Source organism: Pseudomonas sp. Snoq117.2 (assembly GCF_900110545.1).
Classification (GTDB): Bacteria; Pseudomonadota; Gammaproteobacteria; order Pseudomonadales; family Pseudomonadaceae; genus Chryseomonas; species Chryseomonas benzopyrenica.
In genome coordinates this window covers 1-56,621 of record NZ_FOED01000018.1, presented here as the reverse complement: position 1 = coordinate 56,621, position 56,621 = coordinate 1, and the positions used below count along the sequence as shown (strand labels likewise).

Annotated in this window: 46 protein-coding genes, 1 other RNA gene and 1 pseudogene (1 of these 48 running past the window's edge); 25 read left to right on the top strand and 23 right to left on the bottom strand. The window is 67.2% G+C overall.

All coding sequences use genetic code 11. From position 1 onward, the window contains the following. Positions 1-579 carry the 3' portion of an ABC transporter ATP-binding protein gene (locus BMZ43_RS23795; protein WP_093257280.1) on the top strand. It extends 186 nt beyond the left edge of the window, so the window shows 579 of its 765 coding nt (coding positions 187-765); its start codon lies beyond the left edge, outside the window; the stop codon is at positions 577-579. Here BMZ43_RS23795 and BMZ43_RS23790 read toward each other — a convergent pair. Continuing rightward, positions 564-1,082, bottom strand: a complete 519-nt coding sequence (locus BMZ43_RS23790) for an Mpo1 family 2-hydroxy fatty acid dioxygenase (RefSeq protein WP_093257278.1) — start codon at positions 1,080-1,082, stop codon at positions 564-566. The two genes, BMZ43_RS23795 and BMZ43_RS23790, sit on opposite strands and share 16 nt — an antisense overlap. Positions 1,083-1,225: 143 nt before the next feature. Here BMZ43_RS23790 and BMZ43_RS23785 point away from each other — a divergent pair, with 143 nt between their 5' ends. The 5 genes from BMZ43_RS23785 (at position 1,226) to BMZ43_RS23765 (ending at position 6,667) form a co-directional block, all read left to right on the top strand. Beyond that, positions 1,226-2,080 carry an IclR family transcriptional regulator domain-containing protein gene (locus BMZ43_RS23785; RefSeq protein ID WP_068383265.1) on the top strand — a complete coding sequence of 285 codons (855 nt, stop codon included), beginning with the start codon at positions 1,226-1,228 and terminating at the stop codon, positions 2,078-2,080. A gap of 118 nt (positions 2,081-2,198) precedes the next feature. Next, positions 2,199-3,575 (top strand): 4-hydroxybenzoate transporter PcaK, encoded by a 1,377-nt coding sequence (locus BMZ43_RS23780; RefSeq protein ID WP_093257276.1) that lies wholly within the window; start codon positions 2,199-2,201, stop codon positions 3,573-3,575. A gap of 124 nt (positions 3,576-3,699) precedes the next feature. Then, entirely contained in the window at positions 3,700-4,818 is a 1,119-nt protein-coding gene (locus BMZ43_RS23775) for an ABC transporter substrate-binding protein (protein WP_177344856.1), read from the top strand. Next, complete coding sequence (locus BMZ43_RS23770; RefSeq protein WP_017642955.1) at positions 4,815-5,873, top strand: FecCD family ABC transporter permease; 1,059 nt, start codon at positions 4,815-4,817, stop codon at positions 5,871-5,873. The genes BMZ43_RS23775 and BMZ43_RS23770 overlap by 4 nt, the downstream gene beginning before the upstream one ends. Beyond that, the gene (locus BMZ43_RS23765) at positions 5,870-6,667 is read left to right on the top strand and encodes an ABC transporter ATP-binding protein (protein WP_093257274.1); all 798 of its coding nucleotides are present in this window, start codon (positions 5,870-5,872) and stop codon (positions 6,665-6,667) included. The genes BMZ43_RS23770 and BMZ43_RS23765 overlap by 4 nt, the downstream gene beginning before the upstream one ends. A gap of 25 nt (positions 6,668-6,692) precedes the next feature. Here BMZ43_RS23765 and BMZ43_RS23760 read toward each other — a convergent pair whose 3' ends face one another. Then, the gene (locus BMZ43_RS23760) at positions 6,693-8,819 is read right to left on the bottom strand and encodes a TonB-dependent siderophore receptor (protein WP_093257271.1); all 2,127 of its coding nucleotides are present in this window, start codon (positions 8,817-8,819) and stop codon (positions 6,693-6,695) included. Between the two features lie 244 nt (positions 8,820-9,063). Here BMZ43_RS23760 and BMZ43_RS23755 point away from each other — a divergent pair, with 244 nt between their 5' ends. After that, positions 9,064-10,002 carry a class I SAM-dependent methyltransferase gene (locus BMZ43_RS23755; RefSeq protein ID WP_093257267.1) on the top strand — a complete coding sequence of 313 codons (939 nt, stop codon included), beginning with the start codon at positions 9,064-9,066 and terminating at the stop codon, positions 10,000-10,002. 145 nt (positions 10,003-10,147) lie between these two features. Here the strand turns inward: BMZ43_RS23755 and BMZ43_RS23750 are convergent, their stop codons facing one another. The 3 genes from BMZ43_RS23750 to BMZ43_RS23740 all read right to left on the bottom strand — a co-directional run bounded on the left by BMZ43_RS23750 (position 10,148) and on the right by BMZ43_RS23740 (position 12,811). Then, positions 10,148-11,344, bottom strand: coding sequence for a methyl acetate hydrolase AcmB (locus BMZ43_RS23750; protein ID WP_093257264.1), 1,197 nt, complete (start codon positions 11,342-11,344; stop codon positions 10,148-10,150). A gap of 132 nt (positions 11,345-11,476) precedes the next feature. After that, positions 11,477-12,487: an AraC family transcriptional regulator gene (locus tag BMZ43_RS23745; RefSeq protein WP_093257262.1), complete on the bottom strand. Its 1,011-nt coding sequence runs from the start codon at positions 12,485-12,487 to the stop codon at positions 11,477-11,479. A 105-nt stretch (positions 12,488-12,592) separates the two neighbouring features. Beyond that, entirely contained in the window at positions 12,593-12,811 is a 219-nt protein-coding gene (locus BMZ43_RS23740; protein WP_017642961.1) for a VF530 family protein, read from the bottom strand. A gap of 207 nt (positions 12,812-13,018) precedes the next feature. Between BMZ43_RS23740 and BMZ43_RS23735 the strand changes: the two genes are divergently transcribed. The 8 genes from BMZ43_RS23735 (at position 13,019) to pcaC (ending at position 20,136) form a co-directional block, all read left to right on the top strand. Next, on the top strand, positions 13,019-13,867 hold the full coding sequence (locus BMZ43_RS23735) for a CoA transferase subunit A (RefSeq protein ID WP_093257258.1): 849 nt from the start codon (positions 13,019-13,021) through the stop codon (positions 13,865-13,867). A 3-nt stretch (positions 13,868-13,870) separates the two neighbouring features. Then, on the top strand, positions 13,871-14,656 hold the full coding sequence (locus tag BMZ43_RS23730; RefSeq protein ID WP_093257255.1) for a CoA-transferase subunit beta: 786 nt from the start codon (positions 13,871-13,873) through the stop codon (positions 14,654-14,656). Next, on the top strand, positions 14,653-15,867 hold the full coding sequence (gene pcaF, locus BMZ43_RS23725; RefSeq protein ID WP_093257252.1) for a 3-oxoadipyl-CoA thiolase: 1,215 nt from the start codon (positions 14,653-14,655) through the stop codon (positions 15,865-15,867). Before BMZ43_RS23730 ends, pcaF begins: the two co-directional genes overlap by 4 nt. A gap of 245 nt (positions 15,868-16,112) precedes the next feature. Further along, entirely contained in the window at positions 16,113-17,405 is a 1,293-nt protein-coding gene (locus tag BMZ43_RS23720) for an MFS family transporter (protein WP_017642965.1), read from the top strand. 61 nt (positions 17,406-17,466) lie between these two features. Beyond that, positions 17,467-17,542: non-coding RNA, sX9 sRNA (locus BMZ43_RS23715), on the top strand. A 23-nt stretch (positions 17,543-17,565) separates the two neighbouring features. Further along, positions 17,566-18,924: a 3-carboxy-cis,cis-muconate cycloisomerase gene (locus BMZ43_RS23710; protein WP_093257250.1), complete on the top strand. Its 1,359-nt coding sequence runs from the start codon at positions 17,566-17,568 to the stop codon at positions 18,922-18,924. A 16-nt stretch (positions 18,925-18,940) separates the two neighbouring features. Further along, entirely contained in the window at positions 18,941-19,729 is a 789-nt protein-coding gene (gene pcaD / locus BMZ43_RS23705; RefSeq protein WP_093257248.1) for a 3-oxoadipate enol-lactonase, read from the top strand. Between the two features lie 11 nt (positions 19,730-19,740). Further along, a complete protein-coding gene (pcaC, locus tag BMZ43_RS23700; RefSeq protein ID WP_093257243.1) occupies positions 19,741-20,136 on the top strand; it encodes a 4-carboxymuconolactone decarboxylase in 396 nt (131 codons plus the stop codon). A 952-nt stretch (positions 20,137-21,088) separates the two neighbouring features. Here pcaC and BMZ43_RS23695 read toward each other — a convergent pair. From BMZ43_RS23695 to BMZ43_RS23655, 9 genes are all read right to left on the bottom strand, one after another. Then, positions 21,089-22,495 carry a YncE family protein gene (locus tag BMZ43_RS23695; protein ID WP_093257238.1) on the bottom strand — a complete coding sequence of 469 codons (1,407 nt, stop codon included), beginning with the start codon at positions 22,493-22,495 and terminating at the stop codon, positions 21,089-21,091. Positions 22,496-22,614: 119 nt separating this feature from the next. Further along, positions 22,615-23,139, bottom strand: coding sequence for a GNAT family N-acetyltransferase (locus tag BMZ43_RS23690; RefSeq protein WP_093257234.1), 525 nt, complete (start codon positions 23,137-23,139; stop codon positions 22,615-22,617). A 163-nt stretch (positions 23,140-23,302) separates the two neighbouring features. Next, entirely contained in the window at positions 23,303-24,454 is a 1,152-nt protein-coding gene (gene pqqE, locus BMZ43_RS23685) for a pyrroloquinoline quinone biosynthesis protein PqqE (protein ID WP_093257229.1), read from the bottom strand. Between the two features lie 22 nt (positions 24,455-24,476). Beyond that, the gene (gene pqqD / locus BMZ43_RS23680) at positions 24,477-24,752 is read right to left on the bottom strand and encodes a pyrroloquinoline quinone biosynthesis peptide chaperone PqqD (protein WP_093257225.1); all 276 of its coding nucleotides are present in this window, start codon (positions 24,750-24,752) and stop codon (positions 24,477-24,479) included. After that, positions 24,749-25,498: a pyrroloquinoline-quinone synthase PqqC gene (pqqC, locus tag BMZ43_RS23675; protein WP_059316953.1), complete on the bottom strand. Its 750-nt coding sequence runs from the start codon at positions 25,496-25,498 to the stop codon at positions 24,749-24,751. The genes pqqD and pqqC overlap by 4 nt, the downstream gene beginning before the upstream one ends. A gap of 5 nt (positions 25,499-25,503) precedes the next feature. After that, the gene (gene pqqB, locus BMZ43_RS23670; RefSeq protein ID WP_093257221.1) at positions 25,504-26,415 is read right to left on the bottom strand and encodes a pyrroloquinoline quinone biosynthesis protein PqqB; all 912 of its coding nucleotides are present in this window, start codon (positions 26,413-26,415) and stop codon (positions 25,504-25,506) included. Positions 26,416-26,470: 55 nt separating this feature from the next. After that, positions 26,471-26,542, bottom strand: coding sequence for a pyrroloquinoline quinone precursor peptide PqqA (pqqA, locus tag BMZ43_RS23665; RefSeq protein ID WP_003243383.1), 72 nt, complete (start codon positions 26,540-26,542; stop codon positions 26,471-26,473). Between the two features lie 183 nt (positions 26,543-26,725). Then, complete coding sequence (gene pqqF, locus BMZ43_RS23660; protein WP_093257217.1) at positions 26,726-29,116, bottom strand: pyrroloquinoline quinone biosynthesis protein PqqF; 2,391 nt, start codon at positions 29,114-29,116, stop codon at positions 26,726-26,728. 315 nt (positions 29,117-29,431) lie between these two features. After that, the gene (locus tag BMZ43_RS23655) at positions 29,432-31,864 is read right to left on the bottom strand and encodes a glucose/quinate/shikimate family membrane-bound PQQ-dependent dehydrogenase (RefSeq protein WP_093257213.1); all 2,433 of its coding nucleotides are present in this window, start codon (positions 31,862-31,864) and stop codon (positions 29,432-29,434) included. Between the two features lie 333 nt (positions 31,865-32,197). Here BMZ43_RS23655 and BMZ43_RS23650 point away from each other — a divergent pair, with 333 nt between their 5' ends. From BMZ43_RS23650 to BMZ43_RS23625, 7 genes and pseudogenes are all read left to right on the top strand, one after another. Beyond that, positions 32,198-33,139 carry an AEC family transporter gene (locus BMZ43_RS23650; protein WP_064308433.1) on the top strand — a complete coding sequence of 314 codons (942 nt, stop codon included), beginning with the start codon at positions 32,198-32,200 and terminating at the stop codon, positions 33,137-33,139. Between the two features lie 182 nt (positions 33,140-33,321). After that, positions 33,322-34,356: pseudogene (locus BMZ43_RS27540) on the top strand (cache domain-containing protein); the annotation flags it as partial. Positions 34,357-34,449: 93 nt separating this feature from the next. After that, positions 34,450-35,214 (top strand): methyl-accepting chemotaxis protein, encoded by a 765-nt coding sequence (locus BMZ43_RS27535; protein WP_371100587.1) that lies wholly within the window; start codon positions 34,450-34,452, stop codon positions 35,212-35,214. 343 nt (positions 35,215-35,557) lie between these two features. After that, positions 35,558-40,414, top strand: coding sequence for a PAS domain S-box protein (locus tag BMZ43_RS23640; RefSeq protein ID WP_093257205.1), 4,857 nt, complete (start codon positions 35,558-35,560; stop codon positions 40,412-40,414). After that, the gene (locus tag BMZ43_RS23635; RefSeq protein ID WP_017639997.1) at positions 40,411-41,352 is read left to right on the top strand and encodes a diguanylate cyclase domain-containing protein; all 942 of its coding nucleotides are present in this window, start codon (positions 40,411-40,413) and stop codon (positions 41,350-41,352) included. Before BMZ43_RS23640 ends, BMZ43_RS23635 begins: the two co-directional genes overlap by 4 nt. A 131-nt stretch (positions 41,353-41,483) precedes the next feature. After that, the gene (locus BMZ43_RS23630) at positions 41,484-42,494 is read left to right on the top strand and encodes an AI-2E family transporter (RefSeq protein ID WP_064308407.1); all 1,011 of its coding nucleotides are present in this window, start codon (positions 41,484-41,486) and stop codon (positions 42,492-42,494) included. After that, positions 42,494-42,928, top strand: coding sequence for an NUDIX hydrolase (locus BMZ43_RS23625; protein WP_093257201.1), 435 nt, complete (start codon positions 42,494-42,496; stop codon positions 42,926-42,928). The genes BMZ43_RS23630 and BMZ43_RS23625 overlap by 1 nt, the downstream gene beginning before the upstream one ends. A gap of 15 nt (positions 42,929-42,943) precedes the next feature. On the opposite strand, the gene BMZ43_RS23620 is transcribed toward BMZ43_RS23625, so the two are convergent. The 5 genes from BMZ43_RS23620 to BMZ43_RS23600 form a co-directional block, all read right to left on the bottom strand. Beyond that, entirely contained in the window at positions 42,944-43,183 is a 240-nt protein-coding gene (locus tag BMZ43_RS23620; protein WP_017639995.1) for a hypothetical protein, read from the bottom strand. A gap of 59 nt (positions 43,184-43,242) precedes the next feature. Further along, positions 43,243-43,959, bottom strand: a complete 717-nt coding sequence (locus tag BMZ43_RS23615; protein ID WP_017639994.1) for a carbonic anhydrase — start codon at positions 43,957-43,959, stop codon at positions 43,243-43,245. 176 nt (positions 43,960-44,135) lie between these two features. Further along, positions 44,136-45,047, bottom strand: a complete 912-nt coding sequence (gene pbpG / locus BMZ43_RS23610) for a D-alanyl-D-alanine endopeptidase (RefSeq protein WP_017639993.1) — start codon at positions 45,045-45,047, stop codon at positions 44,136-44,138. A 240-nt stretch (positions 45,048-45,287) separates the two neighbouring features. Beyond that, positions 45,288-46,823: an acetyl-CoA hydrolase/transferase family protein gene (locus BMZ43_RS23605; protein WP_064308403.1), complete on the bottom strand. Its 1,536-nt coding sequence runs from the start codon at positions 46,821-46,823 to the stop codon at positions 45,288-45,290. 983 nt (positions 46,824-47,806) lie between these two features. Beyond that, positions 47,807-49,258 (bottom strand): anion permease, encoded by a 1,452-nt coding sequence (locus BMZ43_RS23600; RefSeq protein WP_093257197.1) that lies wholly within the window; start codon positions 49,256-49,258, stop codon positions 47,807-47,809. Between the two features lie 329 nt (positions 49,259-49,587). Here BMZ43_RS23600 and BMZ43_RS23595 point away from each other — a divergent pair, with 329 nt between their 5' ends. After that, positions 49,588-50,112 carry a gamma carbonic anhydrase family protein gene (locus tag BMZ43_RS23595; protein WP_017639990.1) on the top strand — a complete coding sequence of 175 codons (525 nt, stop codon included), beginning with the start codon at positions 49,588-49,590 and terminating at the stop codon, positions 50,110-50,112. Positions 50,113-50,739: 627 nt separating this feature from the next. Here BMZ43_RS23595 and BMZ43_RS23590 read toward each other — a convergent pair. From BMZ43_RS23590 to BMZ43_RS23580, 3 genes are all read right to left on the bottom strand, one after another. Continuing rightward, positions 50,740-51,663 (bottom strand): SdiA-regulated domain-containing protein, encoded by a 924-nt coding sequence (locus BMZ43_RS23590; protein ID WP_093257193.1) that lies wholly within the window; start codon positions 51,661-51,663, stop codon positions 50,740-50,742. A gap of 70 nt (positions 51,664-51,733) precedes the next feature. Next, on the bottom strand, positions 51,734-52,639 hold the full coding sequence (locus BMZ43_RS23585; protein ID WP_064307601.1) for an SdiA-regulated domain-containing protein: 906 nt from the start codon (positions 52,637-52,639) through the stop codon (positions 51,734-51,736). Positions 52,640-52,779: 140 nt separating this feature from the next. Then, on the bottom strand, positions 52,780-53,445 hold the full coding sequence (locus tag BMZ43_RS23580) for a fumarylacetoacetate hydrolase family protein (RefSeq protein WP_017639987.1): 666 nt from the start codon (positions 53,443-53,445) through the stop codon (positions 52,780-52,782). Between the two features lie 238 nt (positions 53,446-53,683). Here BMZ43_RS23580 and serA point away from each other — a divergent pair, with 238 nt between their 5' ends. Then, a complete protein-coding gene (serA, locus tag BMZ43_RS23575) occupies positions 53,684-54,913 on the top strand; it encodes a phosphoglycerate dehydrogenase (protein ID WP_017639986.1) in 1,230 nt (409 codons plus the stop codon). A 196-nt stretch (positions 54,914-55,109) separates the two neighbouring features. On the opposite strand, the gene rpiA is transcribed toward serA, so the two are convergent. Then, positions 55,110-55,784, bottom strand: a complete 675-nt coding sequence (gene rpiA, locus BMZ43_RS23570; RefSeq protein WP_064307602.1) for a ribose-5-phosphate isomerase RpiA — start codon at positions 55,782-55,784, stop codon at positions 55,110-55,112. Between the two features lie 127 nt (positions 55,785-55,911). On the opposite strand from rpiA, the gene BMZ43_RS23565 reads away from it, so the two are divergent. After that, the coding region (locus BMZ43_RS23565) for a pyridoxal-phosphate dependent enzyme (RefSeq protein WP_143075325.1) at positions 55,912-56,621 on the top strand (710 nt) is incomplete at its 3' end.

Sequence of the window (56,621 nt, the reverse complement as noted above, 5' to 3'; positions counted from 1 at the left end):
GAGACGCCCCTGCAGGACCTGCGTCGTCGCGACCTGGCGCGCCGGGTGGCCCTGGTGGAGCAGCAGGCCGGTACCGAGGCCGATCTATCGGTGGCCGAGGTGGTGCGCCTGGGCCGCACACCCCATCGGGGCCTGCTCGACGCCTGGAGCGCGCGCGATGCCGAAGTCTGCCAGCGCGCCCTGGCTCAGGTGGGACTGGTCGACAAGGCCGCCCGCCGTTGGCACAGCCTCTCGGGTGGCGAACGCCAGCGCGCCCAGATCGCCCGCGCCCTGGCCCAGGAGCCCAGCGAACTCCTGCTGGACGAACCCACCAATCACCTGGATATCCAGCACCAGCTGGAAATCCTCGACCTGGTCCGCCGCCTGCCGGCCACCTGCGTGCTGGCCATCCACGATCTCAACCTCGCCGCGCTGTTCTGCGATCGCCTGGCGGTGCTGCGCGACGGTCGCCTGGTCGCCGAAGGCGCCCCGGCCGCGGTGCTGACGGCCGAGCTGATCCAGCAGGTCTGGGGCGTGAAGGCGCAGGTGACGCTGGACAGCCCCGACGATCGGCCGACGATCCGCTATCGGCTGGGCTGACGACGCCGCACCGGGCCGGCCCGTTCTTCGATCGCCTGCCTGAGCTGCGGGCGACCACCCAGCCAGAAGACCGCTTCGGTGGCGATGAACAGCGGACCGATGGCCAGACCGGCCAGGTCGTCGAAAAAGGCCGGCTTGCGTCCTTCATAGTGATGGCCCACGAACTGGATGGCCCAGCCGACCAGGAACAGGCCCAGCCCCCAGCCCAGCCAGATGCCCGTGGTCCGGGCTGCCAGCGTGGCACCCAGCCAGAGGGCAAGACCAAGCAGCACGCTCATCAGCAGTCCCAGCGGCCGATCCAGGCGCAGGTAGAAGACCGCCACCGCCCCGGCCACCGGTACCGCGGGCGACAGCGGCCAGCCGGCCAGGCTGAAAACCGGTCGCGACAGCAGGATGGCCACCGCCAGCACGATCAGCAGGATGCCGGGAAAGTGGCTGGCGATGTTGCGCGGATCGCGGTGGTAGCTCGCGTAATGGCTGAGATGATCTTCCAGGGTCTTCATCGGCAGGCATCCAGGCGGCTGGGCGGGAAGCCTCAGCATGCACCGGGAAGACCCTGCGCGTCAGCGGGCACCAGGAGAAATGCGATTGCGATAATCGCCCCCTCGCTCGATAATCGATCAAAAGCCTGCCGAGGACCGGTCCGATGGACGATAACCGCACCGCTCACGCCACGGGCCTGCCGCCACTGGCCGCGCCGCCCATCATCGCCTCGCCAGCCAAGCGCATCGAAGCCTTCACCGGCGACCCCAACTTCATGACCTCCCTGGCCCGCGGCCTGGCGGTCATCCATGCCTTCCAGGAGCGCAAGCGCCAGCTGACCATCGCCCAGATCAGCCATCGCACCGAGATCCCGCGCGCCGCGGTGCGCCGCTGCCTGCATACCCTGATGAAGCTGGGCTACGTCACCACCGACGGCCGCACCTACTCGCTGCTGCCCAAGGTGCTGACCCTGGGGCACGCCTATCTGTCGTCGACGCCGCTGGCGGTCACCGCCCAGCCGGTGCTCGATCGCTTGAGCGAGCAACTGCACGAAGCCTGCTCCATGGCCACCCTGGAAGGCGACGAGATCCTCTACATCGCCCGCTCGGCGACGCCGCAGCGGCTGATCTCTGTGGACCTCAGCGTCGGCAGCCGGCTGCCGGCCTATTGCACCTCCATGGGCCGCATCCTGCTCGCCGCCCTGGACGATGCCGCCCTGCACGACTACCTGGAACACGCCGATCTGCAGGCCAAGACCAGCCGCACCCTCTATCAGCCGCCAGCGCTCATCGAGTGCCTGGGCCAGGTGCGCCAGCAGGGCTACGTCATCGTCGACCAGGAGCTGGAGGTGGGGCTGAGATCCCTGGCGGTGCCCCTGAGAGACGCCGCCGGCCAGGTGCTGGCGGCACTCAACGTCGGCACCCACGCCAGTCGGGTCAGTCGCCAGGAGCTGGAGACGCGCTTCCTGCCGGTGCTGCTGGCGGCCAGCCAGGAATTGAGCACCCGGCTGTTCCACTAGCGAATCCGGTCGATTATCGGCCATATCGCCGATAATCGAATTGTCAGCTGTTCGGGGTTGGGCTTAACGTCGGCGCAGTGGCGCACTACGTCGATAACAACAACACGAGCAGACCACCATGACACAAACCCTCGCGGGCGCCGTGCCCCTGGCCGATTCTTCGGCCACGGCGACAGCCGGCACCCTGGACGTCCAGCATTTCATCAATCGCCAGGCGCTGTCCGCCTACCAGTGGCGCATCGTCGCCCTGTGCTTTCTCATCGTCTTTCTCGACGGCCTCGACACCGCGGCCATGGGCTTCATCGCCCCGGCGCTGTCGGTGGAGTGGGGCATCCCGCGGGCCAGCCTGGGGCCGGTGATGAGCGCCGCCCTGGGCGGCATGGTCTTCGGCGCCCTGGGCTCCGGGCCCCTGGCCGATCGCTTCGGCCGCAAGGGCGTGCTGGTGGTCGCCACCTTCATCTTTGGCGGCTTCAGCCTGCTGTCGGCCTTCAGCGCCAACCTCGAACAGCTGGTGATCCTGAGATTCCTCACCGGGCTGGGCCTGGGCGCCGCCATGCCCAACGCCACCACGCTGCTCTCGGAATACACCCCCGAGCGCCTCAAGTCGCTACTGGTGACCAGCATGTTCTGCGGCTTCAACCTGGGCATGGCCGGCGGTGGCTTCGTCTCGGCCTGGATGATCCCGGCCTATGGCTGGCACAGCCTGCTGGTGCTGGGCGGGGTACTGCCGCTGGCACTGGCCGTGGTGCTGCTGCTCTGGCTGCCGGAATCGGCGCGCTATCTGGTGGTGCACGGCAAGAGCGCCGAGCGCATCCGCCGGGTATTGGCGCCCATCGGTCGCGAGGCCGCCGAGGCCCGGCACTTCGTGGTGCCCGAGCAGAAGTCGGTCAAGACCGGCAACGTCTTCGCGGTGATCTTCAACCGCAACTACAGCGCCGGCACCCTGTTGCTGTGGCTGACCTATTTCATGGGCCTGGTGATCGTCTACCTGCTCACCAGCTGGCTGCCGACGCTGATGCGCGACGCCGGCGCCAGCCTGGAGCAGGCCGCCCTGATCGGCGCGCTGTTCCAGTTCGGCGGGGTGCTCAGCGCGGTCTTCGTCGGCTGGGCCATGGACAGATTCAATCCGCACAAGGTGATCGGCCTGTTCTATGCCCTGGCCGGGATCTTCGCCTACTGCGTCGGCCAGAGCCTGGGCCAGGTCGCCCTGGTGGCCACCCTGGTGCTGGTGGCCGGCATGTGCATCAACGGCGCCCAGTCGGCCATGCCCTCGCTGGCGGCGCGCTACTACCCGACCCATGGCCGCGCCACCGGGGTGTCCTGGATGCTCGGCATCGGCCGCTTCGGCGCCATCACTGGCGCCTGGATGGGCGCGACCCTGCTGGGCCTGGGCTGGACCTTCACCCAGGTGCTCACCGCGCTGCTCCTGCCCGCCGGTCTCGCGGCCCTGGCCGTGCTGATCAAGGGCGTGGTCAGCCACGCCGACGCGACCTAGCGTCGACGGCTTCCCCTTTGCCGGTGGCGGGCGCTAGGCGCAGGCGCTGCCACCGCGTAAAGTTGCACCCTTTGCACGCTCCGCAGTCACCCGGCTAGAGCGGTGCAGACGTCCAAGGGGTTCCATGAAAGGTTTCGCTCGCCGCGGGCAGTGGGCTGTCCGGCTGGTAACGCTTATCGCTTGCTTTCTGATTGCTCCGGCCTTCGCCGAGACGCGGCAGGTCACCGATGTCCTCGGGCGCACGGTGACCATCGACGCGCCGGCCAAGCGCGTGGTGCTGGGCTTCCACTATGGCGACTACCTGGCGGTTGGTGGCGAGCACGCCTTCGACGCCGTGGTCGGTGTCTCCCGCGGTGCCTGGGAGCGCAAGGTGCCGGCCAACTGGGCGCTCAACGTCGCCCACCGACCCTCCCTGGCCACCCTTCCCGATGTGGGGGAGACGGAAAACAATAGTTTTTCCGTCGAGAAGGTCCTCGCTCTAAAGCCGGACCTGGTGGTGCTGGCCGCCTGGCAATTCCAGGCGCTGGACAGCGAGGTCAAGCGCCTCGAACAGCTCGGCATCCCGGTGGTGGCGATCGACTACAACGCCCAGACCCTGGAACGCCACCTGGCCTCCACCCGCTTGCTCGGCATCATCACCGGCCAGGAGGCACGGGCCAACGAGCTGGCCGACTTCTATGCCAAGGTGGTGCAGGACATCCAGACCCGCATCGCCGCGGCCCATCGGCCGAAACCGCGGGTCTACGCCGAATTCGGCAACAAGGGCCCGGCCGAGTACTCCTTCACCTATGGCCGCAACATGTGGGGCGCCATGGTCACCCTGGCCGGCGGCGACAACATCGCCGCGCCCTTCATCCAGTGGTGGGGGGTGATGAATCCGGAGCAGGTGCTCATGGCCCAGCCAGAGGTCATCTTCATCTCCGGGCGCGAGGACAACAGCAATCCCACCGCCTTGCCCATGGGCCCCGGCGTGACCGCCAATGACGCCCGCAGCCACCTGCGCGCCTTCATGCAGCGACCGGGCTGGAGCAATCTGCCGGCGATCCGCGACGGGCGTCTCTATGGCGTCTACCAGGGTGCCTCGCGCAGCCTGGAAGACTTCGCCATGCTGCAGTTCATTGCCAAGCAGCTCTATCCGGATCTGTTCCAGGACGTGGATCCCATGGCCAACTACCGTGAGTTCTACCGCCGCTACATGCCGATCCAGCCCCAGGGCACCTTCGCCATAGGCCTGAATCCATGAGCGCTTCCTCACCCTCCAGCCACGCGGACGCCATCGCCGACCAGCGCGCCCGCGAGCGGCGGCGCTGGCGGGCCTGCGGGGTGTTTCTGCTGCTGACCCTGGCGGGTCTGGTGCTGGACATCGCCACCGGGCCTTCGCTGCTTTCACCGCTGGAGGTGCTCAAGTCCCTGACCGGCCTCGGCGAGCGGCAGCCGATGACCGACGCCATCGTCCGCGACCTGCGCCTGCCGGTGGCGCTGATGGCCCTGGCGGTAGGCGCCGCCCTCGGCGCGGGCGGAGCGCAGATGCAGACGCTGCTCAACAATCCCATGGCCAGTCCCTACACCCTGGGCATGGCGGCTGCCGCCGGCTGTGGCGCGGCCCTCAGCCTGGCACTGGGCAGCTTCGGCCTGGGCGCGCTGATCGGGGTGCCGCTGGGCGCCTTCGTCTTCGCCATGCTGGCGGCACTGTTCCTTTTCGCCCTGGCTTCGCTCAAGCGCACCGGCAGCGACACCATCATCCTCGGTGGCATCGCCCTGCTGTTCCTCTTCCAGTCATTGCTGTCGCTGGTGCAGTTCCTGTCCTCGCCGGAGCTTTCCCAGCAGATCCTCTTCTGGCTGTTCGGCAGCCTCGGTCGCGCCACCTGGACCACCCTGGCCATCGTTGCCGGGGTGACCCTGCTGTGCTGCATTCTGCTCTTGCGCGATGCCTGGAAACTGGCCGCGCTGCGCCTGGGCGAGGCGCGTGCCGAGAGCCTGGGCGTGGACATCCGCCGCCTGCGCCTCAAGGTACTGATCCTGGTGGCGGTGATGACCGCCACGGCCACCAGCTTCGTCGGGGTGATCGGCTTCGTCGGCCTGGTCGCGCCCCATATCGCCCGCTGGCAGGTGGGGGAGGATCAGCGCTTCCTGCTGCCACTGTCCGCCATCTGCGGCGCCCTTATGCTGTCCTTCGCCTCGGTGCTGTCCAAGTCCATCCTGCCCGGGGCGCTGTTTCCGGTGGGCATCGTCACCGCCATCGTCGGGGTGCCCTTCCTGCTCTGGCTCATCTTCGCCCCGCGCAGGTCCAGCCTATGATCCGCCTCCATGACCTCGCGCTGAAGCGCGGCGACCGCACCGTGATTTCCGGTTTGAGCACCGAACTGCATCCCGGCCAGGTCCATGTGATCCTTGGCCCCAACGGCACCGGCAAGACCACCCTGCTGCGCGCCCTGGCCGGGGACCTGCCGCTGGCGGCCGGCCATATCGAACGCGGCGAGCGGCGGCTGGTGGCGGGTGCTTCGCTCCGCGCTCAGCGCGAGGGCTGGCGCCAGGGCGTGGCCTATATGCCCCAGGATTCCCATGCCGAGGCGGCGCTGTCGGTGCTGGAGACGGTGGCCATGGGCAGCCTGGAACGGCTGACCCTGCATCTGGACGATGAGCTGTTGGAACGGGCGCTGGGCAAGCTCGACGAGGTGGGGATCGGCCATCTGGCGTCGCGCCAGCTGGGCGCCCTGAGTGGCGGTCAGCGGCAGCTGGTGTTCTTCGCCCAGGTGCTGATGCGCGAACCCGAGGTGATGCTGCTGGACGAACCGGTCAGCGCGCTGGATCTGCGGCACCAGATCAACCTGCTCGATCGGGTACGCCACGAGACCCGGCTGCACCAGCAGGTGACCGTGGTGGTGCTGCACGATCTCAATCTGGCCTGCCAGTACGCCGATTCGCTGCTGGTGCTGGTGAACGGTGGCCTGCTGGCCGCCGGGCGACCCGCGGCCATCGTCACCGCCGACCTGCTGGAGGCCACCTACGGCGTGGCGGTGGACATCCTGCAGGACCGCCAGGGCCGTCCGGTGGTCCAGCCGCTGACCGGCCAGGCCTTCAGCGAGGCCTGACCGCAGGGTTGCAGAGGGTGGGGCGTCAGAAGGTGTAGGTGAAACCGGCCTGCACCGTACGCGGCTCGCCCGGATAGCTGTAGGCGTTCCAGGAACTCTCGTCGTAGCCCTTGTTGAAGACGTTGCGCACGTCCAGGTTCAGTCGCAGGTGCTCGTCGACCTTGTAGAAGCTCAACAGGTCGGTGACCGTGTAGCTGTCCATGGTGTAGTCGCTGGCAATTGTTTTCTGGCCTTCGCGTTCGCCCACATACTTGACATTGGCGCCCAGTCCCAGGCCGCGCAGCACGCCGTCATGGAATTCGTAGACGTTGAGCAGGTTGACGGCATTGCGCGGGATATTGGTCAGGCGCGTACCGCGGGCCAGGGTGTTGTCCTTGGTGACCTCGGCATCGGTGAAGGCGTAGCCGCCGAGGATGCGCCAGTTGGGCGTCAGGTCGCCGGTCACGTTGACCTCGAAGCCACGGCTGCGTACCTCGCCGGCGGCGACGTTGAAATTCGGATCGACCGGGTCCAGGGTCAGGACGTTTTCCTTGACCGTATGGAAAATCGCCGTGTCGACGCTGAGGCGGCCGTCCAGCGCCGCCCACTTCATGCCCACTTCGTAGGCCTTGCCTTCCTCGGGGTCGAAACCGCCGCCCAGGCGCGCCGCGCCGGTGTTGGGTTTGAACGACTTGGAGGCGCTGGCATAGAGCGCCAGTTCCGGGGTGAGGTCGTAGCTGACGCCCAGGCGCGGGGTGACGGCGTTGTCGGCGTTGGACCAGCTCTGACCACCGGCGACGAAGTTGTCGTAATCGTGCTCGAAGCGCTCCAGGCGCACGCCACCCAGCACCTTGAAACGCTCGGTGAGGGCGATCTGGTCCTGCACGAAGGCGGCCCAGGTCTTGAGGGTCTCGTGGTCATGGGTCGGCGTACGGGTCAGGGCCGGACGCGGCTGACCAAGGACCGGATTGACCAGGTTGACCGCATAGACACCGGTGCCGCCGGGGGAGCGCTGGATGATCGACTGATAGTCATAGTCTTCCACCTCGATCCCGGTGATCAGGGTGTGACCCAGGCCAAAGGTGTCGAAGCGACCGGTCAGGTTCAGCTGCAGGTCGCGATCAGTCCACTCCAGCTTGCGGTAGTTGAAGTTGCGGCCCAGGGTCACGCCGTCGGCTTGCACGCCGTTGGCTTCCACGGCATTGCCCTTGAGGCTGCCGTCCAGGTACTGGAAACCACCCGCCAGGGTCCAGGCGTCGCTCAACTGGTGCTCGAAGCGCAGCTGATAGGTCTCGCTGTCGCTGTGCAGCAGGTTGGTGGTGCCCTTTTCCCAGGCATTGGTGGAACGACTGGCCTCGGCGCGCTGAGTCAGGTAGTTGGTGCGGCCGCGATCCAGCGGGGCGTTGCTGCGGATGATGTCCGCCTCGAAGGTGATGAGGGTGGCGTCGGTGGCCTGCCAGCTCAGCACCGGGGCGACTTCGTAGCGCTCGGTGTGCACGTCGTCGCGGAAGGTGTCGCCGCCCTCGGCGATCAGGTTGAGGCGATAGGCCAGGCGGCCGTCCTCGTCCACCGGGCCGGTGGTGTCCAGGGTGCCGCGTTTCTGGCCCTGGTCGGTGAACTGGCTGCCAAGGGTGGTCTTGCGCTCGCCCAGCGGCTGCTTGGTGACCACGTTGAAGGTGCCGCCCGGATCGCTGCGGCCATAGAGGGTCGCGGCCGGGCCGCGCAGGACCTCGACCCGTTCCAGGGTGGCGGCATCCGGCGCGCTGGGATAGCCACGATTCATGGGGAAGCCGTTGCGGAAATACTCGGAGCTGGTGAAGCCGCGCACCGTGTAGCTGGTCAGGCCCTGGCCGCCGAAGTTGTTGCCGCGGCCGACGCCACCGGCCTGGTCCAGCGCCTGCTGCAGGCGGGTGGCGGAGAGGTCGTCGAGGGCTTCGCGGGAGACCACGCTCACCGACTGGGGCGTCTCGTGCAGCGGGGTGTCGGTACGGGTGGCACTGCTGGAACGCTCTGCCTTGTAGCCCTGCACCGGCCCGGTGGGCGATTCGGCCGCGCCGACGATGGTGAGCTCGGACAGGGCTTGGGGCGAATCTTCCGTCTGCTCCTGGGCATGACCAGTGAGGGGGAGGGCACAGAGGGGCAGCAGATAGAAGGCAGGAACCAGCCGGCGCATTGTTGTTGTCCTGGGATTCGGGGAGGCGGATTCTAGAGCGCCTGACAAAGTGGATACAACTGCGAGTCGTTACCGCCTGAGACATATTTTCATCGGACTGGTCGGTTCGTGGGGGAACTTGTCTGCCGAAGGGCACGAAGGATGAGTCGCAGAGGACGGTTGCCGGGCTTGCCGCAGCGGGCCTCGGGAGGCGACGCCGGCGCTTTTGCCGTAGCATGCCGCTCCTTTGCCGTCGTGATCGCCCATGAATACCGCCACCCTTGCCCGCCTTACCGACCTGCTCCTGGTCGCCCTCGATCCGCCCCCTGCCGAGGCGCGCCGACTGGTGCACGGCCGTGGCCGGTTGCTGCCGGGGTTGGAACAACTGACCGTCGACTGGCTGGAAGGCGTGGTGCGGGTAGGGCTGTTCCGCGAAGTGCCCGCGGTCGAGCTGGAGGCCCTGCGCACGACCCTCACGGCTCTGGGCGAGACCCCGGCGTGGCGCGCCAGTGGTGCCCAGAGCCTGCTGCTGCAGCATCGTTACCGCCTGGATGCCGCCAGCGAGGCGCTGATCGGCGCGCCGGTGGGCGAGCACGTCATCCATGAGGACGGCCTGACATTCGGCCTGGACCTCTCCCGTCACCAGAACATGGGGCTGTTCCTCGACATGCGCCTGGGCCGCCGCTGGGTGCGCGAGCAGGCCACCGGCCTGCGCATCCTCAACCTGTTCGCCTACACCTGTGGTTTCTCCGTAGCGGCCTTGGCCGGCGGCGCGGCCCAGGTGGTCAATCTGGACATGGCTCGCGGGCCCCTGACCCGCGGCCGCGAAAATCATCGGCTCAATGGCCACGACCTGGGCAAGGTCAGCTTTCTCGGCCACGAACTGTTCAAGTCCTGGGGCAAGGTGCGCAAGCTGGGGCCCTATGATCTGGTGATCGTCGATCCGCCCAGCTTCCAGCAGGGCAGCTTCGCCCTGACCAAGGACTATGCGCGCATCCTGCGCCGGTTGCCGGAGCTGCTCACCCCTGGCGGGCGAGTGCTGGCCTGCGTAAACGATCCCGGTGTGGGGGCGGACTTCCTCATCGCCGGCATGGCCCAGGAAGCACCGGGACTGGCCTTCGTCGAGCGCCTGGCCAATCCACCGGAATTCGCCGACGAGGACCCCGAGGGCGGCCTCAAGGTACTGGTCTTCGGAGAGTCCTGAGCCTGGCGTTGCCGTGATACCCGGCGCCGATGAGGCAGGCACTGGCACAGGTACCGCAGGCACACATCGTTACGGCAATCCCTCCGCAGACCGCTCTCCACTGCCAGAGCCCCATCGCGCCGAGGAGCCGTCCAGGGCGCGCTTCTCAGGCTCTGCGGTGAGCCGCGAGCGCCTCATAAACGGCCGTTTCGAAGTCCAGGTAACCCTTGACCGAAGGCGGATCGACGAAGGGCAGGATCTGCGTGGCCCAGAAGCCACCGATGCCGTTCTGCCGGTCGATCCAGTAGTAGAGGTTGGCCAGCCCGGCCCAGGCCAGGGAGCCGGCTGGGCGACCGGTCGGGGCATCGGTGTCGTTGATCATGAAGGTCAGTCCCCAGGACTTCGCCATGCCGGGAAAGAATTCGGCCGGGTTGGACAGGTGGGGAATGACACCGGGCAGGCCCTTGATCTTCAGCGCGCCGAGTCCGTTCGTCGCGGCCATCCGCACGGTCTCCGGCCTGAGCACCCGCCCGTCGGGGCCGTCGCCGTCGTTGAGCCACAGGCGGATGAACTTGGCGTAGTCCAGTGCCGTCGAGTAGAGGCCGTGCCCGCCCATGAAGACCTCCGGCTCCTGCGGTAGCACGAAGTCGTCGAGGGGAGCGAGTTGGCCGGTGGCGTCGCGCTGGTGCAGGGTGGCGAGCCTGTCGCGCATGTCGGCGGTAAGCACGAAGGCGGAATCATGCATCCTCAGGGGAGCGAAGATCCGCTCCGCGAAAACTTCGTCCAGGCGTCGGCCAGTGATGCTTTCCACGACCAGACCGGCCCAGTCGATGTTCGAGCCGTATTCCCATCGTTCGCCCGGATCGAAGAGCAGCGGCGTTTCCAGGGCGGCGCGGGTAGCGGTGATGACGCTGGGTTGGCCGTGCTCGATGGCGAGGCGCTGGTAGTGCGCATTGAAGAAGTCGTAGCCAAAGCCTGCCGTGTGCAGCAACAGCATGCGGGTGGTGATGGCTCGCCGCGGCGCACGCAGGCGCGGTTGGCCATCGTCGGCAAAGCCTTCGAGCACCTGCAGCTTGCCGATGGCGGGCACATAGGTGCTGGCGGGCGCGTCCAGGTCGAGCAGGCCCTGCTCCACCAGTTGCAGTACCGCGGTCCCGGTAATCGCCTTGGTAGTGGAGAAAATCGCGCACAGGCTGTCGGGCGCCATGAGGTCGGCACTGCCTAGGGTGCGCCTGCCGGCGGCGCCCACATAGAGATTGCCGTGCCGGTTGGTTACCACGGCGGCAACGCCGGGAACGCCTGGGGTGCTCTCGACTGCCCTGGCCAGGATCGCGTCCGCGGCCGTTTTGAGAGTGTCTGCCATCGTCTGCTCTCGCTCTGGCGCTGGTTTACGCGCCCGGTCGGGCGCGCGTGGCGAGATCTTGCGATGACCAGGGGCCGGGGTGATATCCGGCCTCGGCAGGCGCTGTCTGCCATCGGCAGATAGCCGAGACGATCAGGCGGTGCCGCGGCGCAGGGTGTCTGAAGGTCGCTCGCCGAAACGCAGGCGATAGCTGCGGGCGAACTCGCCCATGTTGATATAGCCCCAGGCCGCGGCGATGGCGGACACGCTGGCACCGGGTGGTGCGGCGCTCAAGACTCGGCGCGCCCCTTGTAGGCGTTGCTCGCGCAGGAAGGCGCTGGGTGGATAACCGCGAAAGCTCTTGAAGGCGGCACTCAGGGTGCGGACGCTGGTGCCCACGGCGCGGGCGACATCGGCCATGGTGGGCAACTCGGCAGCATGCTCGATCATGAATTGCTCGGCGGCGCGGACCGTGCGCGGGGCCAGACGGTGGCAGGGATCGTTCAGGTCCAAGCCGGCGCGCAAGGCCCACTCGTTGAGCAGGCGGACGCAGATGGTCTGCTCCAGGTGTCGAGCGAGTGGCCCCTGGGTGAGCCGTTCCGGCGCTTCGGCGATGGAGCGGGCGACGTAATCCATCAGCCCCAGCCAGCTGGATTCCGCGCCGCCCAGACCCACCTTGGCCTGCCAGAGCGCATCGCCGGGATTGAAGCCGAACCAGTCGAGGGCGGTCCGCTCCAGTAATTCGTGGGGAATGGTCAGGTTGAATTGCAGATGGTCGGGATCGAAGTCGACCCAGTAATCGGTCCGACTGCAGTCGACGACGAAGGAGCTGCCCACCGGGGTTTCGACCGCCTGTTCGCGATCCACCCAGTGCCGCGCGGTCCCGCCGATGGTAGTGGCGACGAAGGCGTTGCCGGCGTCCTGGTCCCAATCCTTGATGTGTACCGGGATGCCATAGGCGAAGCGGGTGGCGGTGATGGCGCCGATTTTCGCCGAGTGCATCGTCGAAGCCGGGGCGATGTGGCGACCGATGGGCGCCACGTCGTAGGGCATGTACACCTCGCTCGACCAGGCCTTGATCTCGTCCCAGGCGTTGGAGAAGACCTTGTGGTGCTGGGCGATCGGCCGCCCTTGAGCATCGACGAGCAGTGCTTTCTCGAGCATGTCCTGTCTCCCTGCCGGCGTATTCGCCTACGGCGCAGTGGTTCGTTCGACTATAGGGCAGGGTTGCTGCGGTGTCGACAGGGGCGAAAGGCTCTAGTCAGGCTATTAGCGCCGGGGCAGGCGCCGGTAAAGCTGCTCGACCTTTTCCCGCGCCCAGGGCGTGCGGCGCAGGAAGGTCAGGCTGGATTTGATACTGGGCTCATGGGTGAAGCAGCGCAGCGGGATGCGCCGACCGAGTTCTTCCCAGCCGTGATGCTCCACCAGGCGGGTGAGCAGGGCTTCGAGGGTGATGCCTTCGAGGGAGGCGCGGGGCTTGTCGGACATCGGCTGGGCTCTGGATGAGGGGAGGGCAGTGTAGCCGCTGCAACGGCTCACTGCGCGTCGAAGGGGTCGACAGCCAATAAAGCGATGCTGTTCGATAATCGAACTCTTAGTCGATTATCGGATTGTTTGCGCGGGTGGGGCTTTGTAGTCTGACTCCAGACCGCCGCACCGGGCGGCGCCGACAACAAAGACGCGAGTCGACAATCCATGGCCCAGATCCTGTCCCTGAGCGAAGCCATCCAGCGCTTCGTCCACGATGGCGAGACCGTCGCCCTCGAAGGCTTCACCCATCTCATTCCGACCGCCGCCGCCCACGAGCTGATCCGCCAGAACCGGCGCGACCTGACCCTGGTGCGCATGACCCCCGACCTGGTCTATGACCTGCTGATCGGTGCCGGTTGTGCCAGGCGGCTGATCTTCTCCTGGGGCGGCAATCCCGGGGTCGGCTCCCTGCACCGGCTGCGTGATGCGGTGGAAAAAGGCTGGCCGCACAAGCTGGAGATTTCCGAGCACAGCCACGCGGCCCTGGCCAACGCCTATGTCGCCGGCGCCTCCAACCTGCCCTTCGCCGTCCTGCGCGGCTATCAGGGCTCGGACCTGGCCAAGGTCAATCCGGACATCAAGTTCATCGCCTGCCCCTTCACCGGCGAGCAGCTCGCCGCGGTACCCAGCGTGCGCCCCGACGTCACCGTCATCCATGCGCAGAAGGCCGACCGCCAGGGCAACGTGCTGATCCAGGGCATCCTCGGCGTGCAGAAGGAAGCGGCCCTGGCCGCCCAGCGCTGCATCGTCACCGTGGAGGAGATCGTCGACGACCTGCAGGCGCCGATGAACGCCTGCGTGCTGCCGACCTGGGCGCTCAGCGCCGTCTGTGTGGTCCCGGGCGGGGCGCATCCGTCCTATGCCCACGGCTACTACGAGCGGGACAACCGTTTCTACCAGGCCTGGGACCCGATCGCTCGCGACCGCGACACCTTTACCCAGTGGATCGACACCTACATCCGCGGTACCGCGGACTTCGCCGCCTTCCAGGCGAAGCTGGCTGCGGAGGCCTGAATCATGAGCGACTTCACCACCAATGAAATGATGACCGTGGCTGCGGCACGTCGCCTTGGCAATGGCAGCGTCTGCTTCGTCGGCATCGGCCTGCCATCCACCGCGGCGAATCTGGCACGCCTGACCCATGCGCCGGACGTGGTGCTGATCTACGAATCCGGCCCCATCGGTGCCAAGCCCTCGGTGCTGCCGCTGTCCATCGGCGACGGCGAGCTGGCCGAGACCGCCGACACCGTGGTGCCCACCGGCGAGATCTTCCGCTACTGGCTGCAGGGCGGACGCATCGACGTGGGCTTCCTCGGTGCGGCCCAGGTCGACCGCTTCGGCAACATCAATACCACGGTGATCGGCGACTACCACCAGCCCAAGGTGCGTCTGCCCGGCGCCGGCGGGGCCCCGGAAATCGCCGGCTCGGCCAAGGAGGTGCTGATCATCCTCAAGCAGTCGCACCGCAGCTTCGTCGACAAGCTGGCCTTCATCACCTCGGTGGGCTTCGGCGAGGGGGGCGATCACCGCCAGCAGCTGGGCCTGCCGGGCAAGGGTCCGACCGCCATCATCACCGACCTCTGCATCATGGAGCCGGAAGCCGGCACCCACGAATTCGTGGTGACCGCCCTGCATCCCGGAGTGACCCGCGAACAGGTGGTGGCCGCCACCGGCTGGGCCATCCGCTTCGCCGACCAGGTCGCCACCAGCGCGGCGCCGACGGCGACCGAACTCGCGGCCCTGCGTGATCTGCAGGCCCGGACCAATGCCGCCCACGGCGGCCAGAAAGGAGCTGAGGAATGAGTCGCCCCGTCTATATCTGCGACGCCATTCGGACCCCCATCGGCCGGCTCAACGGCGGTCTCTCGGCGGTACGTGCCGACGACCTGGCGGCCATTCCGCTCAAGGCGCTGCAGGAGCGCAATCCCCAGGTGGACTGGACGGCGGTGGACGAGGTGTTCATGGGCTGCGCCAACCAGGCCGGGGAAGACAACCGCAACGTGGCGCGCATGGCGGTCTTGCTGTCGGGACTACCGGAAACGGTGCCGGGCGTGACCCTCAATCGCCTCTGCGCCTCGGGCATGGAAGCGGTGGGCCAGGCCTATCGCGCCATCGCTCTGGGCGAGATGGAGCTGGTGATCGCCGCCGGGGTGGAATCCATGACCCGCGCGCCCTATGTCATGGGCAAGGCCGACAGCGCCTTCGGTCGTGGCCAGAAGCTGGAAGACACCACCCTGGGCTGGCGCTTCGTCAATCCGGCGATGAAAGAGGCCTATGGCGTCGACAGCATGCCGGTTACCGGTGACAACGTCGCCGCCGACTATGGCGTCAGCCGCGCCGACCAGGACGCCTTCGGCCTGCGCAGCCAGCAACGTGCCGCGGCGGCCCAGGAATCCGGCTACTACGCCGAGGAAATCGTCCCGGTGACCCTCAAGGGCAAGAAGGGCGACGTGGTGGTGGCGCAGGACGAGCATCCGCGTCCGGACACCACCGCAGAAGGCCTGGCCAAGCTCAAGCCGGTCAACGGTCCGGACCGGACCGTGACCGCGGGCAACGCTTCCGGGCTCAACGACGGCGCCTCGGCCATCATCCTGGCCTCGGCGGACGCGGTGAAGAAGCACGGCCTCACGCCCCGCGCCCGGGTGCTGGGCATGGCCAGTGGTGGGGTGGCGCCGCGCATCATGGGCGTCGGTCCGACCCCGGCGGTGCGCAAGCTGCTGCAGCAATTAAACCTGCCCATCGAGGCCTTCGACGTCATCGAACTCAACGAAGCCTTCGCCGCCCAGGGCCTGGCCGTCCTGCGCGAGCTGGGCGTGGCCGACGACAGCCCCAAGGTCAATCCCAATGGCGGCGCCATCGCCCTGGGTCATCCCCTGGGCATGAGCGGCAACCGCCTGGTGCTCACCGCGGTGCACCACCTGGAAAAGACCGGCGGCCGCCTGGGGCTCGCCACCATGTGCGTGGGCGTCGGCCAGGGGCTGGCGCTGGCGGTGGAGCGGGTGGACGGGATCTGAGGCTTTGTCGCAGCGACAAATCGCGGCCATGGCGGTCCGCCGATGCGGTCGCTCCTACACGTGCCGCGCCTGTAGGAGCGGCCCATGGCCGCGATTCTCGGGACCGATCGTAGAGCCTTTGCTTGAGCAAACAACCAAATCTCATTCACCCCATGCCCACCCCTACCTGTAACCGCGTGTGTCTCTCTTGGTCCGATGGCGGTAGGCTGTCCCCCGTCCGTCCATACCTATAATTAAGGATCTCCATGAGCACTCACCCGCATTACAGCTTCGAGGAGCGCAAGAAGCGCATCTTCGCCATCGTCGGCGCCTCGTCCGGCAACCTGGTGGAATGGTTCGACTTCTACGTCTACGCCTTCTGCTCCATCTATTTCGCCGCCGCCTTCTTCCCCAAGAGCGATCCCACCGTGCAGCTGCTCAGCACCGCCGGCGTCTTCGCCGCGGGCTTCCTCATGCGGCCCCTGGGCGGCTGGATCTTCGGGCGCGTCGCCGACAAGTACGGTCGGCGCACCTCCATGGTCATTTCCATCCTGATGATGGGCGCCGGCTCCCTGGCCATCGCCTGCCTGCCCACCTATGCCAGCATCGGCGTCGCGGCGCCGGCCCTGTTGCTGCTCGCGCGCCTGCTGCAAGGCATCTCGGTGGGGGGTGAGTACGGCACCACCGCCACCTACATGAGCGAGGTGGCGCTGCGTGGCCAGCGCGGCTTCTTCGCCTCCTTCCAGTACGTCACCCTGATCGGCGGCCAACTGCTGGCGGTGCTGGTGGTGGTGATCCTGCAGCAGGTCCTGAGCGACGCCGATCTGCGCGCCTGGGGCTGGCGGATTCCCTTCCTGGTCGGCGCCGCCGCGGCGGTGATCTCGCTGTTCCTGCGTCGTTCGCTGGAAGAGACCACCACCGCCGAGACCCGCGCCAACAAAGAGGCCGGCACCCTGAGCGGCCTGTTCAAGCATCACAAGGCGGCCTTCTTCACCGTGCTCGGCTACACCGCCGGCGGCTCGCTGATCTTCTATACCTTCACCACCTACATGCAGAAGTACCTGGTCAACACCAGCGGCATGGACGCCAAGACCGCCAGCGCCGTGATGACCTGCGCCCTGCTGGTGTTCATGCTGATGCAACCGCTGTTCGGCATGCTCTCCGACCGCATCGGCCGGCGCGCCTCCATGCTGCTGTTCGGTGGCCTGGGCACGGTCTGCACCTGGCCGATCCTCACCGCGCTGGCCAGCGTCCAGAGTCCCTTCGTGGCCTTCCTGCTGATCTGCCTGGCCATGGCCATCATCAGCCTCTACACCTCCATCAGCGGGCTGGTGAAGGCCGAGATGTTCCCACCAGAGGTGCGCGCCCTGGGTGTGGGCCTGTCCTATGCGGTGGCCAATGCGATCTTTGGCGGCTCGGCGGAATTCGTCGCCCTGAGCTTCAAGACCCAGGGGCACGAAGAGGTGTTCTACATCTATGTCTCGGTGATGCTGGCGGTGGCCTTCCTGGTCAGCCTGCGGCTGCCGCGGCAAGCTACCTACCTGCATCACGACCACTAGGAGCAACCAACAAAACTACTGCGCGTCCGCCATGCGGGCGCGTGCAGTGCTCGGAATCCTCATGTACCAGTCGTACATTCCGGTTCCTGCGCGCCGCTCGCACCCGCCTGACAACCGCTCGCTACGCTTTGTTGGCTGCTCCGCCACTTGAGGAATCCCCATGTCCAACCTGCTGTTCGACGCCTACTTCACCAGCGCCACCATGCGCGCGGTGTTCTGTGACCACGGCCGACTGCAGGGCATGCTGGACTTCGAGGCGGCCCTGGCGCGCGCCGAGGCGGCGGTGGGGGTGATCCCCCAGACGGCGGTGGCACCCATCGCCGCCGCCTGCCGCGCCGAACTATACGATGCCGCCGAGCTGGCCAGCGCTGTGGTCAGCGCCGGCAATTCCGCCATTCCTCTGGTCAAGGCCCTGGGCCGGCAGATCGCCGCCCAGGATCCCGAGGCCGAGCGCCATGTGCATCGCGGCGCCACCAGCCAGGACGCCATGGACAGCGGCCTGGTGCTGCAGATCCGCCAGGCGCTGGATCTGCTGGACGCCGATCTGGCGCACCTGGCCGAGGCCCTGGCCATCCAGGCCGAGCGCCATGCCGGCACCGTGCTGGCCGGGCGCACCTGGCTGCAACATGCGACGCCCGTGACCCTGGGCATGAAGCTGGCTGGGGTGCTGGGCGCCATCACCCGTCACCGCCAGCGCCTGGCTGAACTGCGGCCACGGGTGCTGGTGCTGCAATTCGGCGGCGCCTCGGGCAGCCTGGCCGCCCTGGGCGCTGATGCCCTGCCGGTGGCCGAGGCCCTGGCCCGGGAGCTGGCGCTGAGCCTGCCGGAGCAACCCTGGCATACCCAGCGTGATCGCCTCGTGGAGGTCGGCACCTGGCTCGGCCTTGTAGCCGGCAGCCTGGGCAAGTTGGGGCGCGATCTGTCGCTGCTGATGCAGACCGAAGCCGCCGAGGTCTTCGAACCCTCGGCGCCGGGCAAGGGTGGTTCCTCCACCATGCCGCACAAACGTAATCCGGTGGGCGCAGCCGTGCTGATCGCCGCCGCCACCCGCGCGCCGGGTCTGGTCAGCACCCTGTTTTCCGCCATGCCCCAGGAGCACGAGCGCAGCCTGGGGCTTTGGCACGCCGAGTGGGAAACCCTGCCGGAGCTGTTCTGCCTGGTCTCTGGCGCCCTGCAGCAGGCTCAGGCCATCGTTGCCGGCCTGGAAGTGGACGCCGCGCGGATGCAGGCCAATCTGGAGCTGACCCACGGCCTGGTGCTGGCCGAGGCGGTCAGCATCGCCCTAGCCGGACGGCTGGGGCGCGAGGCCGCCCATCACCTGGTGGAGCAGAGCTGCAAGCGCGCTGTCCAGGAGGGTCGCCACCTGCGCCAGGTACTGGGCGATACGCCGGAAGTGACCGCCGAACTCTCCAGCGTCGAGCTGGATCGCCTGCTGGACCCCGCCCATTATCAGGGCCAGGCCCGCGCCTGGGTAACCCGCGCCCTGGCCGAACACTGCACTCTGCTTGCCCATCCCTAGACCAGAGGACTGCCTGATGCCCAGCGTACGTCTCGCCGATGGCGACCTGAACTACCAACTGGAGGGCCCCGCGGGCGCCCCCGTGCTGATCCTGTCCAACTCCCTGGGCACCAACCTGGCCATGTGGGACGACCAGGCCGCCGCCTTCAGCGAGCGCTTTCGCCTGCTGCGCTACGACACCCGCGGCCATGGCGCCTCCCTGGTGACGCCCGGCCCCTATCGCATGGACGAGAATGGTCGTGACGTCCTGGCTCTGGCCGATGCCCTGGGCATCGAGCGATTCGCCTTCTGCGGCCTGTCCATGGGCGGCTCCATCGGCCAGTGGCTGGGCATCAACGCGCCGGAGCGGATCACCCGCCTGGTGCTGTGCAACACCGCCGCCAAGATCGGCACCCCCGAGGTGTGGAACACCCGCATCCAGACCGTGGAAGCCGGCGGCGAGCAGGCCATGCGCGACCTGCGCGACGCCTCCATCGGTCGCTGGTTCACCCCGGATTTCGCCAGCGCCGAGCCGGCGAAGGTCGACCGCATCGTCGCCATGCTCGCCAGCACCTCGCCCCAGGGTTACGCCGCCAACTGCGCCGCGGTGCGCGATGCCGACTTCCGCGAGGTGCTGGATGCCATCCGTGCGCCGACGCTGATCGTCGCCGGCAGCCACGACGCCGTGACCACCCCGGCCGACGGGCGCTTCCTGCAGGAGCGTATTCCCGGCGCCGAGTACGTCGAGTTTCCCGCCGCCCACCTGTCCAACGTGCAGATGGGCGCTGCCTTTACCCAGCGCGTGCTGGCCTTCCTCAGCGCCTAAAGGAGTCGATCTTGGACGAAAGAGAACGTTATGAAGCCGGCATGCAGGTCCGCCGCGCCGTGCTGGGCGACGCCCATGTCGATCGCAGCCTGGAAAAGTTGACCCCCTTCAACGAAGAATTCCAGGAGATGATCACCCGCCACGCCTGGGGCGACATCTGGACCCGCCCGGGCCTGCCGCGGCACACCCGCAGCCTGATCACCATCGCCATGCTGATCGGCATGAACCGCGAAGGCGAACTGCGCCTGCACCTGCGTGCCGCCCGTAGCAACGGGGTGACGCGGGAGGAGCTCAAGGAGCTGATCATGCAGAGCGCCATCTACTGCGGCATCCCGGCGGCCAATGCCACCTTCCACCTGGCGGAGGCGGTGTGGGATGAGTTGGGGGTGGAGTCGTTGGAGGGGTGAGTTTCCCCTCAGTCGCCCCCTTGAATGGCGCCCGCCGGGTTGGATTGGTGGGCGTTTTTTTGTGGGAGGGGAGGAGGTTGGATTTTGTTGCCTAAGCTGATCATCGCGATTTGTTGAAGATCCTTGTTTCGCCTGGCCGGCGACTCACTTTTCTTTGCTTGCGGATCGCCGCCCGGTGCAAAGAAAAGTGAGCAAAAGAAAGCACACCCCGACAGTTCGGCCCTCCGCTTCGCTCCGGGTGCCCTCGCTCCGGCGCCGCTCCGGGGGCACGGCACGAAGGGGCCTCCTGCCCCTCGCGCCTTGCTCGGCGTCCTGCCTCGCATCCCCCTCCGCAACACCTGCACTCGGCCTCACTGACGGGGACGGGGCGCCAGCCTGAGACTGCGGTGCTTACAGGCAGAGCCAGAGTCAGTCGTAGCGTGGAAAACCGCGCAGCGTTTTCCACTGGCGCGTAACGTCGATCCCTGTGGACAAGGTTTCGCCGTTGTCCACGCTACAAACGGTTATGGCTTTTCAACCAACACTTTCAGGCTAGCGAATCGCCCCGTTCAGGAGGGCGAACGCCAGCGTCGTGGAGGGGTCGAGCCGCATGGATGCGGCGAGAGGCCTAACGGGCCATGGACGGCCCGTGTAGGCCGACCCCGGAACGGCGCTGGCGTGAGCGGACCCGCAGCGAAGCGACGGGCCGGATGGTCGGGGCAAGCGGTTTTGGTTACTTTTGTCGCGACTGACAAAAGTGACTCGCCCGGGTGGGCGAAACAAAAAACATCAGCAAAATGCGATAAACAGCTAGCCACCGATAGCCCAAAGGCATTGGGCTTCGCTGGCGCTCAACTCAAGCTTGGAATCACGCCTTTATCTCGGTCATGGACTGCTCCTACAGCAGGGGGCTCACCTGTAGGAGCGGCCCATGGCCGCGATAAGAAGGTTGTCCAGGCCAGGGGCAAGCCTCTTACTTGGCCATCACCCGCGTGATCCGATCCCCCTCGGCATCATCCTGGCCCTTGGCCTTGTTCACCGCGTAGACCACGCCCTTGCTGTCCACCACCGCATGGTTGGGGTAGGTGCCCAACTCCAGGTTGGCCTTGATGGTGCCGTCCGGGTCGACCACGGTCAGGGTGCCGGCGCCGCGGTTGGTCACGTAGGCCAGGCGCTTGACCGGGTCGAAGGCCACGTTCAGCGCCCCGGCGCCGGTGGTGACGTTGTGCAGGGTCTTGCCGGTCTTGGCGTCGACGATCAGCAGGTTGTCGCTGCCCTGAGCGGTGATGAACAGGCGATCGGTCTGGGGATCGTGGGCCACGCCCATGGGGGTCTTGGCGCCCTGGATCGGGAAGACCTTCTCGACCTGCTCGGTCTTGGCGTCGATCACCGCGGCCTCGTTGGTCTTGAGGCTGACGGCGTAGAGCTTGTGCACCGCCGGGTCCAGGTGCATGCCGACCACGGCGAACTGCTCGCCGCGCACGCCCGACTCGATGGCGATGTGCTTGCGCACGGCCGGGGTCCTGGCGTCGAAGCTGACGATGTCCGGGGTCATGGCCGCCGAGGCGAAGGCGCGGTCGAGTTTCTCGTCGACCACCACGGTGTGGGCATGGGGCACGAGGCCGGGTTCGAATTGCTTGACCAGGCCCAGGTCGCTCTGGCGATAGACCGCCACGGTGTTCTGCCGGGTATTGGTGGTCCAGACGGTGCCGTTGCGATCGTCCACGCCCACGCCGTAGACGGCGTAGACACCGGCGTCCTGGCCCGGGGCGGCGGCCGGGGTGATCTGGCGCTGGATGGACAGGTCCTTGGGATCGAGCTTGAGCAGCTGCGAGACCTTGACCGGCGGGCGGCCCACGGCCGAGGTGACGAAGAGGGCGCCGGTCTTGGCGCTGCTGTCCACCTGGTAGAGGCCGGGGACCAGTTTGACCGCGGTGAGGCTATAGGCCTCGGCACCGGACAGCGGGACCACCGGCGAGACCTTGAGCGGGAAGACCGCGGCGCCCGAGGGCTGGGCGGTGCTGATGACGATGGGATGCTGGCCGGGGGCGGCGTCTTCCGGAATGCGCAGGGTCGCCTTGAAGGTGCCCTGGGCGTCGGCCACGTAGGCGGCGTCGGGATTGAGCGCCACGCCACCGCGCGACAGGGTGATCTGCTGACCGGGGGTGAAGCCGCGGCCGTCCAGCGCGACCTCGCTGCCGGCCAGGATGGCGGTGCCGCTGACGGGACTGGCCTTGATCTCGCCGTGGTAGTCCGGATCGGGGGCTTCGAAGCTGGAGCGCGCCTGGGCGGCCTGCCCGCCCAGCGCCAGCAGGGCGGCCAGCAGGGTGACGGAAAAGACGCGCCGGCCCTTGGCCGAAGACGCTGGAGCGATGTTCATCAGGGATTCCTTGTAGCGGCGATCAAGATACCCGCGCCAGAGCGCCGGGCAGCGGAGGCCCTCCTGGGCTAGGCCATGTTAAGGCGAAAGCGAAATACTTGCATTTAGATTTGCAGGTTTTACGAGTGGTCGCTGTCCGGGGTATCGAGGGTGCGCTGCATCAGGCAGGCGCCGGCGCCATAGCCGGCCAGTTTGGCCTCGAGTGCGGCGTCGGCCGGGACCGGATGATAGTGATGGCGCTGCCAGTAGCCGATGGCGTTGGACAGCGATACCAGCCGCCCCTGGCGCAAGCGGGCGCGCCGGGCCTGGCCCTTGGCGTGGCGATAGAGCCGCCCGGCCACACCTTGGCCCTGGGCGGCGGGATGTACGGCGCAGTCGTGCAGGAACCAGGTCGAGGCCGCGCCCGGCAGCTGCTCCAGGCGGGTGCCCAGCACCGGTGGCAGGCCGTCGTCCCAGGGATAGGCGATCAGATAGCCCTGCAGCCGCGCCTCGGCGTCCAGGGCCGCCCAGCAGTGTTCCGGGGCGAGTTCCAGGCGATTGGCGTAGAAGGCGTGGTCTTCGAGCAGGTCGGCGGGATAGTTGGCCGCCTGGATGGCGAGGACGGCCGGGATGTCGGCAGGGCGCAGCGGGCGTATCGAAGGCATGACGAGGCGGGGGAAAAGGTCCGGCCGGGCAGTATGGTCACTGCCCGGCCGGGAGGCAAACGCCTCGGAGCCGTGGGTGGTGAGTCCCGTCGCTAGCCTGCGCCTTGGCGCGGGGGCCTGGATTCCAGCGGCGACCTTGGCGTGCCTGGCGCCGCCGCCGTCCCTAGGCCTTGGCGATCAGCCGCGAATTGCGCTCGTTCCTGAAGTGCAGGTCTTCGATCCGCTGGGTCGCGGTCTCGGCTTCCTGGCGGGCGGCGAGGATGAGGTCGTGGTGCGGGGACTTGGCGCAGACCGGATCGGCGTTGCGCGCATCGCCGGTGAGCATGAAGGCCTGGCAGCGGCAGCCGCCATAGTCCTTTTCCTTCTCGTCGCAGGAGCGGCAGGGCTCGGGCATCCAGTCGTAGCCGCGGTAGACGTTGAAGCCGAAGGAGTCGTACCAGATGTGTCTGAGGTCCTGCTCCTTCACGTTGGGGAAGGCGATGGGCATCTGCCGGGCGCCGTGGCAGGGCAGGGCGGTGCCGTCCGGCGTGATGGTGAGAAACAGCTTGCCCCAGCCGTCCATGCAGGCCTTGGGGCGCTCTTCGTAGTAGTCCGGGGTAACGAAGATCAGCTTGCAGGGATGGTTCTCGGCCTTGAGGCGCGCGCGGTATTCATTGGTGATGCCTTCGGCGCGCTCCAGTTGGGCCTTGGTCGGCAACAGACCGGCGCGATTGCGCTCGGCCCAGCCATAGAACTGGCAGGTGGCGAGTTCGACGAAGTCGGCTTCCAGCGCCAGGCAGAGGTCGATGATCTGGTCGATGCGATCGATGTTGTGCCTGTGGGTGACGAAGTTGAGCACCATCGGGTAGCCATGGGCCTTGACCGCCTTGGCCATGGCCAGCTTCTGGGCGAAGGCCTTCTTCGAGCCGGCCAGCAGGTTGTTCACCTGTTCGTCGCTGGCCTGGAAGCTGATCTGGATATGGTCCAGGCCGGCCTCCTTGAATTCAGCGATGCGCGCCTCGGTGAGGCCGATGCCGGAGGTGATGAGGTTGGTGTAGTAGCCCAGCCGGCGCGCCTCGCGGATCAGCTCGGCGAGGTCCTGGCGCACCAGGGGTTCGCCCCCGGAGAAGCCGATCTGGGCGGCGCCCATCTCCCGTGCCTCGGCCATCACCTTGAACCACTGTTCGGTGGTCAGCTCGCGGCCCTGGGTGGCAAAGTCCAGAGGGTTGGAGCAATAGGGGCACTGCAGTGGGCAGCGATAGGTGACCTCGGCCAGCAGCCACAACGGCAGGCCGACATTCGGCTTGGTTATGACCGGCGGCTGCGGGAGTTGCATGGGCACTCCAGGCAGCGACGTATCAGCCGAGCAGGAGCCAGTGCTCTGCACGGGCGACCTCCATGAATTGCTCGACGTCCGCACCCAGTTCAGGCACGCCGGGGAAGCGTTCGTCGAGGGCTTCGATGATGGCCGTCACGTCACGCTGGCCGTCGATCAGCCCGCCGATGGCGGCGGCGCTGTCGTTTAGCTTGATCATGCCCTCGGGATAGAGCAGCACATGGGCGTCCTGCGCCGGCTCGAACTGGAAGCGGTAGCCGGGACGCCAGCGCGGCACCTGGGTGCGGTCGAAGCTCATAGGTCGATTCCTCGGTGCCAGCGGCGCTCGCTGGTGACGCTGTGATAGGGCGGGCGGTGCAGTTCGTAGGCCATGCTCATGGCGTCGAGCATGCTCCAGAGGATGTCCAGCTTGAACTGCAGGATCTCCAGCATGCGCTGCTGGGATTCCCAGGTGGTGTAGTGCTGCAGAGTGATCTGCAGGCCGTGTTCGACGTCGCGGCGGGCCTGACCCAGGCGGGTACGGAAGTACTCGTAGCCGGCCGGATCGATCCAGGGGTAGTGGGTCGGCCAGGCGTCCAGCCGCGACTGGTGGATCTGCGGCGCGAACAGCTCGGTCAGGGAGCTGCTGGCGGCTTCCTGCCAGGAGGCGCGACGGGCGAAGTTGACGTAGGCATCCACCGCGAAGCGTACCCCGGGCAGCACCAGTTCCTGGGAGAGCACCTGCTCGCGATCCAGGCCGGTGGCCTCGGCCAGGCGCAGCCAGGCCTCGATGCCGCCTTCGCTGCCGGGCTCGCCGTCGTGGTCGAGGATGCGCTGCACCCACTCCCGGCGGATCTCGCGGTCCGGGCAGTTGGCCAGGATGGCGGCGTCCTTGAGCGGTATGTTGACCTGGTAGTAGAAGCGATTGGCTACCCAGCCCTGGATCTGCTCGCGACTGGCGCGACCCTGGTACATGGCCACGTGATAGGGGTGGTGGATATGGTAGAGGTCGCCCTTGGCGCGCAGGGCGGCTTCGAATTCGGCGGGCGTGAGGGCGTTGGGCATGGCGTTCACAACTCGATGGACATCCCGTCCCAGGCGACTTCCACGCCCTGGCGCGCGACGATGGCGCGCTCGGGGGAGTCTTCGTCCAGGATCGGATTGGTGTTGTTGATGTGGATCAGCACCTTGCGCTGGCGCTCGAAGCCGGCCAGCACCTCCAGCATGCCGCCGGGACCGCTCTGCGGCAGGTGGCCCATCTCGGTGCCGGTACGGGTGCCCACGCCGCGACGCTGCATCTCGTCGTCGGTCCAGAGGGTGCCGTCCACCAGCAGGCAATCGGCCTGGCCCATCAGCTCCAGCAGGGCCGCGTCCGGCTGACCGAGGCCCGGGGCATAGAACAGTTTGCCGCCGGTGTGTCTGTCATGGACCAGCAGCCCCAGGTTGTCGCCCGGGTGCGGATCGTGGCGATGGGGCGAATACGGCGGCGCGGCGCTGCGCAGCGGGAAGGGCGTGAATTCCAGGTTCGGGCAGGCCGGGATGGTGAAGCTGCCGCTCAGGGCGATGGGCTGCCAGCTGAGCCCGCCGTTCCAGTGCTGGAGCATGTTGAACAGCGGAAAGCCGGTGGTGAGGTCCTGGTGGACCATGTCGGTGCACCACACCTCATGGGGGCAGCCCTCGCGCAGGCTGAGCAGCCCGGTGGTATGGTCGATCTGGCTGTCCAGCAGGACGATGGCGCGGATACCGGTGTCGCGCAGCGCCCGCGCCGGCTGCAACGGGGCGAAGCTGGCGAGCTGGGCGCGGATGTCGGGCGAGGCGTTGCACAGGATCCAGTTCACCCCGTCGTCGGACAGGGCGATGGAAGACTGGGTGCGGGCCTGGGCCCTGAGGGTGCCCTTGCGGAAGCCGTCGCAATTGGGGCAATTGCAGTTCCACTGGGGAAAGCCGCCGCCGGCGGCGGAGCCGAGAATCTGGATATGCATGGGAAAGGTCGAACCTGAAAAAAGTACGCCCCGGCGGACCGGGGCGTGGGGCGCATCAACGGTTGGCGAAGTACATGGTGACTTCGAAGCCGATGCGCAGGTCAGTGTAGGCAGGCTTGGTCCACATGGGAGGTCTCCTCTTTGACTGCGAAAGCCGGATGGATCCGGTCGCTGAGTTTAACAAATGTTACCTAGCTAAGGGTTTTTGCCGCGACGAATCGCCGGCGGTCCGGCGGACATAACTGTCTTACCGATCCTGCAACAGATTGACCGCCAGCAGCGGCCCACGCTCCCGGGAAAGTGTTGAAAGCTATGACATCCAGCCAGATGGCGTGGCGGCATTGGCCAGGACGAAGCGCGGCGCCTCGGCGGCGGTGAGCTGCTGCCAGGCCTGCTGCAGGGCCTTGTCGTCCAGGGCGGCCAGGGCTGCTTGCAAGGGCGCGAGATCCAGCGCACCGCTGCGCTGGAAGCCCCACCAGAGGCGCTCGGCCAGAGCGGCGCGTTGAGTGGTGGCGGGGCTGAAGTCGCGTACCAGCTGGCGGATGTTCTGCGCCAGCGTCGCGGACTCGGCCTGTATGGCGGCCAGGCTGTCAGCCAAACCGCTCTCGATTTCCGCCAGGATCTCCGCCGCCCGAGCATGGGGCGACTGGACACCGATCAAGAGGCCGCTCTGATCGCCCAGCTGGCGATAGGCGGAAAACACCGCATAGCCCAGTTGCCGCTCGCTACGCAGGCGCTGGAACAGCGGTCCCTGCAGGCGCGCCGCCAGCAGCCGCCAGGCGGCTTCGGTGGTGGGGCGCGCATCGGGTTGCGGACAGAACAGCAGCAACGCTTGCTGGGCGTCGGCGCTGGGTTCGGGGTGCCAGTGGCGACCGGTGAAGCTGTGCGACTCGCCCAGCGGCCCTGCCTGGGGCCGAGGCGGCGGGGTGACGGCGGCCAGGGATGCCTGCGTCGCCTTGGGCAGGCCGCAGGCCAGGGCTTGCCAGCGCGGTCCGCCTTCACTGACGGTTAAAGCCATGCCGTTCGGCAGTCGCTCGGGCAGGACCTTGAGCAACTGGCGGATCAGCATGGGTTCGGGTGGTACCACCGATGCCGGTCCGATGTTATCCAGCTCTGCCACCAGCCTGTCGAGCACCTGCTCCAGCACCGCCGGCAGCGCCGCGGCCCAGCCCTGCAGCCGCAATTCCCAGGGTGCCCCAGGTGGACTCCAACGTAGGCTCACGCCCGCCTCGGCGGCCAGCCGCGGTAACGCGCCCAGCACCTGGGCGTCAGGCGCGACCGGTACCGGCCCCGGCCACCGCCAGCCCAGGAACAGCAGGCCTTCGCGCTGCTGGGGCGCGAGGGCGGGGCTGATTGGCCAGGGTTGCGTAGCCAGAGTACCTGGAGTGCCTGGGTCAGCGAGCAGCGGATTGGGCGGGGGCAGGGCAAAGGTGGTGGCCACGGGGGCCGGCACGCTCGGTGGATTGGCCAAGCCAGCGGCGAAGCCAGTGAGCCGTTCCGGCAGCAGCTGGGCGAGTAGCCGTGGCCAGGCCGCCTGGGCGGCAGCCGAGAGGACCGGTTGTGGCCAGGTGTTTCCCTGCCGATCCAGCCAGAGGCGTTCGCCCAGGCGCCGCACCCGCGCCAGGGCGGGCAGGGTGGCCCATTGGCGTTGGACGCGTTCGGCATGGCCCTGCTGCAAGGCAGCCAGGGGCGTCTGGCGCAGGGCAGCCAGCCAGGTGAACAGGGCGCCGGTCAGATCGTTGGGGCTGGCCTGGGCCCCGGGCGAGAGATCCAGCCGGAACAGGCCCTGGCGTGCCTGGCGATAGGGCCAGGCGAGGCTCAGGCGTTCGGCCAAGCCCGCCTGGCGCAGGGTCACGGGCAGACCGCCGGGATGGTCGCCCAGCAGCAGGGCTTCCAGCAGCTCCACCGCTTCCCAGCTGCCAGGCGGCAGGTCGTCGAGGGCGAATTGCAGGGCCAGCATTGGCGGCGAGGCGCTGCTGGTCTGCCAGTGTTCGCCTGTGGCCGGGAGTGATCGAGGCATTGCGTTGCTGGGTGCAGGACCGGAGGGCAGCAGGGCACCGTGCTCGCGGGCAAGCTCTGCCAGTTCGGCCAGCGATTGCGGCCCGGCCAGCACCAGCAGGGCGTTCTCCGCGCAGTACTGCTGGCGCTGGAAGTCGCGCAGCGCCCTCTGGAAGGCAGGGCTTTGCAGCGGCAGGCTGTATCGGTTGCCGGCATGGAAGCCGGCGGCTGGATGGTCCGTGGGCAATCCGGCTGCCAGGGCCAGGTCGCGGCGGGTATCGGCGCTGCGCGACCAGGCGATGAATTCGGCGTGCAACACCTCGCGCTCGCGGCGCTGGGCGTCCGCTGCCAGCAGCGGTGCGGCGAGCATGTCCAGCAGGCGAGCGAGGCCGGCGGCCAGGTGTTCGGGCGCCAGGGCGAAGAAGAAGTCGGTGGTGGTCTCGCGGGTGCTGGCGTTGAGTTCGCCGCCTAGACGCTGCACCAGCGGCATCAGGCCGTCCGCCGCCGGATAGCGGCGGCTGCCGAGAAAGAACAGGTGTTCGAGAAAGTGCGCCAGCCCCGGATAGGCCCGCGGCGCCTGGTGACTGCCGGCGCCGATGCGCACCAGGGCAGCGGCCTGGGGCAGCTCGGGATCGTGCAGCAGGGCGACGGCCAGGCCGTTGGCCAGGCGCAGGCGGCGGTGGTGGGGCGGGGAGCTGGGCATGGGGGTAGCTTAACCGAGTCGGGTGGACGGGATGGAGCGGGGTTTGCCCTCACCCCAGCCCTCTCCCAGGGGGAGAGGGAGCGTTCGAGGCACGGTCTTGACCCGGTAGCGTGGAGAACAGCGCAGCCTTTTCCGCCGAGCCTTAGGTGCCAGGGGGCTCTTTTCATAGAAAGAAAAACCCAGGCGAAAAAAATCCCGGCCAGGCCGGGATTTCGGGGTGGGGCGAGGGGGGTTCCAACAGGATGTCAAAGTGCTCGAAGCATCCTCGCCCCGGACCCTCTCCCGGAAGAGAGGGGAGTTCGGGCGCGGGCGCCCTTACTTCTTCTCGGGCAGGGCGAAGGCCATCACGTAGTCACCCTGCTTGGTGCCCAGCGAGCCATGGCCGCCGGCGTAGACCAGCACGTACTGGCGACCGTCCTTGCCGGTGTAGGTCATGGGGGTGGTCTGGCCACCGGCCGGCAGGCGGCCTTTCCACAGTTCCTTACCGTTCTTCACGTCATAGGCGCGCAGGTACTGGTCCAGGGTGCCGCTCAGGAAGGCCACGCCACCGGCGGTGGTGACGGTGCCGCCCAGGCTGGGCACGCCCATGGGCAGGGGCAGCGGAACCGGCGAGTTGTCGCGCACGGTGCCGTTCTTGTGCTTGTAGACCAGCTTGCCGGTGGTCAGGTCGAGACCCGCCACGTAGCCCCAGGCAGGTGCCTGGCAGGGCAGGCCCAGGGGCGACAGGAAGGCCGACAGGATCACGCCATAGGGCGCGCCCTTGTTGGGCTGGATGCCCTCGGTCTCGCTCTTGCGCGCCGGCTGATTGGCGATCTCTTCACGGGGGACCAGCTTGGAGGTGAAGGCCATGTAGCTGGGGTTGAGGAAGGCGATCTGGCGCACCGGATCGACCGAGATACCACCCCAGTCGAACACGCCGAAGTTACCCGGATAGACGATCGAACCTTGGGTGGACGGCGGGGTGTAGATGCCCTCGTAGCGGTGCTCGCGGAAGGCGATGCGGCACAGCGCCTGGTCGAAGGGCGTACCGCCCCACATGTCGCTTTCCTTGAGGGTCGGCGCCGCCAGGTTGATCGAGGAGACCGGCTGGGTCGGCGAGGTGCGATCACCTTCCACCGCGCCCTGGGGCACCGGGGTTTCGGTGATCGGGTAGATGGGCTGACCATTGGTGCGGTCCAGCACATAGATGCTGCCCTGCTTAGTCGAGGCCATCAGTGCGGGTTTCACGCCGCCTGCGGTCTTGATGTCCACCAGGGTCGGCTGACCGCCGACGTCCATGTCCCAGAGGTCATGGTGGGTGAACTGATAGTTCCAGCGCACCTTGCCGGTGGCGATGTCGAGGGCGACCACGCCGGCGCTGTACTTCTCGGACGCCGGGGTACGGTTGCCGCCCCACTGGTCGGGCATCTGGTTGCCCATGGGCAGATAGACCATGCCGACCTTCTCGTCGACCGCCATCATCGACCACATGTTGGGCGAGTTGCGGGTATAGATGCCGTCAGCGGCGATGGGCGCGGTGGCGTCCGGATTGCCGCTGTCCCAGTTCCACACCAGCTTGCCAGTGTGCACGTCGTAGGCGCGGATCACACCGGACGGCTCATCGGTGGAGACGTTGTCGGTGACGTGGCCACCGATGATCACCAGGTTGCGGGTCACCGCCGGCGGCGAGGTGGAGTAGTAGCCGCCGGGCGTGAAGCTGCCCATGTTGGCGGTCAGATCGACCTGGCCGTTATCGCCGAAGTCGCTGCACACCTTGCCGGTGTCGGCGTTGATGGCGATCAGGCGGGTGTCGGCGGTGGGCAGGAACAGGCGCCGCGGGCAACTGCTGGCGGCCGGGGTGCTCTGCTCATCGACCGGGATGGCACTACCGGTGGCCGGGCTCTGGCCCGCGGTGGTGGTGCCAGCGTAGGTGGCGTCGTCGTGATAGGCCACGCCGCGGCAGGTCATGTGCGCCCAGCCCTTGAAGCTGTCGGCGTGCTGGGTGCTCAGCTTGGGATCGAAGCGCCAGATTTCCTTGCCGCTGTCGGGGTCCACGGCGATCACCTGGCTGTGCGGCGTGCAGACATAGAGCATGCCGTTGACCTTGAGCGGGGTGTTTTCCGCGGTGGTCTCCTGGGGATCGTTCGGGCCGGGGATGTCGCCGGTACGGAAGGTCCAGACGGGCTCCAGATTCTTCACGTTGTTGACGTCGATCTGCTTGAGCGGCGAGTAGCGATCACCGAAGGCGGTGCGGCCATAGGACGGCCAGTCGCCATCGGCGGCGGTCGGGGCGGCGCTTTCGGTGCCGGCGGTGTCGCGGCCCAGGTCACCGTCCAGACGGTTGTAGTTGACGAACTGGGCGACCAGGGCGACGACCGCCGCGATCACCAGCGAACCGACCAGTGGCAGGCCGCCGCTACGGCTGTCCAGCGGACGGCGGAACACCGGGATCAGCAGGACCAGGCCAAGGACGAACCAGAGCGCCAGGCGCGGCACCAGTTGCCACCAGTCGAACTGGACTTCCAATACAGCCCAGGCGGTGGAGACCACCAGGAAGAAGGCATAGACCCAGACCCCGCTGGCCCGCCGGATGCACAGCAGGTAACCGCTCAGGGCGAGCAGCACGCCGCCGCCGAGGTAGTACAGGGAGCCCCCGAGGGTGGCCAGTTTGATGCCCAGCCCCAAGAGGCCCAGGCCCAGGAGCATGAACAGGATGCCGAGTAACCTGGCAGGCAGGCCTCCCGGTCTCGCGTTGGAAGTGACAGTCATGGCAGCGCTCGCAATGCAATCGTGAAAAGAGACTTCGACTCGATCGACGACATCGCAAATCGGAACCGCATGCGGATCTGTCGTCTGCTACGTCTGAACCTGTTGTCTGTCTTATTGTTCCACCCCTTCGCCGGCTTCCTTGGCAGGAGGCTAGAGCGGTCGCGCTGAGGCGAAGCGAGGGATGGATCGGGGGCGTCGTCTGAATCGGGCGGGTAGATAGTAAGCTAAGCATTGATTGATGTCACTTCGCGATGACGGAAGGAAGGGACCCGTGGCGCGCCGTGCCTGCTACCATCGCGAGCCGTTTCCGCGATGCCTTCTGCCATGTCCGACGTGCTTGCCCTGGTCCAGGCGACCTTCGACGTCACCGCCCCGGTCTTCGCCCTGGTGCTGCTCGGCTGTGTGCTCAAGCGGCTGAACTGGATCGATACCGCCTTCATCAATACCTCGTCCGCCCTGGTGTTTCGCGCCACCATGCCGACCCTGCTGTTTCTCGGCATCCTCAAGGCCGACCTCGGCGAAGCCCTGCAACCGCTGCTGCTGGGCTACTTCGCCCTGGCCACGGTGGTGAGCTTTCTCGCTGCCTGGGGCTGGGCGATCTGGCGCTGCCCTCATGCCGATCGCGGGGTCTACGTGCAAGGCGCCTTCCGCGGCAACTGCGGCATCGTCGGCCTGGCCCTCGCGGCCACCCAGTACGGCGACTACGGTCTGTCGGTGGGCGGGATCATGGCCGGCATGGTCATCCTCTTCTACAACGTGCTCTCGACCATCGTGCTGGCGCTCTACAGTCCGCAGCTGGAGGCCAACTGGCGCACCCTGCTGCGCAGCATCCTCGGCAACCCGCTGATCATCGGCATCCTGGTGGCGATTCCCTTCGCCTATTTCCAGTGGCAGCTGCCACGCTGGCTGGACACCTCGGCGCGCTATTTCGCCGGGCTCACCCTGCCGCTGGCGCTGATGTGCATCGGCGCCACCCTGTCGCTGGCCTCGCTGCGCGAAAGCAGTGGCTTGGCGGTGGGTGCCAGCTTGTGGAAGATCGTCTGGATTCCGCTGCTGGGCGTGCTGGGCGCCCTGGCGCTGGGCATCCAGGGGCCGGCGCTGGGCATTCTCTTCCTCTACCTGGGCTGCCCGACGGCCGCCTCGAGTTTCGTCATGGCCCGCGCCGCCGGCAGCAATGCCCAGCTGGCGGCCACCATCGTGGTGCTCAGTACCCTGGGCGGGATGCTGACCACCAATCTGGGCCTGCTGCTACTGAAAGGATTCAGCCTGCTGTAGGGCGCGCTGGCCGGGCATCGGCGTTGTGAGAGCGTTTATCGGCTGGTGCCAGCTAAAAGTCAGATTTTACCGTAATAGTGCGCTCTCGACCGTCCCAGGTCGGTTTGCCCTCCAGATAATTATCGCAATCAGCATGTGCGAGGAGCGCGGCTGGCCTTTCCTAAGCCTTTCGCGTGGTATCCATGAAACGCTCGCTCCAATTCAGCCACAAGATCCTGCTGGCGGCCGCCCTGGTGGTGACCATCGCCCTGGCCGGTTTCGCCAGTTTCAACGCCTATCTGCAGCGCCAGGCCATCACCCAGAGCCTAGAAGCCTCCCTGGGCGAGATCGGCCGCATCACCGCCGGCAACATCGCCTACTGGCTGGATGCGCGGGTCAAGCTGATCGACAGCCAGGCCCAGGCGCTCAGCCGTGACAGCAGCCCGGCCAATGTCGCAGGCCTGCTCGAACAGAAGCTCTACACGAGCAACTTCGATTCCACCTACCTGGGTGAGGTCGACGGCACCTTTACCGACCGCCCCCATACCCCCATGGAGGCCGGCTACGACGCTCGCCAGCGCGACTGGTACAAGGCCGCGGTCAGCGCCGGTGGCCCCATCCTCACCGAGCCCTATCTCACCGCACCGCCGCAGAGCTTCCTGTGCATCACCATTGCCGCGCCGGTCCTGCAGAACGGCAAGCTGATCGGCGTGGTGGCCGGTGACCTGGTGATGGACAGCCTGATGAAGATGATCACCTCGCTGGACGCCGGTGGCCTGGGCGAGGCCTTCCTAGTGGACGGCGACGGCAAGATCCTGGTCAGCAGCCACGCTGACCAGGTGCTGAAATCCCTCAAGGACGTCTTCCCCGAGCAGACCCCGAGCCTGGCCCCGGGCTTCCACCACGTCCTGCAGGGCGGCAGCGAGCGGCTGGTGAGCTTTACCCCGGTCGCGGGCCTGCCCTCGGTCAAGTGGTACCTGGCGCTGTCCATCGACCAGGCCAAGGCCTATGCCCCGGTGACCCAGGCGCGTAACCTGGCCATCGTCGCCACCTTGGTGGCGGTGATCGCCATCATCCTACTGCTAGGTCTGCTGATTCGCGTGCTGCTGCGCCCGTTGCACGACCTGACCCGCGCCATGGACGACATCGCCGAAGGCGAGGGCGATCTGACCCTCCGGTTGCCGGTGCAGTCCCGCGACGAATTCGGCGCCCTGGCCGAGGCCTTCAACAAGTTCGTGGCGCGGATCCATACCTCGATCCGCGATGTGGCCCAGACCACTGGCGAGCTGAATCAGAGTACCCGCCGGGTGCTGGAGGCCTCGCAGTCGTCCATGCAACAGTCCGATATCCAGGCCCAGCGCACCACCAGCGTGGCCGCGGCGATCAACGAGTTGGGCGCCGCCGCCCAGGAGATCGCCCGCAACGCCGCCCACGCCTCGGGCGAGGCCAGCACGGCCCGCGCCCAGGGCGAGGAGGGGCGCGAGGTGCTCGACGAAGCCCTGCACGCCATGCAGGCGCTGTCGAGCAAAATCGGCACCAGTTGCGAACACATCGAAGCCCTCAACGGCAAGACCGCCAACATCGGCCAGATCCTCGAAGTCATCCGCGGCATCTCCGAGCAGACCAACCTGCTGGCGCTCAACGCCGCCATCGAGGCGGCGCGGGCTGGTGAAGCCGGACGTGGCTTCGCCGTGGTGGCCGACGAGGTGCGCTCCCTGGCCAGCCGCACCCAGAGTTCGGCGCAGCAGATCCAGCAGATGATCGAAGAGCTGCAGACCGGCTCGCGCGACGCCGTGGCCCTGATGCAGGAAAGCCAGCGGCAGAGCGCCCACAGCATGCAGGTGGCCAAGAGCGCCGGTGAACGCCTGGGCAGCGTGACCGAGCGCATCGGCGAGATCGACGGCCAGAATCAGTCCGTCGCAACGGCGACCGAGGAACAGACCTCGGTGGTGGAGACCTTGAACATGGACATCAGCGAGATCAACCTGCTGAACCAGCAGGGCGTCGACAACCTTCAGGCCACTCTGGCGGCCTGCACCGCCCTGGAAGCCGAGGCCGGTCGCCTGCAGCGACTGGTGGGCGGCTTCCGCATCTAGCCCTCGCGGCAACCCTCGAAAGGGAGAGCTGACCTCAGGTTGGCTCTCCCTTTTTGTTGTCCAGCAGGTCAGCAACGCGCGCGTGAACGCCGTGGTCCGCCTGCCATTCGTCAGAAAAAGTAAAACTAATTAGCGCGCGAACTCGCTCTGGTCTGCTGTTTTTAGCGCCTTCGCCGCTGGGGTCCAGCCAGGCCGGCGATCTATGGCATCAAGAAAGTCTTTTTTCCCGCCGATGGGCTAAGCGTTACCGCCAGGTCTGCTAGCGGCCCGCGTCCAGCACGGCGCCGGCCCGGCCTGGCACCGCCTAACCTACGGCGTGGCACCCTTTGCCACCAGGGGCTTCATGTTCAGCAGGCTGTGCAAATCCTCTCGCGTACGCTGGAGTCTCGGCGTCTTTCTGTTCGGCGTCCTGCTGACCAGCCTGACCATGCGCCATCTGACCGAGCGTAACGAGCGACAGGTACAGACGGCCCTCAACGCGGCGGCGACCGACGTGCGCGAGCAGATCGCCGAGCGGCTGCGGGTTTATGAGTACAGCCTGAGCGGCATGCGTGACGTCATCGTGGTGGCCGGCGCGGGGCTGTCGCGGGAACTGCTGGAGCACTACGGTCGTACCCACGACCTGAACCAGGAGTTTCGCGGGGCCCGTGGCATAGGCTTCATCCGCCGGGTTCCCGTCGGCGAGGAAGAGCGCTTCGTCCACGAAGCGCGCGCCGATGGCTGGCCGGACTTCGCCATTCGCAGTTTCGCGCCCCATGGCGGCGACAGGTTCGTCGTCCAGTACGTCGAGCCGGTGGCGCTCAACCAGCGTGCCGTCGGCATGGATGCGGCGTCTGAGCCGGTACGCCGCGAGACGGCGGTGCTGGCCATGCAGCGGGGTAGCATGCACCTGTCGGGGCCTGTGGAGTTGCAGGCCTATCAACCGCCCGAGCGCGGCTTGCTGCTGATGCTGCCCATCTACCGTGACGGCCTGCTGCCCAAGGACCTGGCACGCCGCGAGGCCGCTACCCTTGGCTGGTCCTATGTGCCCCTGAGCATCGAGGAACTGTTCGGCAGCCTGCGCCTGGATATCCCGGGTCTGCTGATCCGCTTGACCGACGTGACCGAGCCGGCGCGGCCCACGCTGTTCTATACCCGCGGCGATACCCGGGAGCCGGTCGCCGAGGGACTCTCGGAAGTGAGCGCCACCCGTGATGTCTATGGGCGGCGCTGGCAGATGGCGTTTACCGCCACCCCGGCCTTCATCGCCGGCCTCAACCTGGTCTCGATACCCCTGGTGCATCTGGTCGGCAAGCTGGTCAGCCTGCTGGCCGCCGGCCTGACCTTCGCGCTGTTCACCACCCGCCAGCGGCGCCGCCAGTACCAGCAGGATCAGGCCAACCTCACCGCGGTGGTGGAAAGCTCCTCCGACGGCATCATCAGCAAGGACCTCCAGGGCGTGGTGCTGAGCTGGAACCACGCCGCGGAAGAGCTGTTCGGCTACCGTGCCAGCGAAGCCGTGGGCCAGCGCCTGCTCGATCTGGTGGTGCCCACGGAGCTTGAGCACGAGGAGTGGTCGGTGCTCGCGCGCATCGGCCGCGGCGAGCCGGTGCCGCACTTCGAGACCCGTCGTCAGCACCGCGACGGTCACCTGATCGACGTCCTCGTCAGCGTCTCGCCCATGCGCGGTCGTGACGGCCGGGTGGTCGGCGCTTCCAAGACGGTGCGCGACATCTCGCTGCAAAAGGCCGCCCAGGCTGAGATCCTGGCCCTCAATGCCCGACTGGAAGAGCAAGTGGCCCAGCGCACCGCCGAACTCAGCCAGACCAACCGCCTGCTCGGCGACGTGCTGCGCGCGGCCTCCGAGGTGGGCATCATCGCCACCGACCGCGCCGGTCGCATCACCCTGTTCAACGAAGGCGCCGAGCGGCTGCTCGGCTATCGCGCCGCCGAGGTGGTGGGACTCTGGCAGGCCAGCGACTTCCATCTGCCGGACGAGCTGGCGACCCGGGGTGCGGCCCTGGAAGCCGAGTACGGCCTGCCGGTCGCCGGTTTCCGGGTGCTGGTGGAGCGCTCCGAGCGCGCCGGTGCCGACGCCCGGGAGTGGACCTTTGTCCGCCGCGACGGCGAACACCGCGACGTCAGCCTGGTGGTGACCACCATGCGCGATGCCGCCGGCCAGATCAGCGGCTACCTGGGCATCGCCTCGGACGTCACCGAACGCAAGGCCGCCGAACAGGAGCTGGCCGCCAGCCTGGCCCTGACCCGGGCGATCCTGGATACCGCGGTCAGTCCCATCGTTACCGTGGACAGCCATGGCCTGGTGCGCTCCTTCAACCCGGCCGGCGAACGCATCTTCGGCTATCGCGCCGACGAGGTGGTCGGCCAACCCATCCGCCGCCTGATCCCCGGCTATCTGGCCGGCTACGAGGCGCTGTTCAGCTGTCCGCAGGAAATCCCCGACGACCAGGCCGGTCCGCAGGGGCAGGAGATGGAAGGCCGTCGCGCGGACGGCAGCGTCTTCCCCATGACCCTGAGCCTGGGGGTGATGTGGACCGACGGCGAGCGCCTGGCGGTGGCCATCATCGCCGACATCACCGAGCAGAGCCGCCAGCGCCAGGCGCTGCTGCAGGCCCGCGACCAGTTGACCATGGCCGCCGACGTCGCCCAGCTGGGCATCTGGTGCTGGCAGCCCGATACCGGCCAGGTGCAGTGTAACGAGCGGATGTTCGAGCTCTACGAATGGACCGAGGCCCAGCGCGCCAACGGTATCACTTACAACGACTGGCGCGACCGCGTGCACGCCGACGACCTGGTCAGCGCCGAAGAGCGCCTGGGCGTCGCCATGGCTGGCCGCGCGGTGTTCGATCCGGTGTTCCGGGTGCGTCGTCAGGACGGCTCGCTGCGGCACATCATCGCCGGTGCCCGCACCGAGCGCGATCCGCGCGGGCGCGTGCTGCGGGTGGTGGGCATCAACCGCGACATCACCGAACAGCTGGAACTGGAGAACCGGTTGCGCGAGGAACGCACCCGCGCCGACCTGGCCAGCCAGGCCAAATCGTCCTTCCTGGCCAACATGAGCCACGAGATCCGCACGCCGATGAATGCCGTGCTGGGCATGCTGCAGTTGCTGCAGCGCACCACGCTGAACGCTCGTCAGGACGACTACCTGACCAAGGCCCAGCAGGCGGCACGCTCGCTGCTGGGGCTGCTCAACGACGTGCTGGACTATTCCAAGATCGAGGCGGGCAAGCTGCAGCTGGATGTGCACCCCTTCAGCCTGGAGCAGGTGCTGCGCAACCTGGGCGTGGTGCTCTCCGGCAACAGCGGCGAGAAGAACGTCGAGATCAACTATCACCTCGACGCCGGGTTGCCCACCGCCCTGATCGGCGACAGCCTGCGGCTGCAACAGATCCTCATCAACCTGGCCGGCAACGCCCTCAAGTTCACCGAGGCGGGGCAGGTACTGGTCAGCGTGCGCCAGCTGTCCCGCGTGGACGGCCAGCTGCGCCTGGAATTCTCGGTGCAGGACACCGGCATCGGCATCAGCCCGGCCCAGCAGGAGCAGCTGTTCCAGGGCTTCACCCAGGCCGAGGCTTCGATCAGCCGGCGCTTTGGCGGCACCGGGCTGGGTCTGGCCATCTGCAAGCGCCTGGTGGAGCTGATGGATGGCCAGTTGCAGGTGGAAAGCGAGTTGGGGGTGGGCAGCCGCTTCTGGTTCGATGCCACCCTGGCGGTGGACAGCCAGGGCGAGGCCCAGCTGGCGCCGGTCCGCCGCCGGGTGCTGCTGGCCGACGACAACATCCTGGTCGGCGAGGTGCTGGTGGAGACCCTGGCGGCCCTCGGCTGGCAGGTGGATCTGGTTACCAGCGGCGCCGCCGCCCTGGCGCAGGTCGCCCAGGCCCAACAGCAGGCGCAGCCCTATGAGGCGGTGCTCATGGACTGGCGCATGCCCGACGGCGATGGCCTGGCCACGGCCCGGCAACTGCGCGAGCACCAGCAGGCCAGTCGACCCAAGGTCATCATGCTCACCGGCTTCGGCCGCGACTTCCTCACCGAAACCCAGCAGAGCGCCGACGCTCCCTTCGATGACTACCTGACCAAGCCGGTGACCCCGGCGCAGATCGTCGAGGTGGTGGAGCGCGCCCTGGGCGCCGAGATCCCGGCTGGCGTGCACGCCGCCGCGGTGGTCGACGAAAGTCGTCGCCTGGCCGGGCTGCGCCTGCTGGTGGTGGAAGACAATGCCCTCAACCGTCAGGTGGCCGCCGAACTGCTGCTGGCCCAGGGCGCCCAGGTGGAGCTGGCGGAGGGCGGGCTGGAGGGCGTCGAGCGGGTGCTCTCCGGCGCGCCGCTGGACGTGGTCATCATGGACATGCAGATGCCTGACATCGATGGTCTGGAAGCCACCCGGCGCATCCGCGCCGACGGTCGCTTCCGCACCCTGCCGATCCTGGCCATGACCGCCAATGCCTCCCATACCGACCGCGACGCCTGCCTCGCCGCCGGCATGGACGACCATATCGGCAAGCCCATCGACCTGGAATTGCTGGTCGCCCGCCTGCAGCGCCTGACCGGGCAGGAGGTGAACGCCGCGCCCACGGCCGCGCCGGTCGCCGAGGATCGCCAGGTGGAACCCCTGAGCATCGTCCTGCGTCGCTTCGGTGGTGATGCCCGGCTGTTCGGCTCGCTGCTGGAACGCTTCGCCGAGGACTCCGCCGGTCTGCTGGAAGCCCTCGCCCGGGCCTGGCATGCCGCCGACAGCGAAGCCGCGATCGCCGTACTACACTCCCTCAAGGGCAGCGCCGGCACCATGGGTGCCCAGCGCCTGGCCGCGCGCGCCGCCGAGGGCGAACGCGCCGGCAAGGCCGGAACGGGCGTGCCCACGGAGGTGGCGATGGAAGTGGCGACTCTGCGACAGCTGCTCGACGAGGCCCTGGCCGAGTTGCGCGGCGCCCTGGCCGACATCCTGCCGCTGCCGGTGCGTACCGACGCGGACACCGACCCTGACACTGACACCCAGGTCGACTGGCCCGCCCGGCTGGACGAACTCGAACAGCTGCTCAGCCAGGGCAACCTCGACGCCCTGGACCTGGTCGCCGAGCTGCCGGTGCACTGCCGCGCCGAGGCCCAGGTGCGCTACGACCTCTTGCGCGCCCAGGTCGAGACCCTCGACTTCGCCGCGGCGCTCACCACCCTGCCGGATCTGAAGGAAGCCCTATGACACCGCCGACCGCCGAGGCCGCCGGGCGGCGCAGCAAGCCCAAGCTGCTGATCGTCGACGACCAACCGCTGAACATCCGCATCCTTCACGAGCTCTTTCGCCAGGACTGCGAGACCCTGATGGCCACCAGCGGCGCCCAGGCCTTGCAGTTGGCCCTGGCCCAGCAGCCGGACCTGATCCTGCTCGACGTGATGATGCCCCAGCTCGACGGCCACGAGGTCTTGCGCCGGCTGCAGGCCGATCCGGCCACCGCCGCCATCCCGGTGATCTTCGTCACCGGCCAGGAGGGCCCGGACGAAGAGGTGACCGGTCTGGAGCTGGGCGCGGTGGACTTCATCAGCAAGCCGATCAATCCGGTCATCGTCCGCGCCCGGGTGCGCACCCAGCTGACCCTCAAGGCGCAACGTGACGCCCTGCGCAGCATCGCCCTGGTCGATGGCCTCACCGGCGTCGCCAACCGGCGTCAGTTCGACGAGGCGCTGCTTCGCGGCTGGCGCCAGAGCCAGCGAGAAGGCACGCCGTTTTCGCTGATCCTCATGGATATCGATCACTTCAAGGCCTACAACGACCACTATGGCCACCTGGCCGGCGACCAGTGCCTGCGTCAGGTCGCCCAGGCGCTGGGCCAGGGCCTGTTCCGCCCCTACGACCTGCTGGCGCGCTACGGCGGCGAGGAATTCGGCTGCCTGCTGCCGGGCACCGATCTGGAGGGGGCCAGCCAGGTCGCCGAGCGGCTGCTGCAGCAGGTCCGCGACCAGCGTCTGACCCACGGCTATTCCTCGGTGACCGGCTACGTCACCCTGAGCCTGGGCGTGGCCACCGCGCTGCCGCCCACCGCCGTCGATCCGGCCGCCCTGATCACCGCCGCCGATGCGCAGCTCTATGCGGCCAAGCACCAGGGCCGCGCGCAGGTCTGCGCCGCCGAACTGGCCGGCTAGGAAGATGGGTTGAACAGCGCCCGCCCGGGTAATGCCGGGTAACAGAGGTCCGGGCTTTCTTCGCTGTCCAGGCTGGGCGGCGAGGCGGCAGACTGTCAGACTGCGGGCAGGGATTCTGCCGCCGGTAATCTATGTACGCCTTCACGCAACGCCAGGCCATCTTGGCCAGCTGGATCATCGTCTTCACCGCGCTCTATCTGGTTCTCCCGCTCAAGCTCCTGCCCAGCCTGCTGGCCGGCCTGCTGGTGTACGAACTGGTCAACACCCTGGCCGGGCGCCTGCAGCGGCAAATGCCCGGCGGCGGCGCGCGCTGGCTCGCCGTGGCCCTGCTCGGCGCCCTGGTGGTGAGCCTGCTAACGCTGTTCTTCGTCTGGTTCACCAGCTTCATCATCCAGGAAGTCCAGAACCCCGGGCGGCTGCTGGACAAGTTCATGGTGCTCACCGAGCGTGCCCGCGCCCAGTTACCGCCCTCGCTGGACGCCTACCTGCCAGCCAACGCCGATAGCATGAAGCAGGAGCTGGTGGAGTGGGTGCGCGCCCATGTGGCGCAACTGCAGCTGTTCGGTCGGGATGCGGCGCGGACCTTCGTCATCGTGCTGATCGGCATGATCCTCGGCGCCATCGTCGCCCTGCAGCCCACCCCCGATCCCGAGCGCCTGCGCCCGCTGTCCGGCGCGCTGCTGGTGCGGCTCGGCCTGGTGGCCCAGGCCTTTCGCAACATCGTCTTCGCCCAGATCAAGATCTCCCTGCTCAACACCACCCTGACCGGCATCTTCCTGCTCGGGGTGCTGCCGCTGTTCGACGTCCATTTGCCGCTGGCCAAGACCCTGGTGATCCTCACCTTCATCCTCGGTCTGCTGCCGGTGATCGGCAACCTGATGTCCAACACCCTGATCTTCATCGCCGGCCTGTCGCTGTCGATCTGGGTCGCGGTGGCGGCGCTGGGCTACCTGATCGCCATCCACAAGCTGGAATACTTCCTCAACGCTCGCATCGTCGGCGGCCAGATCAGCGCCCGTTCCTGGGAGTTGCTGGTGGCCATGCTGGTGTTCGAGGCGGCCTTCGGCCTGCCGGGGCTGGTGGCGGCGCCGGTGTATTACGCCTATCTCAAGAGCGAGTTGAAGGCGGAAGGGCTGGTGTGATGAACGGCCAGATCCGCGTCCTGGCGCTCTGTGTCCTGCGTCAGGGCAACCGCATCCTGGTGCGTGAGACGCAGGATCCGCACGATGGCCGAAGTTTCTGCCGGCCCCTGGGCGGTGGCGTGGAGTTCGGCGAAACCAGCCAGGCGGCCGTGCATCGCGAGATCCGCGAAGAGCTGGGCGTCGAGCTGGCCGAGTTGAGGCTGCTGGGCGCCCTGGAATCGCTGTTCAGCTACGCGGGACGGCCGGGTCACGAGGTGGTGCTGGTCTACCTGGCCGAATTTGCCGATCGGCAGCTCTATGCGCAGACCGAGCTGCCCGGCCAAGAGAGCGATGGTGAAGCTTTCATGGCCACCTGGCGCTCGCTCGATTCCTTTGACGACACCTGCCGACTGGTCCCCGAAGGCCTGCTGGAGCTTGTCACCAGCGCTACCTGAGGCCTTTGCCGCTCACTAGCGATCCAGATTCGCCCACATGCGCTGCCAGAAGGCGCCGGCTTCTTCGTTGCTGGCGCGCCAGGTCTGTTCCAGGCGCAGGCGTTCGGGCGCCTCGAGATCCTCCGGGCAGGCCAGGTAGCGATCGGCGGCGGCCTGGGCCTCGGCCTGCAAGCGGCGCCATTCGCGCACGTCATCCAGCCAGCAGCGGCCGGTGACGGTCTCGTAGTACTGGTGGGCGATCGCGTCTTTGCTCATGGGGCTTTCCATATAGGGGATACAGCCCTAGACCGCACCTGAGGCACGGGGTGCCCGCCTCAGACGTCGAAGAAGTCCACATGGCCGTTTTCCAGAGTGTAGTAGGCGCCCACCACCTTGACCCGACCGTCCTGTTGCGGCGCGAGCAGGGTCGGCTCGGAGGCCGCGCGCAGCCGCCGGACCGTGCGCTGCACATTGCTGCGCACCGCGGCTTCCAACAGATCCGGTGGATTGCCGGCGCGGGCGCTGAGCACCGCCGGCAGGATGGGTTCGATCATGGCGCCGATGGCACCGGGATAGAGGGCGTTCTGCTCCACCACCGCCACCGCGGCTTCCACCGCGCCGCATTTCTCATGGCCCATGACCACGATCAGCGGCACCCCCAGCTGGCTGATGGCGTACTCCACCGAGCCCAGGGCGGTGGTGTCCAGGGTGTTGCCGGCGTTGCGCACGATAAACAGCTCGCCCAGGCCACGGCCGAACAGCAGCTCCGGCGAGACCCGCGAATCCGAACAGGACACCAGCACGCAAAAGGGCGTCTGGCCCTTGGCGATCGCCAGACGCCGATCACGGTTGGTTTCTCCATGCAAGGGCTGGTCGTCCATGAAGCCCTGGTTGCCGTCGATCAGCCGTTGCAGGGCCTGCTCGGCAGTGAGGGTAGTGTGGGCCTTGGCCGGCGCGGCCAGGGCAGGCAGGGCCAACGGGGCCAGGGCAGCGGCCACCGGCAGGCAGCAGGCGCAGTGCAGGAGTTGGCGACGTGACAGAGCGGGCTTCATCGGGACACCTCTTCGCGTGGGGGCGTGCCGGTACTGCGGTCTCCAGCGCTAGGGATAACTATTGTCCGCCGCCGCCGATCCTGCCAGGCGAGGCGGCGCCTATCCGACCCGTGGAAAAGCGCCAGGCATGAAAAAGCCGCGTCGGAACGCGGCTTCGGGACTCGCTCAGGCGGGCGTCACTGCCGCGCCAATACCGTGCTGCGGCCCGCCTTGGGCGCGCCCGGCAGGGGGCTCAGGGCGCCGGTTTCCAGCCAGCGGCGGACGCGGGTGGCATCGGCCATGTGGGTGAACTTGCCGAAGGCGTCCATCACCACGAAGGCCACCGGACGACCGGCCATCACGGTGCGCATCACCAGGCAGTGACCGGCCTTGTCGGTGTAGCCGGTCTTGGTCAGCTGCACACTCCAGTCGGCGTTGTAGACCAGGTGATTGGTATTGCGAAAGCCCAGCACATAGTTGGGATTGTGGAAGGCCTGGGTCTTTTCCGGGGTGGTGCTGAGCTGACCGAGCAGCGGATAGCGTTCGGTGGCCTTGAGCAGGGTGACCAGATCACGCGCGGTGGAAACGTTGAGCGGCGACAGGCCGGTGGGCTCGGCGTAGCGGGTGTTCTTCATGCCCAGGGCGCGGGCCTTGGCATTCATGGCGGCGACGAAGGCGCGCTGGCCACCTGGATAGTGGTGGGCGAGGCTGGTAGCGGCGCGGTTTTCCGAGGACATCAGCGCCAGTTGCAGCATGTCGCGCCGGGTCAGCTGACTGCCCAGGCGCACCCGCGAGAAGATGCCGCGCATGGCCGGATTCTCGCTGATGTCGATGTCGATGGTCTGCTCCAGCGGCAGCTTGGCATCGAGCACCACCAGGGCGGTCATCAGCTTGGTCACCGAGGCGATGGGGGCGACCTGATCGGGATTCTGGGAAAAGAGCACCTGGTTGGTCTTGAGGTCCACGACCAGGGCGTGGTTCGAGGCCAGGCGCTGGGCAGTGGCGGCAGCCGCGGCCTTGACCTTCGGTGGGGTCTGGGCCAGGACGGCCGGACTCAGCCCGACCAAGCCAGCCAGCAACAAGCCGGCGAGTTGATGACAGATCTTCACGGTAGCAGCTCTCAAAGGGGGCGGAATTAGAACAACCGCGAACGGCAATGCCCCTTGCAGATCAAGGACATTGCTCAGAGATTTCACGTCTTTTATCACCCGGAATGTCGGCTGGGAATCCGACAGGACAGCTTTTTACACAGCGCGCTGGCAAAAAGTCACAATTAGTTGCAGATGGGCGACGAACGGCAGGGATGGCGGAGCGAAAGGGCGCCCGAGTAGGCTCGGACGCCTTGCCTTTCAGTCGTGGGCTTCCTGGGCGGCGGGGCCGAGCATGCTACCGGTGACCAGGTAGCGCTCGTGCCAGGCCAGGGCCTCGGGCAGCAGGTGCGGGGTGTGCTTGCCATGGCTGCCGGCCAGGGCGCGCGCGAAGTAGTCCTCCAGTGCCGGGCGGAAGCTGGGGTGCACGCAGTGTTCGAGGATGGCCCGGGCGCGCTGCTTGGGGCTGAGCATGCGCAGGTCGGCCAAGCCTTGGTCGGTGACGATCACCGAGACATCGTGCTCGGTATGGTCGACGTGACTGACCATGGGCACCAGGGTCGAGATCAGCCCGTTCTTGGCCGTGCTCGGCGCCATGAACACCGACAGATAGGCATTGCGGGCGAAGTCGCCGGAGCCGCCGATGCCGTTCATCATCCCCGTACCCATCTGGTGGGTGGAGTTGACGTTGCCATAGAGGTCGGCTTCGAGCATGCCGTTCAGAGCGATGCAGCCCAGACGGCGCACCAGTTCCGGATGATTGCTCACCCCCTGCTGGCGCAGGATGATGCGCTGGCGCAGCGCTTCGGCGTGTTCGAGGAAGCGCTCGATGCCCGCCGGACTCAGGGAGAAGGACGTCGCCGAAGCCAATTCCATCTTGCCGCTGATGAGCAATTCCAGCATGCCGTCCTGGATCACCTCGGTGAAGGCGGTCAGCCCTTCGAACTCGCTCTCGGCCAGGCCCTGCATGAAGGCGTTGGCGATGTTGCCGACCCCCGACTGGATCGGCAGCAGGTTGGCCGGGATGCGTCCCTGGCGTACCTCGAAGCGGAGAAAGTCCAGCAGGTGCGCGGCGATGGCCTGGGAGGCAGCGTCGGGGGCCTTGAACGGGCTGTTGCGATCGGGGGCATCGGTCTCCACCACGGCCACTACCTTGTCCAGCGGCACCTCCAGGTAGGGCGAGCCGATGCGGTCGCCGGGATGGGCCAGCGGAATGGGCGTGCGGTGGGGCGGCAGGGCGCCATCGGTGTAGATGTCGTGCATGCCGTCCAGGGCGTCGGGCTGCCAGCGATTGACCTCGAGGATCACCGCGTCGGCCATGTCCAGCCAGGTCTTGTTGTTGCCCACCGAGGAAGAGGGCACCAGCAGACCGTCTTCGCGGATCGCGGCGATCTCCACCACCGCCACATCGATCTTGCCGAAGAAGCCATAGCGCACCTTTTCCGCCAGCTGGCCCAGGTGGATGTCCATGTAATCCAGGCCGCCGGCGTTGATGCGGCTGCGCAGCTCCGGATCGGACTGGAAGGGCACCCGCAACTCGATGCCATCGACCCGCGCCAGGGCACCGTCCAGCTCCGGTGCGGTGGACGCCCCGGTCAGCACCTTGATGCGAAAGGGCTCGCCGGCGCCGTGGCTGGCGGTGATGCGCTGGGCCAGGGCGCCGGGCACGGCCTTGGGATAACCGGCCCCGGTGAAGCCGCTCATGCCCACGGTCATGCCGTGACGGATGAACTGCGCGGCCTGCTCGGCGCTCTGGCGCTTGGCGGCGAAACCGGGATGGCGAATACGGTGGGACATGACGACCTCTGCGGGTGTTATCGAAAGCACACTAAGAATGTGGATTCTACGCCGAAGGGATGCTTAGGTCCCTAAGCAAAAGGTCGGGTGGAGGGGAAATTATTGGGGGGAGGGGATGGGTGGGTTCTGTAGGTTGGGTTGAGCGATAGCGAAGCCCAACATCGCGAAGGTCGGTCGAAGTGCCTTGGCTTAATGGTGCCCTGGCTGTTCATCGTGGTCTGCTTGTGGCTCTTGTTTCGCCCACCCGGGCGACTTACTTTTTTCAGTCGCGAAAAAAGTAAGCAAAAACGCTTGCCCCGACCATCCGGCCTTCCGCTTCGCTCCAGGTCCGCTCACGCCCGCGCCGTTCCGGGGGCGGTCCAGATGGGCCGTCCATGGCCCACTGGACCTCTCGCCGCATCCATGCGGCTCGCCCCACTCCACGACACTGCCGTTCGCCCTCCTGAACGGGGCGGTTCGCTAGCCTGAAAGTGTTGGTTGAAGAGCCATAACCGTCTGTAGCGTGGACAACGGCGCAGCCTTGTCCACTGATAGTGTCTGTACCTTCCAGTGGAAAACGCTGCGCGGTTTTCCACGCTACGGCCCTGTTAACACCACAGTCTCAGGCTTGCGCCCCACCCCCGTCAGTGAGGCCGAGTGTAGGTGTCGCGGAGGGGGGATGCGAGGCAGGACGCCGAGCAAGGCGCGAGGGGCAGGAGGCCCCTTCGTGCCGCGCCCCCGGAGCGGCACCGGAGCGAGGGGACCCGGAGCGCAGCGAAGGGCCGAAATGTTGGGGTGTGCTTTCTTTTGCTTACTTTTCTTTGCACAAGCAAAGAAAAGTGAGTCGCCGGCCAGGCGAAACAAGAGCCGCCAGCAAACCCCTATAAGTAGCTAGGGCACCAATAGCCCAAAGTGTTGGGCTTCGCTATCGCTCAACCCAACCTACGCCGATCCGCCCGGATCACCCCAACCCAGGCGTTGGGCACCGAACGCCCAGCTACCCCTCACGCCACCATCATGATCCACGGCACCCCGATCCCCAGCAGCACCAGCAGGAACAGCGCGCCGAAAATGGTCCCCAGTCGCCAGTAGTCCGCGCTGGGCAGGTAGCCGCTGCCGTAGTACACCGGACTTGGCCCGGTGCCATAGGGGGTGATGATGCCCATCAGCCCCAGCGAGGTGCCCAGCAGCAGGGCAAATACCGGCAGGTCGATACCGGGGATGCCCATGCCGGCGGCCAGCATCACGGGGAGCAGGGCGGTGGTATGGGCGGTAGAGCTGGCGAACAGGTAGTGGGCGAGATAGAAGACCACCACCAGCGCCACCATGGCGGTGCCGGCGTGGAAGCCGCCCAGGTGGCCGGCGACCCACTGGCCGAACCAGGCGACGAAGCCGACCCGGGTCAGGCCGTCGGCCAGGGCCACCAGGGTGGCGAACCAGGCGAAGGTGTTCCAGGCGGCCTTGTTGCCCAGGGCATCGTTCCAGTTGATGACCTTCAGCAGCAGCATCAGCACGATGACCAGGATCCCCACCAGTGCTGGATCGGCCCAGGCCGCGCCAAAGATCCACAGCGCCAGGGCGCCGATCACCAGGGCCAGCAGCAGCTTCTCGTTGCGTGTCAGCGGGCCGAGTTCGGCCAGTTCCCTGGCCGCCCACAGCGGTACCTGGTCGTTGCGTTTGATCTCCGGCGGATACAGCCAGTAGGCCAACAGCGGCAGCACGGCCAGCAGCAGGATGCCCATGGGCGCGGCGGCGATGAACCACTGGCCCCAGCTGATGTGCACCTGGGCGGTCTTCTCGATCAGGGCGGCGGCCAGCAGGTTGGGCGCAAGGGCGGTGAGGAAGAGGGTGCTGGTGACGCAGGTAGAGGAAATCGCCACCCACATCAGGTAGGAGCCGATGCGCCGGGCGCTGGGGTCGTTGGGCTTGGAATCGTAGAGCAGCGGCAGGTTGCGAATCACCGGGTAGACGGTGCCGCCGCTGCGCGCGGTGTTGGACGGCGTGAAGGGCGCCAGGGCCAGGTCCGCCAGCATCACCGCGTAGCCCAGGGTCAGGGTCCGGCGGCCCATGGCCTTGACCAGCAGGAGGGCGATCCGTCGGCCGAGACCGGTCTTTTCGTAGCCCAGGGCGAACATGAAGGCGCTGAAGATCAGCCAGACGGTGTTGTTGGAAAAGCCCGCCAGGCCCCATTTCAGCGCCTCCTGGGGCGCGCGGAAGCCCGGTGTCGCCAATTGCGCCGGGCTGAACAGCACCCAGGGCGCCAGCAAGGCGGCCAGGGCCACGCCGATCAGGCCGATCACCGCCCCGGGTAGGGGTTCGAGGATCAGCCCCACCACCACGCCGGCGAAGAGGGCGAAGTACAGCCAGGCATGGCTGGGCAGGCCGGCGGGGGCAGGCAGCAGCGCCAGCAGTCCGGTGACGGCGAGGGGCAACAGGAATTTCCAGGTGGTACGCATCGGGCGCTCGCAGATTCCGGTGGTCTCGGGAAACCGGCCTGGGCCGGGGTGGCTGACGACAGGTCACCGCGTGCAGCGGCAACGCTGGCCTGGTAGGGGCCGGGGACGTCAGCGGCAGCAAGCTTTGCAAAGGGCAGCGCCCTTTCCCAGCGCTCTGGCCGTGGTCATTCGTCGCAGTCCTGCGGTCTTAGGTTCCCTGAAGGCATTCTTTCGTTATCGAGAATGACTTGCAACAACCGATGGGCTGATCGCGAACCGATTGCACCCGCGGCTCGCATCGGCGAACAATCGGCCCTTCCGCCAATGACAACAACACGAGGACGAGCACCATGAAGTACCGCCTGGGAGAACACCGCGTCGACGCCCATCCGCACAGCTGGGTCGCGCCCACCGCCGCGGTGATCGGCAAGGTACGCCTGGATGAAGGCGCCAGCGTCTGGTTTGGCGCGGTGCTGCGCGGCGACAACGAGCTGATCCACATCGGTCCGGACAGCAATGTGCAGGACGGCGCCGTGTTGCACACCGATCCCGGCTCGCCGCTGACCCTTGGGCGTGGCGTCACCGTCGGCCACCAGGCCATGCTGCATGGCTGCGAGATCGGCGACGGCAGCCTGATCGGCATCCACGCCGTGGTGCTCAACGGCGCGCGCATCGGGCGCAACTGCCTGGTGGGCGCCAATGCCCTGGTCACCGAGAACGCGGTGATCCCCGACGGCTCCCTGGTGCTCGGCTCGCCGGCCAAGGTGGTCCGCACCCTGAGCGACGCCCAGCAGGCGCAGCTGGCGGCCAACGCTCAGGTCTATGTGGCCAATGCGCGACGCTATCTGGAAGAGTTGTTCGAGCAGGGGGAGTAGGGCATCGCTTGGCGACAATGATAGGAGTCGACGCCGGACCACCCCCTCGCCCTCCGGGAGAGGGCTGGGGTGAGGGCGAAGCCGCTCTAGCCTGTTGGGCTTCGCTGCGCTCAACCCAACCTACGGCGATTCCCGTAGGTTGGGTTGAGACGGCTCCATCGTCGAAGCCCAACACTGGCCGCGTAGCGTGAAAAACGGCGCAGCCTTTTCTATATGACCATCGCTGCCGGGCGCGCCCTCACCCCAACCCTCTCCCGAGGGGAGAGGGGGCTATCCGAGCGAGTGCTTGGGCTACCAGTTCGGTCGGGCGTGCGATCCATTGTCGCCCTGCTATCCACGGCGCCGGACCACCCCCTTCTCTCTTGCGGAGAGGGCCGGGGTGAGGGGGAGGTGCCAAAGCCTGTTGGGCTTCGCTGCGCTCAACCCAACCTACGGCGATTCCCGTAGGTTGGGTTGAGACGGCTCCTTCGTCGAAGCCCAACACTGGCCGCGTAGCGTGAAAAACGGCGCAGCCTTTTCTATATGACCATCGCTGCCGGGCGCGCCCTCACCCCAACCCTCTCCCAGGGGGGAGGGGGGGCTATCCGAGCAGGCGGCGGACCGCCTTGGCCGCGATGAGCCTCTACCTCATGGCTTCTCGAAGCGATAGAACAGATTCGGCTCGCTGACCACATACAGCCGGCCCTGGTCGTCCATGGCCACGCCCTCGGCCTGGGGCACGCTGCGGCTCAGGCCGTGCTGGCCGCGCAGCAGCGACAGGGAGCTGATCGGCTTGCCGTCGTCATCCAGCTCCAGTACCAGCCGCGACTGATCGGAGAGCGCCAGCAGGTGGCCGGTGCCAGGGTCGAATTGCAGGCTGGAGAGGTCACGCACGAACAGGCGGCGGTCACGCTTGGGGTCGCTGCGCAGCGACAAGGCCTGCAGGCCCTCGAAGGCTTCGCTGCCCAGGCCGTCGATCTCGTAGATGCGTACCGGATCGCTTTCCTTGGCGACGAAGAAGCGCTCGCGGGCGGCGTCGTAGGCCAGGCCTTCGTTGCCGCGGTTGTCGCTTTCCACATCGCTCAGGCTGAAGGGATGACTGACCTGGCGGTCGTCGATGTCCACCACCTGGGTGTCGGCGCCGATATGTACCCGCACCAGGCGTTGGCGGCGCTCTTCGCTGATCATGTACACACCCGGCTTGATGTACTCGATGGCTTCCGGATCACTGAAGCCCTTGAGGTCCACCTGGCGTAGCAGCCGGCCGTCCAGGTCGAGTTCGAGAAAACGCGCCGGCTTGTTGGTGACGCTGACCAGGGTGCGGCGATCCGGATCGAAGCTCAGCGCCGAGACGTCGGTGATGCCCTCGCCGATGGAACGCGCTTCCACGGTGACGCGATAGCTCGGCAGCCACAGCGAGCGGGCCTGCCGACTCTCGGCCTGGAGCTGGCTCTGGACGTTGAACCAGAGGCACTCGAACAGCCGGTGCTGCTGGGCCACCAGGGTCAGGGTCAGCAGCAGGGCGGCGCCCAACAGGGCACCCAGGGTGCGCGGGGAAAACAGCGGAAGCATCGACAGGGTCCTGAGGCGGTGATGCCGCGCAGCCTAAGGGCGCCACCCTGAATTCAAGCTGAATAGGCGCTCATTGCGCCGCTTTGGACACCTTGTGAAACACGTGGAAGAGATTGGGTTCACCAATCAGGTAGAGATTGCCGGCCTCATCGAGGGCCACGCCTTCCGGCTGTTCCATGGTCGCCTTGAGGCCGTGCAGACCATTTCTGAGGCTGATGAAGCTGACCGGTGAACCTTCCGCGGTCAGCTCCACCAGGGTGTGGGACTGATCAGACAGCGCCAGCAGGTGACCGGTGCGCGGATCGACCGCCACCGCGGAGTAGTCGATCACCAGCTGCTTGAGGGGAAAGGGCTGGAGGGTACCGGTAACGCCGCGGCCGTCGCTGGCCAGGGTGAAGAGGGCGGCCGGGTCGCGCTCCTTGCTGAGGATCAAGCGTTGGCGCCGTGGATCCCAGGCGATGCCTTCGAAGCCCTTGTTGCCGGCGTCGGGAAAGCCCAGGTCATGATGCTCGAAGGTGTTGGCGTCCAGCTCCTGGGTGTCGTCCGCCAGTTGGAACAGCGACAGCCGCCGCTGGCGCTCGTCGACGATGGCCAGGCGCCCGTCTTCCAGGGCGGTCACGCCTTCAAGGTTGGCGACGTTGCGGATCGGGATGCGCCTGAGGATGTCGCCGGTCAGGCTCAATTGCACCAGGTAGGGCGTATTGCCGGTGACGGCGAAGAGGGTGCGGGTGCGGGGATCGTAGGTGAGGTCGGAAGTCTCGGCTTCGGCCAGGCCCGGCAGCGGCTTGCCCTGGATCACCGCCTGGTAGTCCGGCAACCAGACCGCCTGGGCCCGTACTTCCGGCGGCGTGCGGTATTCCTGCCACCAGAGCAGCGCCCTATCGTTCCAGTGCCAGACGAAGGTGAGGACGATCAGCACCAGCAGGACGAAGGCGGGGAGGAGGCGGAACAGGATGAGGCGGGGGAGTCTGGACATGCGGGCTCGTACGGCTTCTTGTTATGGCTTGTCTGCACAGTCGCCGAGCGTAGGCACTTTTCAGGCAAAGCCTAGAGCGTCGTGGCCGTGCCGGTACACCATCGCCAGGCACCCGCCAGGCGACGGTGGGGTGGCGGGGGTTATAGCACGCGGGTTTCGAAGCGGCTAACGTCCGGCAGCTCCAGCACCAGTTGATCGCCCACGTTGAGCGGTCCGACACCTACCGGTGTGCCGGTGAGGATGACGTCACCCGGTTGCAGGGAGAAATGCCCGGCGATGGTCTGGATCAGCGGCAGGATGGGGTTGAGCATGTCGCGGCTGTTGCCGTCCTGGCGCACCTCGCCGTTGATGGTCAGGCGCACCGGGATGTCGGCCAGGTCCTCGAAGGCATCGCCCGGCACGAAGGGCGCGAGCACGCAGGCGCCGTCGAAGCTCTTGGCGATCTCCCAGGGATAGCCCTTTTCCTTGAGGCGGCTCTGCACGTCCCTGAGGGTCAGGTCCAGGGCGGGGGCGAAGCCGGAGAGGGCGTCGCGGACTTCCTCCGGCGAAGGCTTCTTCGACAGCGGCTTGCCGATCAGCACGGCGATCTCGGCCTCGTAGTGCACCGAACCCTGATCGGTGGGAATGGCGAAGCCCTCGGCCACCGGCACCACGCAACTGGCCGGCTTGATGAACAGCAGGGGCTCGGTGGGAACCGGATTGTTCAGCTCCTTGGCGTGCTCGGCGTAGTTGCGGCCGATGCAGACGACCTTGCCCAGGGGGAAGTGGATCTTGGTGCCATCGAGGTACTGGTGCTGGTAGGCCATGGGGTGCTCCTGGTGAGTGGCGTCTGCGGGCGATCTTGACCCCACGATCTTAACCAAAAGCGGACGCCGCGGCGCGATGCGGGTCGCAAGGTGCTCATGGTCGCCCTGAGAAAGCTTCAGGTCGCAACCGGACCTGCATGCGGCGGCTCATGCTAAGATAGCGCCCCCTTTGCCGCTGGCTGAACTGGCCTGCGCCGCGCCGGCATCCTTCTCCCTGGAAACTCTGGATTCAACGCAGATGAGCAAGACTTCCCTCGACAAGAGCAAGATCCGCTTCCTTCTCCTGGAAGGCGTCCACCAGTCCGCCGTGGATATCCTGAAGTCCGCGGGTTACAGCAACATCGAGTACGTCACCAGCTCCCTGCCGGATGCCCAGCTCAAGGAAAAGATCGCCGACGCCCACTTCATCGGCATTCGCTCGCGCACCCAGCTCACCGAAGAGGTGTTCGACTGCGCCAAGAAGCTGGTCGCCGTCGGCTGCTTCTGCATCGGCACTAACCAGGTCGACCTGCAGGCCGCTCGCGAGCGCGGCATCGCCGTGTTCAATGCCCCCTATTCCAACACCCGTTCGGTCGCCGAGCTGGTGCTGGCCGAGGCCATCCTGCTGCTGCGCGGCATCCCGGCCAAGAACGCCTCCTGCCACCGTGGCGGCTGGATCAAGAGCGCGGCCAACTCCTTCGAGATCCGCGGCAAGAAGCTGGGCATCATCGGCTACGGCTCCATCGGCACCCAGCTGTCGGTGCTGGCCGAGGGCCTGGGCATGCAGGTGTTCTTCTATGACGTCATCACCAAACTGCCCCTGGGCAATGCCCAGCAGGTCGGTTCCCTGACCGAGCTGCTCGGCATGAGCGACATCGTCACCCTGCACGTGCCGGAAACCCCCGCCACCCAGCTGATGATGGGCGAGCGCGAGATCCGCGCCATCAAGAAAGGCGGCATCCTGATCAACGCCGCCCGCGGCACCGTGGTCGACCTCGACGCCCTGGCCGCGGCCATCAAGGACGAGCACCTGATCGGCGCCGCCATCGACGTCTTCCCGGTGGAGCCGCGCTCCAACAACGACGAATTCGTCTCGCCGCTGCGTGGCCTGGACAACGTCATCCTGACCCCGCACATCGGTGGCTCCACCGCCGAGGCTCAGGCCAACATCGGCCTGGAAGTGGCCGAGAAACTGGTCAAGTACAGCGACAACGGCACCTCGGTGTCCTCGGTCAACTTCCCCGAAGTGGCCCTGCCGTCGCACCCGGGCAAGCACCGCCTGCTGCACATCCACCAGAACGTCCCGGGCGTGCTGTCGGAGATCAACCGGGTCTTCTCCGAGAGCGGCATCAACATCTCCGGTCAGTACCTGCAGACCGACGAGAAGGTCGGCTACGTGGTGATCGACGTCGACGCCGACTACTCCGACCTGGCCCAGGAAAAGCTGCAGAACATCAAGGGCACCATCCGTTGCCGCGTGCTGTTCTAAGCCTTTAGCTGTTATAGAAAAGCCCCGGTCGGGTTCGCCTGACCGGGGCTTTTGCTTGCGTGCTGGCAGGGCATCCATCGCGGCCATGGGCCGCTCCTACAGGACGCTCGGTGTATCGGTAGGAGCGGCCCACGGCCGCGATAGGGTCACGCAGCAGCGGCCACATCGGCGGAACGCCTTGGCCGCTGGTAGAGACTCAGCTGCGCTCCAACCGCTCCACGCCCTGGGCGGTGCCCAAGAGCAGCACGTCCGCCGGGCGGGCGGCGAAGAGGCCGTTGGCGACCACGCCGACGATGTTGTTGATCCGGGCCTCCAGGCCCACCGGATCGACGATGTGCATGTTGTGCACGTCGAGGATGATGTTGCCGTTGTCGGTCACCACGCCGTCGCGGTATTCCGGGTCGCCGCCCAGTTTCACCAGCTCGCGGGCCACGTGGCTGCGGGCCATGGGGATGACTTCCACCGGCAGCGGGAATTCGCCGAGGACGTCGACGCGCTTGCTGGCGTCGGCGATGCAGATGAATTTGCGCGCCACCGCGGCGACGATCTTCTCGCGGGTCAGGGCCGCGCCGCCGCCCTTGATCAGGTTGAGGTGGCCGTCGGCTTCGTCGGCGCCGTCCACGTAGAACTCCAGGTCGCTGACGCCGTTGAGGTCATAGACGGTGATGCCGTGGCGCTTCAGCCGGTCGGCGGTGGCCTGGGAGCTGGCCACGGCGCCGTCGAATTCCAGCTTGTGCTTGGCCAGCAGGTCGATGAAGAAGTTGGCGGTCGAGCCGGTGCCCACGCCGACCACGCTGTCGCGGGAGAGCTGGGGAAGGATGAGGTCGACCGCGGCCTGGGCGACGGCCTGCTTGAGCTGGTCCTGATTCATGGGGGTATCCGCAGAGAAACGGGTGAAGGGTCGCCGATTATAGCCGCTCGGACGGCCTGGCTAACCTACCCGGGAGTGCCCGTAGTAGACTTTTCGCCCCCGCCGCACCCACCGGATCGTCCCGCCGATGCTCGAACAGTATGTGAAGAAGACCCTGCTCGCCCCCGTCTACGACGTGGCCATCGAGACGCCCCTGCAACCGGCGCGGGCGCTGTCCGAGCGGCTGGGCTGCCAGGTGCTGCTCAAGCGCGAAGACCTGCAACCGGTGTTTTCCTTCAAGATCCGCGGCGCCTACACCAAGCTGGCCAGCCTCTCGACCGAAGAGAAGGCCCGTGGGGTGATCGCCGCCAGCGCCGGCAACCACGCCCAGGGCCTGGCCCTGGCGGCGCGCGAACTGGGCGTGCGGGCGATCATCGTCATGCCGCGCACCACGCCCGAGCTCAAGGTCATCGGCGTGCAGTCCCGTGGTGGCGAGGTGGTGCTGCACGGCGACGCCTTTCCCGAGGCCCTGGCCGAGGCCTTGCGCCTGGTCGAGGAGCAGGGCTACACCTTCGTCCCGCCCTATGACGATCCCGACGTCATCGCCGGCCAGGGCACCGTGGCCATGGAGATCCTGCGCCAGCACCCCGGGCGTTTGGACGCCATCTTCGTCCCCGTGGGCGGTGGCGGCCTGATCGCCGGTATCGCCGCCTATGTGAAATACCTGCGCCCCGAAATCAAGGTTATAGGCGTCGAGCCGGACGACTCCAACTGCCTGCAGCAGGCCATGGCGGCTGGTGAGCGGGTGGTCCTGCCGCGGGTGGGGTTGTTCGCCGACGGCGTGGCCGTGGCCCAGAT

Excerpts from the sequence above, each read along its gene's own strand:
- BMZ43_RS23790 (WP_093257278.1), bottom strand. The coding sequence starts at position 1,082 with ATGAAGACCCTGGAAGATCATCTCAGCCATTACGCGAGCTACCACCGC.
- BMZ43_RS23785 (WP_068383265.1), top strand. The coding sequence starts at position 1,226 with ATGGACGATAACCGCACCGCTCACGCCACGGGCCTGCCGCCACTGGCC.
- BMZ43_RS23780 (WP_093257276.1), top strand. The coding sequence starts at position 2,199 with ATGACACAAACCCTCGCGGGCGCCGTGCCCCTGGCCGATTCTTCGGCC.
- BMZ43_RS23775 (WP_177344856.1), top strand. The coding sequence starts at position 3,700 with ATGAAAGGTTTCGCTCGCCGCGGGCAGTGGGCTGTCCGGCTGGTAACG.
- BMZ43_RS23770 (WP_017642955.1), top strand. The coding sequence starts at position 4,815 with ATGAGCGCTTCCTCACCCTCCAGCCACGCGGACGCCATCGCCGACCAG.
- BMZ43_RS23765 (WP_093257274.1), top strand. The coding sequence starts at position 5,870 with ATGATCCGCCTCCATGACCTCGCGCTGAAGCGCGGCGACCGCACCGTG.
- BMZ43_RS23760 (WP_093257271.1), bottom strand. The coding sequence starts at position 8,819 with ATGCGCCGGCTGGTTCCTGCCTTCTATCTGCTGCCCCTCTGTGCCCTC.
- BMZ43_RS23755 (WP_093257267.1), top strand. The coding sequence starts at position 9,064 with ATGAATACCGCCACCCTTGCCCGCCTTACCGACCTGCTCCTGGTCGCC.
- BMZ43_RS23750 (WP_093257264.1), bottom strand. The coding sequence starts at position 11,344 with ATGGCAGACACTCTCAAAACGGCCGCGGACGCGATCCTGGCCAGGGCA.
- BMZ43_RS23745 (WP_093257262.1), bottom strand. The coding sequence starts at position 12,487 with ATGCTCGAGAAAGCACTGCTCGTCGATGCTCAAGGGCGGCCGATCGCC.
- BMZ43_RS23740 (WP_017642961.1), bottom strand. The coding sequence starts at position 12,811 with ATGTCCGACAAGCCCCGCGCCTCCCTCGAAGGCATCACCCTCGAAGCC.
- BMZ43_RS23735 (WP_093257258.1), top strand. The coding sequence starts at position 13,019 with ATGGCCCAGATCCTGTCCCTGAGCGAAGCCATCCAGCGCTTCGTCCAC.
- BMZ43_RS23730 (WP_093257255.1), top strand. The coding sequence starts at position 13,871 with ATGAGCGACTTCACCACCAATGAAATGATGACCGTGGCTGCGGCACGT.
- pcaF (WP_093257252.1), top strand. The coding sequence starts at position 14,653 with ATGAGTCGCCCCGTCTATATCTGCGACGCCATTCGGACCCCCATCGGC.
- BMZ43_RS23720 (WP_017642965.1), top strand. The coding sequence starts at position 16,113 with ATGAGCACTCACCCGCATTACAGCTTCGAGGAGCGCAAGAAGCGCATC.
- BMZ43_RS23710 (WP_093257250.1), top strand. The coding sequence starts at position 17,566 with ATGTCCAACCTGCTGTTCGACGCCTACTTCACCAGCGCCACCATGCGC.
- pcaD (WP_093257248.1), top strand. The coding sequence starts at position 18,941 with ATGCCCAGCGTACGTCTCGCCGATGGCGACCTGAACTACCAACTGGAG.
- BMZ43_RS23695 (WP_093257238.1), bottom strand. The coding sequence starts at position 22,495 with ATGAACATCGCTCCAGCGTCTTCGGCCAAGGGCCGGCGCGTCTTTTCC.
- BMZ43_RS23690 (WP_093257234.1), bottom strand. The coding sequence starts at position 23,139 with ATGCCTTCGATACGCCCGCTGCGCCCTGCCGACATCCCGGCCGTCCTC.
- pqqE (WP_093257229.1), bottom strand. The coding sequence starts at position 24,454 with ATGCAACTCCCGCAGCCGCCGGTCATAACCAAGCCGAATGTCGGCCTG.
- pqqD (WP_093257225.1), bottom strand. The coding sequence starts at position 24,752 with ATGAGCTTCGACCGCACCCAGGTGCCGCGCTGGCGTCCCGGCTACCGC.
- pqqC (WP_059316953.1), bottom strand. The coding sequence starts at position 25,498 with ATGCCCAACGCCCTCACGCCCGCCGAATTCGAAGCCGCCCTGCGCGCC.
- pqqB (WP_093257221.1), bottom strand. The coding sequence starts at position 26,415 with ATGCATATCCAGATTCTCGGCTCCGCCGCCGGCGGCGGCTTTCCCCAG.
- pqqF (WP_093257217.1), bottom strand. The coding sequence starts at position 29,116 with ATGCCCAGCTCCCCGCCCCACCACCGCCGCCTGCGCCTGGCCAACGGC.
- BMZ43_RS23655 (WP_093257213.1), bottom strand. The coding sequence starts at position 31,864 with ATGACTGTCACTTCCAACGCGAGACCGGGAGGCCTGCCTGCCAGGTTA.
- BMZ43_RS27535 (WP_371100587.1), top strand. The coding sequence starts at position 34,450 with ATGCAACAGTCCGATATCCAGGCCCAGCGCACCACCAGCGTGGCCGCG.
- BMZ43_RS23640 (WP_093257205.1), top strand. The coding sequence starts at position 35,558 with ATGTTCAGCAGGCTGTGCAAATCCTCTCGCGTACGCTGGAGTCTCGGC.
- BMZ43_RS23635 (WP_017639997.1), top strand. The coding sequence starts at position 40,411 with ATGACACCGCCGACCGCCGAGGCCGCCGGGCGGCGCAGCAAGCCCAAG.
- BMZ43_RS23630 (WP_064308407.1), top strand. The coding sequence starts at position 41,484 with ATGTACGCCTTCACGCAACGCCAGGCCATCTTGGCCAGCTGGATCATC.
- BMZ43_RS23625 (WP_093257201.1), top strand. The coding sequence starts at position 42,494 with ATGAACGGCCAGATCCGCGTCCTGGCGCTCTGTGTCCTGCGTCAGGGC.
- BMZ43_RS23620 (WP_017639995.1), bottom strand. The coding sequence starts at position 43,183 with ATGAGCAAAGACGCGATCGCCCACCAGTACTACGAGACCGTCACCGGC.
- BMZ43_RS23615 (WP_017639994.1), bottom strand. The coding sequence starts at position 43,959 with ATGAAGCCCGCTCTGTCACGTCGCCAACTCCTGCACTGCGCCTGCTGC.
- BMZ43_RS23605 (WP_064308403.1), bottom strand. The coding sequence starts at position 46,823 with ATGTCCCACCGTATTCGCCATCCCGGTTTCGCCGCCAAGCGCCAGAGC.
- BMZ43_RS23600 (WP_093257197.1), bottom strand. The coding sequence starts at position 49,258 with ATGCGTACCACCTGGAAATTCCTGTTGCCCCTCGCCGTCACCGGACTG.
- BMZ43_RS23595 (WP_017639990.1), top strand. The coding sequence starts at position 49,588 with ATGAAGTACCGCCTGGGAGAACACCGCGTCGACGCCCATCCGCACAGC.
- BMZ43_RS23590 (WP_093257193.1), bottom strand. The coding sequence starts at position 51,663 with ATGCTTCCGCTGTTTTCCCCGCGCACCCTGGGTGCCCTGTTGGGCGCC.
- BMZ43_RS23585 (WP_064307601.1), bottom strand. The coding sequence starts at position 52,639 with ATGTCCAGACTCCCCCGCCTCATCCTGTTCCGCCTCCTCCCCGCCTTC.
- BMZ43_RS23580 (WP_017639987.1), bottom strand. The coding sequence starts at position 53,445 with ATGGCCTACCAGCACCAGTACCTCGATGGCACCAAGATCCACTTCCCC.
- serA (WP_017639986.1), top strand. The coding sequence starts at position 53,684 with ATGAGCAAGACTTCCCTCGACAAGAGCAAGATCCGCTTCCTTCTCCTG.
- rpiA (WP_064307602.1), bottom strand. The coding sequence starts at position 55,784 with ATGAATCAGGACCAGCTCAAGCAGGCCGTCGCCCAGGCCGCGGTCGAC.